We start from the raw sequence: 57,671 nt of genomic DNA on the forward strand, positions 1-57,671 counted from the left end.
GTCCCGTCCACTCCGCCAATATCAAAAAAAGCAGCCATGGGCTGCTTTTTTGCATTTCCATTCACTATCCGCCGCCAAGCCCCTTCCTGCCAAGACCAGCCAGTTGTCTGATGTTTCACGCCATGAGCATCACGAGAATGCAGCCCCTCCGCAATCGACAGGGGGAAGAAATTCGAGCAGGAATGCGAAATAATCAGCCATTTACGTAAAAAAACCCGGCCAGGCCGGGTTTTGTTGTTTCTCGCCGAATGATGCCGCCAGCAGTTTGACCACTGGCTCTGTCAGCTACACGAAGCGGCTGTGATTGATGATGCAGTTTAATCCTTGCGCATGGCCAGCCAGAGCTGCATGGCAATGACGCCGACAAAAAATACCGCCACCCAGAAGGGCATGGCCTGGCCCAGGAAAGTCCAGTCCACCTTGGCGCATTCACCACTCCCCTTGAATACTTTGGACAGCACATCCCACAGTGGCGAGGTTTCCATCAGGTAGTCCAGCCCAGGCCCACACGCCGGCACCTGATCTTCCGGCAAACTCTGCAACCACAGCTGCCGCACGGAAACCGCCCCACCCGCCAGCGCAGCCAGCACGCCAAGCCCAGCCCACAGGCGATAGCCACCACGACCCGGATTATGCAAAGCAGCCAACAAGGCGATCAGGCCGACGGTAATGACACCAACGCGCTGAAAAATACACAACGGGCAAGGCTCCAGCTGCAAAACATACTGCGAATACAGGGCAAAGCCCATGGCGGCGGCACAACCGGCAGCCACCAGAAAGAACCCTTGTCGGCGCGATAAACGAATACTCACAACATCCCCTTATTTATGTTTTGGGCTGAAATACAAAAACTCTGAGATTTTAGTACTGACTCAAAGTTCCAGAAATTGTTTGATGGCCTCACGCTGGTTCAGCGCATCCTTGTAGCCAAGCGCAATCAATGCGCGGCAATAACCGGGTTCAAACAGCAAATATGTCGCCAGCGTCATCCCGCGCTGACGCGTGCCGCCCGCCCCCTTCATCAGAAAGCGCAATACCGGCGGAAACTCGTGCGCATACTGGTAGGCAATGCTTTCCAGTGATTTGCTGGGATTCAACATGAAAATGTCCACTTGCTTGAGGCTGGTTTGCGTACACAATTCCTGATGACCCTCCAGCAAAGACACCGTGTGATTCACCCGTAACAAGCGCTCCATATCCATCGACATGCTGTCGATGAAAACACTGTTGAGCAGGTGGCCGAATATTTGCGCGGGGCTTGGCGCCAGGCCGGTGGTACGGCGCTCGACCCCTGTCGGCCGCTGGCTGCTCAAGCCCACGATAAACAGCTTTTCCGCCCCCAGATGCAAGGCCGGCGACAAGGGGGTCATCTGCCGAATAGCACCATCGCAATAATGCAGCTTGCCAATCTGGGTCGAGGGAAAGATCAGCGGAATGGCCGAGGTGGCCATCAGATGATCCAGTGAAATTTTCTCGCGTACGCCCATGCGCTGATGACGCGACCACTCATTGATGCTGGACTGCCCCTCAAAAAAAGTCACCGACATGCCGGTGCTGAAACAGGATGCGGTCAGCGCCAGTGCCTGCAGGGCATTCTGCTCCAGCGAATCCTGAATACCGTCCAGCGGCATGGTGCGGGCCAGAAAATCGCGCAATGGCGCATTGTCCAGAAAGCTGCGCGGGTTACGCCACCCCCGGCCACCCGTGGCGATGGAAATGCCAAAATGGAAAAAGGTCTTGAGAAAATACGCCAGGCTGGCATCGTAGACGTTATTGATGTGCAACTGCTTCCACATCTGGGCCAGATATCGTACTGCCTGGCGATAATTCCCCGCCCCGGCAGCCACGGCCACGGCATTGATGGCTCCGGCCGAAGTACCGCAGATAATGGGGAAGGGATTGCGCTCCGGCTCCGGCAACAGGCGCGAAATGGCCAGCAATACGCCCGCCTGATAGGCGGCGCGGGCACCGCCTCCCGACAGTACCAGACCGATCTTGCTCTTCCCCGCCATCTTGCACCTCGCTGTGGATGCATTATCTGTTGTTATAGGCATAGCCGGAAAACGGCTGCTCTGACAAGCAGCCGCAGCACACTGGCCTCAGCCCTCGCCCGCCACAGTCATCGATTCGATCAACACCGAACCCATAACCCTACCACCACGGGCCAGCGTATCCGTCCCCACCGCCACCATGCGCTGGAACATCTCGCGCAGATTGCCGGCGATGGTGATTTCTTCCACCGGGTAGGCGATCACACCATTTTCCACCCAGAAACCAGCAGCCCCACGCGAATAATCACCCGTAACGGTATTGATGCCATGCCCCAGCAGCTCGGTGACCAGCAAACCGGTTCCAACCTGCTGCAGCAGCTCGTCAAAACTCTCGCCCGTGCTGTGCACCAGCAGATTATGCGGGCCGCCAGCATTGCCGGTAGTCTGCAAACCCAGCTTGCGGGCTGAGTAACTGGCCAGCATATAACCCTGCAACACCCCCTGATCAACCAGCCGACGCGAGGAGGTTTCCACCCCTTCACTATCAAAAGCCCCGCTCGACATGCCACGCAGCACAAACGGATCCTCATCGACCGTTATATGGGGATGGAAAATCTGCTGTCCCTGGCAATCCAGCAAGAAAGAAGATTTGCGGTACAAATTACCGCCGCTGATCGCCGATACCAGGTGACCCAGCAAGGATGCCGCCACCGGTGCCTCGAACAGCACCGGGTACTGGCCGGTCTTCACCCGGCGGGCCGACAGGCGACGCACTGCCCGTTCGCCGGCGATACGGCCGATCTTGAGCGGATCGTCCAGATCAGCCGGATGACGCGCAGCCGAGTACCAGTAATCGCGCTGCATCGCGCCAGCCTCTTCCGCCACTACCGCAGCAGAAATACTGTGGCGGCTGCCGGGATAGCCGGCCAGGAAACCATGACTGTTGGCATAGATGAAATGGCTGGCTTGTGCCGATACCGAAGCCCCTTCCGAATTGCGAATGCGCACATCCACCGCCCTGGCCGCGTCTTCACACTGACGCGCCAGTTCAATGGCCTGCTCTACCGGCAGATTCCAGGGGTGGAACAGGTCCAGATCGGGAAAATCGGTGGCCAGCAACTGCGGGTCAGCCAGCCCGGAACACTCGTCCTCGGCAGTAAAGCGCGCGATATCCAGCGCAGCCTTCACCGTATCCTGCAGGGCTACTTCGGAAAAATCAGAGGTACTGGCATGGCCTTTTTTCTGCCCCAGATACACGGTGACCGATACACCCTTGTCCTGGTTGTACTCGATGGTTTCCACCTCACCCAGGCGCACGCTGACCGTCTGGCCCAGCCCTTCGGAAACATCGGTTTCGGCGGCAGAAGCCCCATGCTGTTGCGCCAGTTCCAGTACACGACTGGCGATGCCTGCTAATACGTCTTTGCTGAAACTGAATGTGTTGTCTGCCAATGTCTTATCTACCATGATGTATTTTGCCTTGCCGATGCGGTGGTGCAGCCAGCCACCACCGCCTCCGACGTGTTTGCACGGGAAGCGACACGTCTTTTCCGGTATCATACCAGCCTTGAAAACCGTAGAGACTTTTGAACGATGACTGATTACCAGGACGACAGCCTGCCTGACGGCATGATCAGCAAGTCCCAGCGCAAACGCGACATGGACGCGCTGCAGGATCTGGGCAAGGAGCTGGTCGAACTCTCCAAGGATACGCTGAAGAAAATGCAGCTGCCGGAGGATTTGCTGACTGCCATTCTGGACTACAAACGCTTTACCGCCCATGGCGCACTGCGCCGCCAGTTGCAATACATCGGCAAGCTGATGCGCGACATCGACGCAGAACCGATCCGCCAGTATCTGCTGGTGATCAAGGGCGAATCGTCCGAGCACATTGCCTGGCAACATTTACTGGAACGCTGGCGCGAACGCCTGATGAGCGATGACAAGATGTCGGCCGCCTTCATCAACGACTTCCCCGGCACCGACCCGCAGCAGCTGCGTACGCTGATTCGCAATGCCCGCAAGGAACAGGCCGAGAACAAACCGCCCAAATCCTTCCGTCTGCTGTTCCAGCTGATCAAGCAGGCCATCCCGGAGCCGGGCAAGCCGCGAGCGCAGCAGGATGAGCAAGCAAACGAATACGGAGAAGATGAGTAATGCTGAAGATAGGCCTGGTTTCGGTTTCGGATCGCGCCAGTAGCGGCGTATATCAGGATCAGGGCATTCCGGCCCTGCAAGACTGGCTGAGCCAGGCGCTGGCCAGCCAGTTTGCCACCGTCACCCGGCTGATTCCGGACGAGCAGGCCGAGATCGAATCCACGCTGCGCCAACTGGTGGATGAGGAAGGCTGTCATCTGGTGCTGACCACGGGCGGCACTGGCCCGGCTCCGCGCGATGTTACCCCCGACGCCACGCTGGCAGTGGCCGACCGCGAAATGCCCGGCTTTGGCGAGCAAATGCGCCAGATCAGCCTGCGCTTTGTGCCGACGGCCATCCTGTCGCGCCAGGTCGGCGTCATTCGCAAAAGCACGCTGATCCTCAATCTGCCCGGCCAGCCCAAGGCGATCAAGGAAACACTGGAAGGGCTGAAGAGTGAACAGGGCGAAACACTGGTGTCCGGCATCTTTGCTGCCGTCCCCTACTGCCTCGACCTGATCGGCGGCCCTTATGTCGAAACCGTGCCACAGGTAGTCAAGGCTTTCCGCCCCAAGTCGGCACAGAAACCCGCTTCGGCCTGATGTCCTACCGTGCCCCGGCATGGCTGCCAGACGGCCATAGCCAAACCATCTGGCCAGCACTGATGCTGCGCACGCCACGGCCGCCCTATCGGCGCGAACAGTGGCCAACCCCGGACGGGGCAAACATTGCACTGGATTTTGTCGATGGCCGGCGCGGCAGCCCGCTGGTCGTGCTGTTTCATGGCCTGGAGGGCAGCAGCGACAGTCACTACGCCCGCGCCTTGATGCAGGCGGTAGCCGCACGTGGCTGGCATGGCGTCGTACCGCACTTTCGCGGCTGCGGCGGCATGGACAACCCCTTGCCACGCGCCTATCACGCGGGTGATGCGGCAGAAATCCGCTGGATACTGCAGCGCCTGGCACTACGCTATCCGCTGATGGCGGTGGCTGCAGTATCGCTGGGGGGCAGCATGCTGCTGAACTATCTGGCCGAAGAAGGCCCATCAGCCCTCCCCCTCGCGGCGGCAGCCATCTCGGCCCCGCTGGATCTGGTCGCCGCCAGCACCCGGCTGGACCGGGGACTGGGCAGGCTGCTGTATACCCGCATGTTCATGAACACGCTCAAACCCAAGGCGCTGGCCACGCTGCGCCAGCATCCCGGCCTGTTCGACGCGGGGCGGGTACGCCGCGCCCGCACCTTTGTCGAATTTGATGACGCAGTCACCGCCCCCCTGCACGGCTATGGCACGGCACTCAATTACTGGCAACGCGCCAGCAGCAAGCCACGTCTGCGGCAGATCAGCTGCCCCACACTGATACTGAATGCCCGCAATGACCCCTTTCTGCCTGCCTCGGCCCTGCCTGCCGCGACCGAGGTCAGCCCCACCGTGGTGCTAGACTTCCCGCTGCACGGTGGCCATGTCGGCTTTGTCAGTGGCCGCTTTCCCGGCCATATCCACTGGCTGCCACAGCGCCTGCTCGACTTCTTCCTGCCCCATCTGCAAAACAGCAGCAGCCAGGCAAACCCGCCAGCCAAACCTTAGCGTCAGCCGCCCCATCGAAGCGGCTCCGCCAGACAGGGCCACTGCGGCAAGATTGCCAAAGCCGGCACAGTTCTGCATGATGTCCGTTTTGGCTGAACGCATTACCACAGGCTTACAGAATGTCCGACATCCTCAATACCATCGTTGCAACCAAGCATCAGGAAGTGTCCGCTGCCCTGCAAACCCGCCCGCTGGCCGAAGTACGCCGCGCGGCCGAATTGCGTGCCACCGACAAACGCGACTTTGTCGCCTCCATCCGCGCCAAGCATGTATTGGGTCAGCCGGCGGTGATTGCCGAAATCAAGAAAGCCAGCCCGAGCAAGGGCGTGATTCGTGCCGACTTCGACCCGGCCTCCATAGCCGCCAGCTATGCCGCAGCCGGTGCAGCCTGCCTATCGGTACTGACCGACAAGCAGTATTTCCAGGGCGATGCCGCCTATCTGGAAGCTGCCCGTGCCGCCTGCCACTTGCCGGTGCTGCGCAAGGACTTCATGGTCGATGAATATCAGCTGTATGAGGCCCGCGCCATGGGTGCCGACTGTATCCTGCTGATTGCCGCCGCCCTGCCGCTGGCCCAGATGCGCGATTTCGAAGCCCTGTCACGCGAGCTGGGCATGACGGTACTGGTCGAGGTTCACAATGAGGAAGAACTGGAACAAGCCCTGCAGCTGGATACCGAACTGATCGGCGTCAACAACCGCAATCTGCGCACCTTCGAAGTCAGCCTGACCACTACGCTCAAGCTACTGCCTGGCATCAGCAATGGCCGCATTGCAGTAACCGAAAGTGGCATCCTCAGCGCCGATGACGTACGCCTGATGCGCAGCCATCAGGTTCACAGTTTCCTGGTAGGCGAAGCCTTCATGCGTCAGGACGACCCTGGCACAGCCCTTGCCGGGCTGTTCTTTCCGCAAGACTGAAGCGCGCCCTCCGCGCAGATGGCAATAGCAAAACGGCCACCTAATTGGTGGCCGCTTTCTATGCGAGTGCCCAGTTTCAATAATCCGCACCCAGGTAGACATAAGCGCTGAGTTTGCCATTCTTGGCATTGCCCACGCCCAGGAAGAAAGGGCCAAAAATAGTATCTGCCGCAAGAAACACCGAGCCGGCAGGGATCCATTGGGTGGTATGGCCATCGAAGGGATTACCCCACACGCGCCCCACCTCGCCCGACACCCCGGCATACAAACCGCTGCCCAAGGCCGATGGCAGCGACGATGCGCGCCAGTACACCATCAGCCGCGACAAGGCCACCTTCTCGCCCAGCAACTCCCCCGCCTGATAACCGGTCAGGTTCAAAAAGCCACCCAGCGACTCCAGCCGGTAGTCATCCGGCTTGCGATTGACAATGCCCCGGGCCTTGCCAGTGAGCCGGAATGTCAGGTCGCCAAAGGTTTTCACCCCTTCCACTACCGCATCATAGTCACGGCTGGCGGTATAGCTGCCCATGGCCGGCAAGGACGAGGTCAGCACCGCATTCAGGAAATACCCGGATCGCGGCCAGCGCGGATTATCAAACTGGTCGAATACCAGCTTGCCACGCACCCCTGCGTAGCTGTGATTGACTGTGCCGCTCAACAGTGCGGAATCACCTAGCGACAGATAGCTCCCCACCCGCGAATCAAACAAGCCAAGTCGCAACTCACCGTAACGGCCCAGCACGGTACCGATATCTGCATTGACCATGGTGATATCGTTGCTCACTTCGGCATATTTTATGTGATTGTCATCATAGAATGACAAAGGCTGCTGGTGATAACTGAGCGATACGGCCGCAAACAGGGGGCTGTCATACGACCATGGCTGATACAACTCGGTCTTGAACAGCTTGTCCTTGCCGATGACCATCTCGTTACGCCAAGAGCCACCAGCCGGGTTCAGCCAGTTACGCTGGTGCGCCGCCAGAAAGCTGAAATTGGAATCCCCTGGCGTAGAACTATTGAGGCTCAAGCCAAAATGTACCGTATTCGGACCAATATTCTTTTCCAGCGGCATCACGGTCATGATGTTGCGCCCGTTGCTGGAGTCAATGGCGTAGCTGAGCTGATCATAATCGCCGGCAGCAAACAGCTCGCGCAGCTTTTCGCGCACATCGTTAACCGTCTGCCCCTCCTTCATTCCGGCCACACTACTCGCCAGCCCATCTACATTGACAAAGCGACTGTCTGATTTGACCTGGACATCATCCACCACGGGATAGGCCGGCAACTGCAAGCGCTCACGCCAGGCGGCATAATGCTGGGCGCTGACAGAAAAGCGGCGCAAGGCCTGCTCCTGCTCCAGCGCCGCCGCTTTGCCGCGCTGGATAATGGCCTGATTATCCACAAAGGCTGCGGCACTATAGCCATTGAGATCCGGACGGATCAACACATCACCGGCCTGCAGCAGTGCCATCTGCTCTTTGACGTTGCGGCTGACCATCAGGTTGGAGGTTTGCGCCACCACATCAAACAAGCTGTTGATCTGGTCTTTCTTCAATGGTGGCGTACCAACATCCACTACGATCAGATGCCGCGCACATTGCCGCGCATCCTGAATCGGCAGGTTGCGCGCCAGACCGCCATCCACCAACAGCCGACCATCCGTCTCCACCAGATCAAACACCCCCGGCACCGCCATACTGGCCCGCAAAGCCTCGGCCAGCGGCCCCTTGTCAAACACCACCGCCTCGCCATTGGCCAGGTCGGTCGCCACCGCCCGGAAAGGAATGGGTAGTTTTTCGAAGGTATCAAGCTGACGGTCGCGGGTGAGCTTGCGGATGAACATCTCGATTTCCTGCGAATTGATGGCACTACGCGGCACGCGCAGCTGCCCATCCTGCAGGCCAAAGGTCACATCAAGATAGTTTTTGTAATCATCACGCTTCTTGTCGTAGGGAATATCCGTGCGCGGCAGGCGTCCGGACAGCATCTGATCCCAGTTGGCATCGCGAAAATCCGCAGCCATCTGATCCAGATCCAAGCCATTGGCATACATGCCACCAACCAGCGCGCCCGCACTAGTACCAGCAATGCAGCGAATGGGAATATGCAGACGCTGCAACTCACGCAGCACCCCCAGGTGCGCAAAACCGCGCGCACCGCCGCCACCCAGCACTACACCCACCCCTTCATCTGCGGGCAGTTCGAAAGCGCGGGCCTGCGGCACAGCGACCAACAGCGGCAGCGCCAGAATCAGCAGTTTCAGCGAAAATTTCAAAATTCTTTTTGTAGCAGGATGCATATTCAGTAAAAAACGGAAATTTACTATTTCACCTAAGCTGCACGGTGACGTAAGATATAGTGACATACATTCGACAAAACATAGAGCCCAATAAAGCTTAAGGCACAATGTTCGATTTTAAATCTCTGGTCAGTTCCCTGCTCACTAAAAACTCCCTGGCAACCGGTATCGCTCAATCAGCGACCATGCTGGTGAGGGATTTGCCGCAGGCGGAATACTTTACTGCCCTGGTTGAAATCATCAAGGCCGTCTCCAAGATCAACGCGGATACCGATATTCCGTTGAAGGAGCGCATCAAGACCCTGGTCTACGTCGATGACAAGGCCCACAACATTCATCACCAGCTGTGTCAGGATTTTCTGGCCGCAGCCCCCGGCAGCAAAAACTATCTGCCCACCATTCTGGCCTTCTGGCACGAACTGGCCAACGCCTACCAGATTTGCCTGCGCCTGTATCAGGCCTCTCCCAACAATGCCATGGAAGCCGACATCCGGCTGATCACGGCGCGTGGCCTGCATCACCAGATGCGACTGATTGCCTGGAATTCGCTGCGTTATCTGAAGCCGGAAGGCTCAGTCTGGCAACAAGGCTTCCGCTTCTACATGCAGGCGGAAGATGCTGGCGTTGCCCGCACGCCTCTGATGCTGTACCCCGACTCCTCCGTTGAAGTCAGCTGTGAACAGCTGCTATTGCAGGGCTGCATGCTCTATCTGGCACAGACTGACAATATGCTGCACCGCGAGATCATTGCCGTCGACCAGATGATGATGCCGCTAAGCCAGGGCATACGCCTGGAAAAACAGGCTCCCGCTCAAGAACCGGTATTCGTCATCAACCTGAGCATGCCGGAACACCCGCAACCTCTGCTGCGTGGCATGGCCGGCAAATGGCTGCGTTACTGGTCCACCAGCGACTTGACCAGCCGCCTGGCCGACCTGATGTTCGATCTCGACCGTACCATCCCGGCCTCGCTTAGGGCCCTGGATGCCAAGCTGGAACGGGATGAATGGCTGGCGCTATGCGAAAAACTGGCCATTCGCTGGTCTGATGATGGTGGCAAGTCGCTACGCAAATCCGAGCGCTCGCTGCACAGCTCCAACGCCCAAGTCACCATCGGCTTCGAGCGGGCTGCATTTACCATCAAGATTCAGGACATCGAAAACAGCCAGAATACGCCGTCTCAGGACTGGAAAGTCAACGACATCAGCAGCAGCGGCATGGGCTTGACCTTCATCGGCAAGAGTGTAGAACAACTGGCCATCGGCCGCCTGGTGCTGGTCAAGACCGAAAGCCATCCTTTGCTGCTGGGTGCCATCCGCCGCATCCTGCGCCAGCAGAATGGTACCAAGGTCGGTATAGAAATACTGGGACAGAGTCCAGTCGGGGTATCGCTGAGCGACCCGGCAGGCAATCGCGACCAGCCGGTCACTGCGATTTACATTACCCAACCCAATTCACGCAAGAGCCAGCGCTGGTTCCTGATGCCCAAGCAACTGGCAGAGCCGGGTCGCGAGCAGATTCTCACCGCACAGGGCAAGTCCTATCTGATTCGCCTGAAAAGCCCGCAACAAGAGTTTGAGGATTGCAGCAATAGCGATTTCGACACCTTATCCAAGGTAGACTGACCGCCGAGCTATCCAGTCAGCACTCCACGGTCACTGAAGAGAAACAAGGTAAAGCAAACAAAAACGCCCGCGATTGCGGGCGTTTTGGCGAGCAGGCTACGCAGCCTTACAGCACTTCGATAATGCCGGCTGCACCCATACCAGTACCGATACACATGGTCACCATGCCATAGCCTTGCTGGCCGGCATTGCGCATGCCATGTACCAGCGTGGCGGTACGGATGGCACCGGTAGCACCCAGCGGATGGCCCAGCGCAATCGCCCCGCCATGCGGGTTGATCTTGCTGGCATCCAGCTCCAGATCACGGGTCACGGCCAGCGCCTGTGCAGCAAAGGCTTCATTCAGCTCGATCCACTTCAGCTCATCCTGGGTGATGCCCGCTTGCTGGCAGGCTGCCGGGATGGCTTCTTTGGGACCGATACCCATGATTTCCGGCGGTACACCCTTGACCGCAAAGGTCACGTAGCGTGCCAGCGGCACCAGGTTGAACTCCTTGAGCACACGCTCGGATACCAGAATCACTGCGCCGGCACCATCGGACATTTGCGAAGAGTTACCGGCAGTCACCGAGCCCTTGGCATCGAATACGGTCTTCAGCTTGGCCAGGCCTTCCAGCGTGGTTTCGCGACGCGGACCTTCATCGGTATCCAGCACGCGGGTCTTGCTGATCACTTCGCCGGTTTCCAGATTCGGTGTGCGATAGGTCACTTCCAAAGGGGTGATTTCGCTCTTGAAGGCACCGGAATCAATGGCGGCCAGTGCACGACGGTGCGACTCCACCGCAAAGGCATCCTGGTCTTCACGCGACACACCCCACTGCTGCGCCACTTTCTCAGCCGTCAGACCCATACCATAAGCGATGGCATAGTTTTCATCCTTGGCAAAGATTTCCGGATTCAGCGACACTTTGTTGCCCATCATCGGTACCAGCGACATCGATTCAGCACCGGCGGCAATCACTACATCGGCCTCACCCAGACGGATGCGGTCGGCAGCCATCTGCACCGCGTTGATGCCGGACGAGCAGTAACGGTTGATGGTGATGCCGCCCACGGTATTGGGCAGGCCAGCCAACAATACACCGATACGCGCCATGTTCAGGCCCTGCTCCGCTTCCGGGAAGGCGCAACCCACCACGCAGTCGGAAATCAGCTTCGGGTCCAGTGTCGGCACCTGTGCCAGTGCTCCGGTAATCACATGCGCCAGCATGTCATCCGGGCGCACATGGCGCATCATGCCACGCGGTGCTTTGCCCACCGGAGTACGGGTGGCAGCGACGATATAGGCTTCCTGTACTTGCTTAACCATTTTTTCAATCTCCTTGCAGCCGACGGCTCCGCCCCTCGCGGCCGTCGGACTGATGCATTGTTTCGTTTAGTTGCGCAGCGGTTTGCCGGTGGTCAGCATATTGGCAATGCGATCCTGGGTCTTGGCGTTTTGCAGCAAGGTCATGAAGGCCTTGCGTTCCAGATCCAGAATCCACTGCTCGTTGACCAGCGTACCGGCCTCAACATCACCGCCGGTCATGACATCGGCGATTTGCGAAGCAATGAAGAAATCATGCTGGGAGATAAAATGGCCTTCCAGCATATTCACCAGAGAACCCTTGATCGAAGCCGCGCCGGAACGACCCGCTACCGGGAATCCCTTCACCTTCAGCGGCGGACGATAGCCAGACTCGGCCATGGCCAGCGCTTGCTGTTTGGCGACATACAGCAGCTCGTAGGCATTGAATACCACCGGATCACCCTTGCGGAAGAAGCCGATTTCCTGGGCTTCCTGACCACTGGTCGCCACTTTGGCCGTGGCAATCGCCATGAAGTAATCCTTCAGGGCAGCCAGCACGTCACCCTTGGCTTCCTGCGCCGCGCGCAGAGCGAACTCCTTGCAACCACCACCACCTGGCAGCAGGCCAACACCCACTTCTACCAGACCAACATAAGACTCAAGCGCTGCCACGGTCTTGTCGCAGTGCATGGCAAACTCGCAGCCACCACCGAATACATAACCTTGCGTTGCGGCTACAGTCGGCACCTGGCTATAGCGCAGGCGCATCGAGGTATCCTGGAAACGACGCACCGTGGTGTCGATGGCTGCCCAGTCTCCCGTCATGAAGGCCGGCAGCATAGATTGCAGGTCGGCACCAACCGAGAACGGCTCTTCGGTCTGCCAAATCACCAGGCCCTTGAAACGGTCTTCGGCAATATCCAGCGACTTGTTCAGCCCATCAATCACATCCGGACCGATAGCGTGCGCCTTGGACTTGAACGACACCACCAGGATATCGTCACCCGTGGTAAAGGCGCGAACGCCATCATTTTCAAATACGGTTTCACCCAGCGGGGCAGCAGCTTCACCCAGTACACGGGCCGGCGCCAGCTGGCGCTGATACACATCCAGTGTCGAGCGGCCTACCAGATTTTGCTCAGCCGCATTGTAAGAACCAGCGGCAAAGTGCACGCCAGCCCGATCAGCCTGCAGTGCCCAGCCCGGCAGCTCGGCCGTGCTCAGCGCCTTACCCGCCTTGACGTCCTCGTCGATCCACTGCGCTACCTGCTGCCAGCCGGCAGATTGCCAGGTTTCGAAGGGACCAGCCGACCAGCCGAAACCCCAGCGAATGGCAAAATCCACATCACGGGCACAGTTGGCGATATCGGCCAGATGGTAGGAAATATAATGGAATACATCGCGGAAGCAGGCCCACAGGAACTGTGCCTGCGGGTGCGTGCTGGCGCGCAGCTGCTTGAATTTTTCCGCCGGGTCGGCAATCTTCAGGATGTCTTTGACTGCGTCGTCACCCTTCTGACCGCCAGCAACATAGTCACCACTGGCAGCATCGAAGACGAACATCTTTTTGCCGTCTTTCTTGTAGATACCAACCTTGGTCTTGGCACCCAGCGCACCGGCGGCAATCAGCTTCTGCAGCCATTCCGGCGATTTGAACAGGCCATGCCACGGATCACCCGGCAGGGTGTCATCCATGGTTTTCACCACATGCGAGAAGGTATCCAGGCCGACTACGTCAGCCGTACGGAAGGTGGCTGACTTGGGACGACCGAGGCGCGGGCCGGTCAGATCGTCGACAATATCAAAGCGGATGCCAAATTTTTCGGCATTGGCAATGGTCGCCAGCATGGAGAACACACCAATGCGGTTTGCCACAAAGTTCGGGGTATCCTTGGCACGGACCACGCCCTTACCCAGGGTGGTGACCAGGAAACGCTCCAGATTATCCAGAATGCCCGCATCCGACGTTACGCACGGGATGATCTCGACCAGATGCATGTAACGCGGCGGGTTGAAGAAGTGCACGCCGCAAAAACGCGGGCGCACCGCATCAGGGCAGCTCTCGGCCAGCTTGTTGATCGACAGGCCGGAGGTGTTGGTAGCGAAGATGGTGTGTTCGCCCAGATGAGGCGCCACTTTGTGATACAGATCCGCCTTCCAGTCCATGCGCTCGGCAATGGCTTCGATGACGATATCGCAATCTTTCAGCAGATGCAGATGATCTTCGTAATTGGCCGGCTCGATATAGCCAACAGCATCCTTATTGGATAGCGGTGACGGCTTGAGCTTTTTCAGGCCTTCCAGTGCCTTGAGCACGATGCCGTTTTTATTACCTTCTTTGGCCGGCAGGTCGAACAGAATGGTCGGCACCTTGGCATTGACCAGATGAGCGGCAATCTGCGCGCCCATCACGCCAGCACCCAGCACCGCCACTTTGCGTACGTTGAACTTGGTTTGAGACATGGTTTCCTCGTTATGTTGAAACTCATCAATCATGGGGCAGGCCCCTCATGCCTGCCTTGCTTTCGGTTCATGGCGGCTTGCACCGCCATGAACCTGCCACGCCCCTAAACCATTACTGTCTGTTTAGAAGCTGTAGTTGTACTGCAGACCAAGGAATTGCAGATTGGTCTTGTAGCTACCGACCGTGCTTTCACCATTACCCGTGCAGGTGGTGCTATTCGGGTTGCAACCATCTTTGTAGTTGATATTGGCATTCTTGAAGAATACGTAGGAGTATGCAAAGTCAACCGATGACTGCTTGCTCAGCTTGTAATTGGCACCGAAAGACAACCAGTAGCGGTCACTATCCGGCAGTGCCGGGTGGCGCAAATCGTCATTTTTAACTGGCGATTGATCATATGCGACACCCGTACGCAAGGTCAGCGCATCACTGTAGTGATAATTTCCACCCAAGGACAATTTATAGGTATCGCGCCATCCCTGTTTGATGACCAGATCGCCCTCACCCGGTTGGCTGAACTTGATATCGATGCTGTCCATGCGCGAATGACGCGTCCAGGTCAGGTCGGCCATCAAATCAACTTTGTCATTCAGTTTGTGGAAAGCGTTGGCTGAAATCGATTCCGGGGTATCCACAGTAACTGAACCACCAGAAGAAACATGACCAAGCTTTTTGGCCAAACCCTGAATGGTGGCATTAATTACCGGATCGGTACTTACATTATTGAAATTCCAGTTCGCATTTCCATCAAGTTTGTGATGAATATTTGAACGATATGCAAGGCCAAATCGAGTGTTTTCGTTCAACTGGAACATGTAGCCCAAGTTCATACCGTAACCCCAGCCATCCGCATCCAAAGACGCTTGACCTGGCTGTACGCTGCCGAGCTTAGCCGGGTTGCCCCCAGCTGTAATAATCTGGCTGATAATCGCCGACTGCTGTGCAGCCGGTAGCGAACTAAAACCACCAGCAACATCCACAGCCTTGCTCAAGGTAGCTTTCATGTACTGAGCAGAAATGCCGGCACCAAAGGAATGATGCTCATCAAGCTTGAAAGAAACGGAAGGATTAAAGTTCAGCGTTTCCAGCTTGATGCTTTCCAGCGCATAACGACCTGCCCAGGTATTGCCATAATCCAGCTGCGCACCGAACGGCACGAAAATACCCAAGCCAACCGTCCACTTATCATTCAGCTGATGCGTGGCGTAGAACGATGGTGCGACAACATAATCAGGAGCGAAATTACCACCATTCCCACCGCTGATAGCAGTGCCATTTACATTCTTGGAGCCCTTGTCGGTGTATTCCGAATCCGGCACTACCAGCGTCAGACCACCGGAGAAATTGGTGCCAGTCAGACGCGACATGCCAGCTGGGTTGTAGAAGATGGTCGATGCATCGGCAGCTTCTGCGCCGTTGGCAAATGCCGTCCCTTGCGCGGAAACGCTTTGTGAGCCGAAGTGGTAACCGGAAGCCAGTGCTGTGGAAGAGAACGCCCCGACGGCAACTCCCATGAGCATCACGGATTGGCTGAGGTGCTTGAGTTTCATGTTATCCCTCTCTGCGAATATATCTGTATGTAGTCCTAGTCGCTTTTTATGTCCGTATTGCTACGGATCATTTTGGATACTACCAGAGAATTAGAGCATGTCCACTAAAATAAGAGCGTTTGTTCCAAACGTCCGTTTCAATTCGCATCAAGACAACAACAGCGCACAAAATCAGCAAACTTCAGCCAAATTACGCGATCTACCATCCATATCCACGGCCACAAATGTTGCAATGACCTCAGTCACAAACACCAGCTCACCATCCAGCCTTTCTGCCTCCACTGCTATCTTCAGCGTGACGGACTTCTGCCCCACGCGCAGCCTTTCCACGTATAGATTGACCACGTCTCCCAATAAAATGGGGTGGGTAAACTGGAAAGCATTCACTGCCACCGTCGCCACCGGACCACGCGCCAGACGCTCAGCATCCAGACTGCCGGCCATATCGATCTGCCCCATCAACCAACCGGCCTGCACCTTGCCATAAGCATTGGTGGCGGTCGGTAGAGCACGTACCCGTAAAGTGGGAAAACGCTGTGCATTGCAATCCATCGTGGCGCTCCTGGTGATCGCTCAGCAAAGAAGCCGCCAGGCAGCTTCTTGACTGAACGGCCGGATGGCTCCATCCGGCACTTCATTCAGTGTAGAAAATTGATTCAGAAAATGTGTCGCTGCAGCAGCGCTTCATCATGACGCTCAAGCGCCATGTCGAAATCATCCACCATGATGACATCACGCTTCAGCTTGCGCGCACGCGCTACCGCATCGAATTCGGCTTGTGTCACCAGACCTGCACGCAAGGCCTCTTCCAGTCTTTCCTTGGCGGTAATTGTCTGGAACTTGCCATCGCGTGCCAGCTTGCGCAGCTTCTGCTCAACCGGCTCAGTGGCCAGAATGGCCGTCAGCGCATGTTGCAGCACGCCAACCGCATCCTCTTCGGAAGGCGGCACATACATACCGCGCGTCAGTCGCTCACGCATACCACCCAGCTCCATCATGGCGCGCGCCACCTTGGTACCGATACGGTCGGATGCCGGCTTCAGTGTCAGCCCCCACGGGAAGATGATCTTGCGCAACACCACGGCCAGACCACGACTTGGCAAGTTGGCAAGGAAGCCATCCATGGCAGTCTGCAAATCAAACAGTGCATTCTCAACCGCCCAGCGCAGCACGGCCAGATCTTCCTTCTGCGCGCCTTCGCGCTCGAAACGCTTGAGGCAGGCAGTAGCGATATACAGATTGGACAACATATCACCCAGACGGGCCGACAGCTTTTCGCGGAACTTCAGCGAGCCACCCAGACTGAACATGGCCATGTCAGACAACAAGGCAAAAGCACAGGAGAAACGCGTGATCTGCTTATAGTACGTCGCAGTCTCACCCGCACGCGGCGAGCCGGCAAAGCGCGCACCAGTCAGCCCCAGCCACAAGGAGCGGAAGATATTGCTGATAACAAAATTGATATGACCGGTAATGGCGCGATCAAACTCGGCACCATCATTGGCCATCGCCGCCTTCATCTCGCGCAACACAAAAGGATGGCAACGAATGGCACCCTGCCCGTAAATAATCATGGAACGAGTCAGGATATTGGCGCCTTCCACCGTAATGCCGATGGGGATGGACTGATAGGCGCGCGCCAGATAATTGCGCGGACCGAGCACCACAGCCTTGCCGCCATGAATGTCCATCGCGTCATTGATGGTTTTGCGCATGCGCTCGGTATTGTGATACTTGAGCACCGCCGACAGCACAGACGGTTTTTCACCCATATCCAGCCCGGTCAGTGCCAGATCTTGCGAGGCTTCCATCTGGTAGGTATAGCCACCAATACGTGCCATGGCTTCATCCACCCCTTCGAACTTGCCAATGGGCAGACCAAACTGATCGCGGATGCGGGCATAAGCACCGGTCGTGAAGGTAGTGACCTTACCGCAAGCCACCGACATGGCCGGCAGGGAAATGCAGCGACCAACCGACAAGCACTCCACCAGCATGCGCCAGCCCTGGCCGGCAAACTCGCGACCACCGATGATCCACTCCAGCGGAATGAACACATCCTTGCCCCAGGTCGGACCATTCATGAAAGCCGCACCGCCAGGGAAGTGACGACGACCAATGCATACACCTTCATGTTCGGTCGGCACCAGCGCGCAGGTGATGCCGATTTCTTCCTTGTCACCCAGCAAGTGATCCGGGTCGTACATCTTGAATGCCAGACCCAGAATGGTGGCAACCGGCGCCAGGGTAATCCAGCGCTTCTCCCAGCTGACACGCAGGCCCAGCACATTTTCATGATGCTCACCGGTACGCGGATCGGTATAGCTACCACGACAGACAATGCCGTAGTCAGGAATGCTGCCGGCATCGGAACCCGCGTAGGGGCTGGTCAGGGCAAAGCAAGGCACCTCAACACCCTTGGCCAGACGCGGCAGGTAGTAGTCTTTTTGCGCTTCGGTGCCGTAATGCTGCAGCAGCTCACCCGGTCCGAGCGAATTGGGCACCATCACCGATACCGCTGCCGTACCACCACGCGTGGCAATCTTGGTCACCACCTTGGCATGGGCATAGTTGGAAAACTCCAGACCGCCATATTTCTTTTTGACGATCATCCCCAGGAAGCCATTGTCCTTGATGAACTGCCACACTTCCGGCGGCAGATCCTTCAGCTCATGGGTGATTTTCCAGTCATCAATCATCGAGCAGAGCTGCTCGGTCGGGCCATCCAGAAAGGCCTGCTCTTCTGCATTCAGCTTGGCATCAGGAAAGGACAGCAGGCGCTGATAATCCGGCTTGCCGGAAAACAGATCCCGATCCCACCACACCGTGCCGGCATTGATCGCCTCTTGCTCGGTTTGGGACATCGCCGGAGTGATTTTCTTGAAAATGCCAAACACCGGGCCGGTGAACACGGCACGGCGCAAAGGGACGATATTCAATACAGCCGCCACGATGGCGGCAACACTCCAGACGGCGACGGAGACCGGGCAGCCAAACGCAAATTGCAGCGTAGCGAGCCAGGCCGCCAGCACGACAGTCCACGCCAGCACCGGCGCGCGGTAATACGCCAAGGCACCAATCAGTGCGATGAGAAGAACAGCAGCAAACATTGTGATTTACCCTCGTGTTGACCCTGCTTAACCTTCGACAGGCGAGACCAACCCGGCAACCACAAACGGCACAAGATATTTCACGATCATGTCAGGGTCCCTCGCGGAAACGATCTGGCTGCGCGTGAATATCTTCAGCACATCGTTTCCGGCAAAGGCGTTGAACATGACACTGAACGCAAAATGCATCCGCCAGGCCAACTCCTCAACACCAAGCTCGGGCAGCGCATGATGAAAGGCGCGCGAGTAGCGTTGCACGAACACACTGTATTGCTGGGAGATGGTTTCGCGCAGCAGACGGTGGTTTTCCACCAGCGTACGCGACAGAAGTCTGACAAACAGGGCCCCGCCCCTCGCAGGGTCCTTGGACAGCGCCAGACACGGACGAATGAACGTCGTAACCAGGCTCTCCACCGACAGCTTCTCTTCTCTTGTCTCCAGCTCATCCAGCTCCGCCAGGCAGGACGCTATCAAGGGCGCCAGCCTGCGCATGAACACGGATTCGAACAGCGCATCCTTTGAGCCGAAGTGATAATTCACTGCGGCCAGGTTGACTTCGGCCTGCTGAGTAATCATGCGAAGCGAGGTAGCCTCGAAACCGTGCTCCACGAACAGACGCTCGGAAACGTCAAGGATTCGCGTTGCCGTATCCGGGCGGCTGGCTTCCATGTTCTCTTGTGCCTTTTTTGTACTTGCAGGGTATTTGGTCTTGTCCATCTCAGCTTTCGAACAAGCGTTTCAAACTTACGTTTTAATTTGATCAGTGTCAAGAAAATCATCCGCGCTGCTACTGCGGATTTCCTCGCTACCATCGCGAAAACGGCAGTCTAAGTTTAGACTGCCGTTCGTTTGAATGAAACGCAGGGTTTAATGTTTAGTCAAGCCCACGTGCCAGATCGGCCTGCAGGTCGGCAACGTTCTCCAGCCCCACCGCAACGCGGATCAAGCCCTCTTCGATGCCAGCCTTCAGCCTGACTTCCGGGGCGACGCGCGCATGGGTGGTCGATGCCGGGTGGGTAATTGTACTCTTTACATCGCCCAGGTTGGCAGTACGCGAGATCAGCTGCACACCGTCCACCAGCTTCCATGCACCGGCACGCCCTCCTTTTACCACGAAAGACACCACCGCCCCACCGCCCTGCTGCTGACGCGCAGCCAGCGCGTGCTGGGGATGACTGGCCAGTCCCGGATAGTAGACACGCTCCACCGCCGGGTGCGCTTCCAGCCACTGGGCCAGTTGCAGTGCATTGGCGCTGTGCTTTTCCATACGGAGCGACAGCGTTTCCAGGCCGGATAGCAGCACCCAGGCATTGAACGGCGCCAGGGTGGGGCCTGCGGTACGCACATGCAGATAAACCTGCTCGACCAGAGCATGGCTGCCCACCACGGCACCACCCATGACCCGACCATGGCCATCCAGATACTTGGTAGCCGAGTGCATCACCAGATCAGCGCCCAATTTGAGCGGCTGCTGCAGCGCCGGCGAACAGAAACTGTTATCCACCACCAGCAAGGCATCATGCCGGTGGGCAATGGCCGCCACCGCAGCGATATCGGCAATCTCGGTCAGGGGATTAGACGGTGTCTCAAGAAAGAACAGCTTGCTGTTAGGCTTGGCTGCAGCCTCCCAAGCCGACAAATCAGTCGCATCGACAAAGGTGGTTTCCACGCCAAACTTCGCCAGCAAACCGGCAAAAAGATTGGTGGTCGAGCCAAACAGGCTTTGCGAGGAAACAATATGATCGCCTGCTTTCAGCAGGCTCATCATGATGGCCTGGATGGCCGCCATGCCGGTGGCTGTGGCAATGGCGCGCTCGCCACCTTCCATCAGCGCCAGGCGCTGCTGAAATGCATTCACCGTGGGATTGGTGAAGCGGGAATAGGTATAGCCTTCGATCTCGCCCATGAACATGGCAGCAGCCTGTTCGGCAGATTCGTAGCAAAAGCTGGAAGTAAGATGCAGCGCCTGGCTATGTTCGCGATAGTCGCTGCTTTCACGACCACCACGGATCGCCAGCGTCTCAGCGTGGTATTGCTCCGGGGTATTTTCAACTGACATGATGATTCTCGGGTCTTGTTATCGGCTGCAGGTCACCATGACCGGCCACCGCCTTGTGCTGCCTATATTGCCTGATCGCCCGGCATTATTTAAATGAAATTGCGGCATATGGATGTCAGCTACCAGCGCTATGTGCGGCAGCTACAAAGAAAAAACCGGCCGCAGCCGGTTTTTTGCAAGCCCTGACTTACATCAGGTTTTGTTCAGCCACATTCAGGTTCAAGTCGATCATCTGGGTGCTGACCGGATTTTCCTCTTTCTTGCCGCTATCGCCACGGGCGCATTCGATCGCATCCAGATAGGCTGCGGTAATGTCGCCGGTAATGTACTGGCCGTCGAAGCAGGAAGTTTCAAACTCGTGCAGCTTGGGATTGACCGAGTGTACCGCCTCCTGCAGGGCAGCCAGATCCTGATAGATCACGGCATCGGCACCGATTTCTTCGGCAATCTCCTGCTCGGTACGCCCGGTTGCCAGCAATTCGGCACGGGTCGGCATGTCGATACCATAGACATTGGGGAAACGCACCGCCGGAGCGGCTGAGGCGAAGTACACCTTGCGGGCACCCGCATCGCGCGCCATCTGTACGATTTCCTTGGAAGTGGTGCCGCGCACGATGGAGTCATCCACCAGCAGCACATTGCGATCCTTGAATTCGCAAGCCACCGGATTGAGCTTCTGACGTACCGATTTTTTGCGTACTGCCTGGCCCGGCATGATGAAGGTGCGGCCGATGTAGCGGTTCTTGATGAAACCTTCGCGATACGGCAGACCCAGGCTATTGGCCAGCGCCAGCGCACTCGGACGGCTGGTATCCGGAATCGGCATCACCACGTCGATATCCAGCTGCGGCAGCACCTGGCGGATTTTCTCACCCAGCTTTTCACCCATCACGATACGAGCCTGATAAACCGAGGCACCGTCGATCACCGAATCCGGCCGGGCAAAGTAAACATACTCAAACAAGCAGGGTGCATGACGCACTTCCTTGGCACACGGGCGGGCATGGAAGTCACCATCGAAGCTGACGAACACCCCTTCGCCCGGCTCAACATCGCGCAAGATGCTGAAACCGGAGCAATCCAGCGCCACCGATTCCGACGCAAACATGTATTCGGCTTTGCCCGTCACATGAGTGCTGCCGATCACCAGCGGGCGGATCCCATTGGGGTCACGGAAGGCCACCAGGCCGTAACCTGCAATCAGGGCCACCACGGCATAGGCACCACGCACACGGCGATGCACGGCCTCAACCGCGCCAAAAATGGCATCCACGCTCAGTTCGAAACCTACTACACGTTCGGCCAATTCATGGGCAAACACGTTGAGCAGGACTTCAGAGTCGGAGTTGGTGTTGATATGACGCAGGTCGTGACGGAACATGTCCGCCTTCAACTCTTCGGTATTGGTCAGATTGCCGTTGTGCGCCAGCACGATGCCAAACGGCGAGTTGACATAGAAAGGCTGGGCTTCCGCCAGACTGGAAGCAGAACCTGCCGTGGGGTAACGCACATGGGCGATACCGGCATTGCCCATCAGCGAACGCATATTGCGGGTGCGGAACACATCGCGCACCATGCCGCTGCCCTTGTGCATGTGAAAGGTCTTGCCACTGGAAGTGACAATACCCGCCGCATCCTGTCCACGGTGCTGCAGCACTTGCAGTCCGTCATACAACAACTGGTTGACGGGAGACTGCCCTACCACGCCTAGGATTCCACACATTGCTCTACTCTCTCTTCCCAACTACCTGGATTTTCAAACAAAACATACAGCCAAAGAAAAAGGCGGAAATCTTGAAGTGAAGATATCAAGATATTCCGCCTGTTTCATCACACTATCCCGTGTAATGCAGGTTGTCTGCCAGCATCGCCGGCAGCCAGGGCCTTAATGACAAGGCCAATGATTCAAATGGAGCGGCCAATACCGCATTCCTCCACATAGGCTGGCGCGGCAGATCACTCAGACCGCCCACCAGCACCAGCACCGTGACCAGCACCAGCCCGCGAGCCAGACCGAACACCGCACCCATCAATCGGTTCAGACCACCCAGCCCGGTCGAATCCAGCAAACTGGTCAGGGTGATACGCAATAAAGCCGTGGCCAGCCACGACAGGAAAAACAGCAGCACAAACGAGGCCACCAGGCGCAAGCCCTGGCTGGGCAGCTCATTCGGCATGAAGGTTGCCAGCAAGGGCGACAACTCCTTGGCACACCAGAAGGCCAGCAACCAGGAACCCAGCGACAGCACTTCGGCCACCAAGCCACGCACCAGCGCCACCAGCACCGAACCCAGCACGATGGCTATCACAATGTAGTCGAAGACTGTCATCGGCGCTTACTTGTTGACAATGATGCCGGACACGCCAGCCTGCGACAGCTTGTGCAAGGCCGCTTCGGCCTCGGCACGCGAGGCAAACGGCCCCACTCGCACCCGGGTCACTTCACCCTTGCTGGTTTCGACCTTGCTGAAGTGGGCTGCTATACCCAAGCCGGCCAGCTTGCTCTTGAGTGCATCGGCCTTGGCCGGGTCGGACAGGGCTGCCAACTGAATGCTCGACTTGCCGCTGGCGACATTATCCACTTTTTCCGGCTTGGACTCACTTTTCTTTGTCGGACTACTCTTGGGCGGACTGGCCTTGGCAGCCGGCTCTTCGTCGAAATGCCCAGCCAGAATGGCCGCAGGATCAGCCTGCTTGTGTTTGGGCTGCTCCGGCTTGCTGGCCTGTTTAGTGTCAGTCTTGGGCGGTTTGCTTTCCGTGTGCGCCACCACCGGCTTGGCTTCCGCCGGTTTGCTGGCTGCTTTCTTCTTCACCGGCTCATGCACCGCTGGCTGGCTGGCTGCCGCGACGGGCTTGGGCTTGCTGGCCTGCACCGCAGCGACTGCACCGACGGCAGCCACCGCTGCAACTGCCGGTGCGGCATGGCTGGCCGTTGCAGCCGGCCGGTCCGGCTCCACCGAAGCCAGGTCGGCCGGCAACTGCGTACCCGCAGGCTTGGCCGCCGGGGCAGAGGCTGCCGCCAGATGCGCGGCCGAGGCTTGCACCTTGCTGGCAAGCGGAGCGGAGCTGGCACCCGCTACCGTCTCTGCAGGCGGCAGGGCTGCATCCGCCGGCGTGCCGGAGGCCTCGCTGGCGATCTCCACCGACTCAGGGCGCATTTGCTGCTCGGGCAGGTGGCCAACGACATTCCACAGAACACCGGTGGAAACCGTGACCAGCACAACCGCCCCCACCAGGCGACGCCTGGCGCGCTTGCGCAACAGAATCAGTTCATCGTGAGCAGACAGAGCCATGCAATCCTCAAATTCGTTGCTGACGGGCTTCCATCACCTCGGCCACGGTGTGGAAAGAGCCGAAAACGGTAATTCTATCATTCTCGCCCGCTGCCGATAAGGCAGCTTGCCAGGCAGAGGCCACATCGACGAAAGCCTGTACCTTGCCAATACCCAATGCCTGCAGGCGTGTGGCAATATCCGCCCCGCTCTGCCCGCGCGGCATATCCAGTCCGGCCACAAACCAGCCATCGAATTCGCCACGTGCCAGTTCTGCCACAGCAGACAGATCCTTGTCGGCCAGCATGGAAAACACCGCATAGCGGTTTTCCGCAAACGGCAACTGGCGCAAGCTGGCCACCATGGCCTTGACCGCATGCGGATTATGGCCCACATCCAGCACCACCAGCGGACGGCCCGGCAATACCTGGAAACGCCCCGGCCAGTCCACCTCGACCAAACCCTGCTTCAGCGCGCCGATGCCCACCGGCAGGCGCTCATGCAGACAATCCAGCACCGCCAGTGCCGCTGCGGCATTGCCCAACTGATAGCCACCACGCAAGGCAGGCATCGGCAAAGCATGTCGCCGCGCCGCACCCATCTGGAAAGACCACTGGTTTTCCATGCGGTGATAGCTGTAATCGCGGCCTAGCAGCTTGAGATCAGCCCCAATGGCGGCGGCATGCGCCAGCAAGCGCTGCGGCGGCGTTGGATCGGCACAGATGGCCGGCTTGCCCGGGCGATAAATACCCGCTTTTTCGAAGCCGATGTCTTCGCGGTTGTCACCCAGAATGGCCGCGTGATCAATATCCACACTGACCACCACCGACACATCCGGTTCAAAGATATTGACCGCATCCAGACGCCCGCCCAGACCGACCTCCATGATGGCCACATCGACCTTTTCTTCGATAAAGCTGTGCATGGCGCCCAGCGTGCCGAATTCGAAATAGGTCAGCGAGGTGTCACCACGGGCAGCATCGATGGCAGCAAAGCTCTGCATGATGCGCGCATCGCTGACCGGCTGCAGGTCGATGGCCACGCGCTCGTTGTAGCGATGGATGTGCGGCGAGGTGTAGCAACCCACCTTGAAACCGGCACGCTGGTACATGGTGGAGAGCATGGCACAGACCGAACCCTTGCCATTGGTACCTGCCACCATGATGACCGGAAAGGCCGGCTTGAGCTGCATGGCATCCCAGACCTGGCGCACCCGGTCCAGCCCCATGTCGATAGTGCTGGCATGCAGGCCCTCGAGCCAGTTCAGCCATTCGTTCAGAGTTGTTTTTTGCGTCATGGATGCTCTACGACAGCAGACGGGTCAGTCTCCACGCCTGCATGAAACCACAGCAGATAAACCCGAAACTGCCGCAATGCTTGGGCTTCAGCACTATCCGGCAACAACAGGCAACTGTGACGACGGCCTGCGGCCATCACATTGACAATAATGAGAAACGGCGAGATGAAACAGTCGTCCCCGGGTAATACCACAAGCGAGCGCTCGGCATAGTGCCAGTGCATCCGGCCCAGGCTATCCACTGCGATACCTTGCAATGGATTGCGCCGCCACCAGCCATTGGCGCGCAAGGCCAGCGAGCCAAGCACACCCTGCAAGGGCAGCAGCCACCACAAGTCATCCACATAGATCAACACGGCCAGGGCAGACAGCAGCCACAAGCCGGACAACAGCCCCAGCCAGTAGCGCGACGGGCGGAGGCTCAGGGCAAAGGGTGGCAGCAACTGGCGCGCGCGCATGGCCGGCGCGCTTACAGCTCGCTGGTCGGCGTATTGCTGATGTCGGCGTCGACAGTATCCAGCACGGTGGAGTGGATCTCCACGTCAAACCACTCCCAGAACGCCTTCAGCGACATGTCCTTGGGCCACAGGTCTTCATCGTCATACCAGGAAGCGACTTCCACCTTGAACAGCTGCTCGTACTGCTCGTCGATATGGGCAACCGCCTCTTCCGGCTCGTTGAATTCCGGCAACAGGATCACCGTGCAGTCGCTGCGCAGGCTGTCCAGGGTCAAATCCACCATATCGTTGCCGGGCACGGCATTGAGCCAGTCCAGAAACGCTTGCTTGGGCTTGATCACAGCCACCGAGCGGTCAACAAAATACATGGCAATCCTTTCAATTCCGAGTTGGCGCGCATTGTAACCCAAGTCGGCAAGGGCCAGCACGCCGCATGCTACAATTGCGGCCATTGTCACCCGATTACAAGATGCCTCAATGTCATTGATTTCTGTTGAAAAGGCCTGCCTGGCTTTTGGCCACCACGCCCTGCTGGATAATGTGGATTTCGCACTGGAGCCTGGCGAAGTGGTCGGCCTTATCGGCCGCAACGGCGCGGGCAAGTCGTCCCTGCTCAAGGGCATTGCCGGTGCCATTACCCTGGACGACGGGCGCATCAACATCAAGGGCGACGTGCGCGTGGCCTATGTGGCGCAGGAACCGGAATTCAACCCGGAACAAACCGTGTTCGAAGCGGTTGCCGAAGGGCTGGGCGATCTGCAGGCACTACTGAGCGAATATCATCATATTACCCAGCAGCTGACCCTGGCCGATGCCGATCACGAGACTGCGCTGGCACGTATGGAAATCCTGCAGCATGAGCTGGAAGCCCGCGACGGCTGGCAGTTCGACGCCCTGATTGCCACCACGCTGTCCCACCTGAACCTGAACCCGGACACCCTGATCAACGAGCTGTCCGGCGGCTGGAAAAAACGGGTGGCGCTGGCACGCGCGCTGGCAGCCAAGCCGGAAGTGCTGCTGCTGGACGAGCCGACCAACCATCTGGACGTCTCGGCCATCGAATGGCTGGAAGGCCTGATCAAGAACTTTGCCGGCAGCGTATTGCTGATTACCCACGACCGGCGCTTTCTGGACAATGTGGCCACCCGCATCATCGAGCTGGACCGCGGCATTCTGCGCAGCTACCCGGGCAGCTTTTCCGCCTATCAGGTGCGCAAGACCGAAGAGATTGCCATCGAAGAAGAACAGAACCGCATCTTCGACAAATTCCACGCCCAGGAAGAAGTGTGGATTCGCAAGGGCATTGAGGCGCGCCGCACCCGCAATGAAGGCCGGGTGCGCCGACTGGAAGCCATCCGCCGTGAGCGCAGCTCCCGGCGTGAACGCGTAGGCCAGGTCAATTTCCAGCTGGACCCGGGCGAACGCTCCGGCAAGCTGGTGGCCGAACTGGAAGGTGTGAGCAAGGGCTTCGAAGGGCGCACACTGATCAAAAATTTCACCACCCGCATCTTGCGTGGCGACAAGATCGGCCTGATCGGCCCTAATGGTGCCGGCAAGACCACCTTGCTCAAGCTGATCCTCGGCCAGCTGGAGGCCGACAGCGGCAGCATCAAGCAGGGTAGCAAGCTGGATATCGCCTACTTCGACCAGTTCCGCGAGCAGCTGGACGAAGACACCAGCGTGGCTGACATCATCAGCCAGGGTAACGACTTCGTGGAAATCGGCGGCGTCAAAAAGCATGTGATGAGCTATCTGGAAGACTTCCTGTTCTCGCCGCAACGCGCACGCAGTCCGGTACGCTCGCTGTCGGGTGGAGAACGCAACCGTCTGCTGCTGGCCCGGCTGTTTACCCGTCCGGCCAATGTACTGGTGCTGGACGAACCCACCAACGATCTGGATATCGATACGCTGGAACTCCTGGAAGATGTCATCGCCCAATACTCCGGCACCGTGTTCCTGGTCAGCCACGACCGCGCCTTCCTCGATAATGTCGTCACCCAGGTCATTGCCTTTGAAGGCGCAGGCCAGCTGGAAGAATATCCAGGCGGCTATCAGGACTGGATCGACACCCGCGCCCGCATGGTTGCGATGAAACCGGCAGAAAGCAGCAAGCCGGCCGCTGCCGCCAGCGCCGCGCCAGCTCGTCAGGACAAAGCCAAACCCGCTCGCAGCAAGCTTTCCTACAATGAAGGTCGTGAGCTGGCGGCCTTGCCGGACGAAATCGCCGCACTGGAAACCGAGCAGGCTAGCCTGAACCAGCAATTGCTGGACCCTAATTGCTATCGCGACCACCCCAAGGACGCCATTGCCTGGCAGCAACGCATCGAGGCCATTGATGAGCTACTGCTGGACAAGCTGGCGCGCTGGGAAGAACTGGAGGCAAAACAAAAATGAGTACAAGCCGGCCCACCCCGCCCTCGCCCGAACGTCGACGTTTTCTCGGCGGTGCCATGCTGAGTTCACTGGCACTGTGGCTGAGTGCCTGCGGCACACCACCCAGAAAAACCAGCCAGGTGCGCCCTCGTCCCTCACAGGACAAGACGCTGTCCGCGCTGAAGGCGGACGGGGCGGGCCGGGAGATTCTCATGTACACGCTGGGCCTGCTTGATCTGGACTATAAATTCGGCGGCGCCAACCCGGAAGCCGGGCTGGATTGCAGCGGCATGGTCAGCTACATCTACCAGAATGCCGTAGGCGTCCGCCTGCCGCACAATGCCGCCCAGATCGCCGGCCTGGCCCGCCCCATCAGCAATAGCCAGATGCAGGTGGGCGACCTGGTGTTTTTCAACACCATGAACCGCTCCTTCTCGCACATGGGCATTTACATTGGGGACAGCAAGTTCGTGCACGCCCCGCGCACCAATAGCGCCATCCGTATCGACCGGCTGGACAACAGCTACTTCGCGGCCCACTTTGAAGGCGCACGCACGCTGTTTGCCTGAGCATGAGTACATCCTGGGCCAGTCGACTGCAACGCAGCTGGCAGCACCGCCCCAGCCTGCACCGGGATGGCGTGTCCCTGCAGGAGGCCTGGCTGCTGCGCAAGCTGCAGCAAGCCCTGAATGGCGACAGCCTGCAAATTGATGGCCTGTCGCTGCTCAGCCGCGACAGCACCCTGCATCTGACTGCGCATCAGCCTGTGGCCGCTCGGCTGACCCTGCATTTCGACTTCCTGCCCATAGACTGGAACAGCAGGCAGATCCGCTTGCGCTATCACGTTCAGGGCGAAGCCATCTCTCCCTCGGCCACCCGTCGCTTGCTGGGCGGCCTATTGCTTGGTGTGCTGGAAGGGGCTTTTGGCCACAAGGCCCTGCAGCAGCTGGCCAAACCACTGGACTGGCTGACGCTGGAACAAGACATCGCCTACATCGACCTGCAGCGCCTGCCTGCCCTGCAGCCATGGCTGGACTACTCCCTGCTGGGCAAGCCACTGGGGGAGCACCTGGCCATCAAGGCCATCGAGACATTGCCCGGCCAATTACGCATCCGGCTGACCCGCACGCCACCACCCGCAGACTGAACACACCTGGGCCTGCACATCTCACAATAAAAAAACCCCGCCGCAGCGGGGTTTTTCGCATCAAGGCTGAAAAATCAGCTCTTAACGACCTTGGCGATGGCTTCAGCCACATACGGCAGGTTCTTGCTGTTCAGCGCGGCCAGACAGATGCGGCCGGTGGAAACAGCATAGATGCCGAATTCGCTGCGCAGGACTTCAACCTGTGCGGCGGTCAGGCCGGTGTAGGAGAACATACCGCGCTGCTGGGCCACGAAGGAGAAATCCTGCTCCACGCCCTGCGCCTTGATGGCATCGACCAGACCGGTGCGCATGGCGCGGATGCGGTCACGCATGCCAGCCAGCTCATCTTCCCACTGCTGGCGCAGCTCCGGGCTGGACAGTACGGCAGCCACCATGGCGGCACCATGGATCGGCGGGTTGGAGTAGTTGGTACGGATCACACGCTTCAGTTGCGACAGCACGCGGCTGGTTTCTTCCTTGCTGGCGGTCACGATGGACAGCGCGCCAACACGCTCGCCGTACAGCGAGAAGCTCTTGGAGAAAGAGCTGGACACGAAGAACTGCAGACCGGAAGCGGAGAACAGGCGTACGGCCACGGCATCGGCATCGATACCATCGGCAAAGCCCTGATACGCCATATCCAGGAAGGGAACCAGGCCCTGGGCGCGGCAGACTTCCACGACTTCAGCCCACTGCGCATCGGACAGATCGGCACCGGTCGGGTTGTGGCAGCAAGCGTGCAGCACAATCACGGAACCAGCCGCCAGGCTTTGCAGGAAGGACTTCATGCCGGCAAAGTCGACACCACGGGTGGCGGCATCGTAGTAAGGATAGTTTTCCACTTCGAAACCGGCGGATTCGAACAGCGCGCGGTGGTTTTCCCACGACGGATTGCTGATGTAAACCTTGGATTCCGGGTTCAGACGCTTGAGGAAATCGGCACCGATTTTCAGTGCACCAGTACCACCCAGCGCCTGAGCAGTCACCACGCGACCGGCAGAGATCAGCTCGCTATCCGCACCGAACAGCAGGTTTTGCACGGCGCTGTCGTAAGCGGCCGGGCCTTCGATCGGCTGATAACCACGCGGCAGCATGGCATCAACACGGGCCTTTTCCGCAGCCTTGACGGCAGCCAGCAGCGGAATCTTGCCATTATCGTCGCTGTATACACCCACACCCAGATTCACCTTGAAGGGACGGGTATCGGCGTTGAAAGCTTCGTTCAGGCCAAGAATCGGGTCGCGCGGGGCCAGTTCTACCGCGGCGAAGATCGAAGAGGTCATGCAGGGGCTCCATTTGCTTTGCAGAACAGCCGCAACCGGGGCGCTGGCACATGCAGCGGGCCGCGGCTGATTGATGAAAATCTTTGTCCGGCACAAAGTTTACCACCATCTGCCGGCTTGCTGCGCTGCAAACCCGACAAAACAACATGCTGCCATCCTGTTACTCGCTCGCAGGACAATTGGCATATTCTGCAAGGGCAGGCAGGCATCCGTGCCAAGCGCTGAACCATGTGGCAGCTTGCCCAGTCCTACCTCAAGCACAAACGCATATCCCGGAGAGCGCTCATGAAAAAAGGTATTTTGCTGTTTTGGCCGTCCTTTATCATCGCCGTACTGGCCACCAGCGTGTTTTTCTCGATTTTCGACCCTGCCGAACTCAAGCTGCATGGCAATGCCCTGTTTGCCGACAAGTTATCGGCCTATTCGGTATTTTTCCTGATCAGTTGGGCTTTTGGCGCACTGAATACCGCCATCGTGCTGGTACTGGAAAAATCCTCCCGCGACATCAACGGCTTTACACCGCCACCAGTCCAGCCCATGGATGATGCGGAAGACCCGCTGCGCAACTAAGCAGCCACCAAGCAAAAGGGCGACTCTGGTCGCCCTTTCTCATTGCCACACCCCCGAGCATCACGCCCATCAGCTATGCAGGAGTCTGGCACACCACAAAGTATTTGCGCACCGCTTGCACCACTTCGAACACGCCGACAAAGCCGGCGGGTATCACTGCGGCCTCACCTGCGCTTACTTGCACCACTACGCCCGCCTCGTCGTGCAGGCGCACCACACCTTCGATCACACAGAAAAATTCGTGCTTGTTATCGGCAAAACGAATGCGCCACGCCCCTGGCTCACATGCCCAGATGCCGCAGCTCAGAGCCTCGTCGGCCGTTTCATAATGGGTCCAGGTCAGGCGTTGCGGCTTACCCGTCAACAGACGATCAGGGCGGGGCTGGTCGGCAACCGGCGTCACGCTTTGGGAAAAATGGGTGATGGCGGCCATGGCGGCTCACTTCCGGCAGAAGAAAGCGGCCATTATCGCCGCTGCAGCGTAGCGGGGCCAGACTCAGTGCGGCGCGCCCAGTCGCTGCGCCATGCTGCGCAACATCAGCTTGCTGAGCAGCCAGTGCACCGGCAGCACCAGTGCCAGATACAGCCAGCCACCCCAGTGATGCGGCCGCACCCAGGTTTCAACCTGCAGCCGGCTTGCACCAGCCTCGGGACAGGCCGATAGCAGGATGCGGAAATCCAGATGACGGTCATCCTCACCCAGTACCGCCAGCTGCGGACCAAGGTGCAGGATGCGAAACATGCCGATATAGCTGCCGGGCTGCAAGCACAGCGTGCCGGCTTGCTGCATCGGACCGGTCTTGAGGCCGCAGCGTGCGGCCAGACGGTTGCGCCAGGCCATCAGCGTGGCCGCCCAGCCTGGAGCGGCACTGGCAAACGCTGTCAGCAGCTGGGCTGCGTCGACATCCGCGCTCAGGCAACGGGCCTGGTGCTGGTCTCGAAACGGGTAATCTGCGGCTTGAGGCAGGGAGTTCGGCATGGTGGGCGCTCCAGGATGAAAACCTGATTATCCTGCGGCTTCCACCAGCAGCTCCATTCCTGAAACTACCTAGCAAAAAAAAGCCGACCACAACGGGCCGGCTTCTCTGCTTGCTTCAGGCTCAATCAAACACCAGCTGCCCGTTACGCGCTTCCACCAGAATGGTGGCCTTGGGTGGGTATTTGCCGGCCAGAATACTCTTGGCCAGCGGGTTTTCCAGCTCGTTCTGGATGGCACGCTTGAGTGGACGCGCGCCATACACCGGATCGAAGCCTGCCTCGGATAACAAGGACAAAGCCTCTTCGCTGATTTGCAGATTCAGCTCCAGCTTGGCCAGCCGGCCTTCCAGACCCTTGAGCTGGATACGGGCGATGGCCTTGATGTTCTTCTCGTCCAGACCATGGAACACCACCACTTCGTCGATACGGTTGATGAACTCCGGCCGGAAGTGTGACTTGACCTCGGCCATCACCGCCAGCTTGATCACCTGGTAGTCATCAGTGGCCATGGCCTGAATCTGCTGACTGCCCATGTTCGAGGTCATCACCACCACCGTGTTCTTGAAGTCCACCGTGCGGCCCTGGCCATCGGTCAGGCGGCCATCATCCAGCACTTGCAGCAGGATGTTGAACACATCCGGATGGGCCTTTTCCACTTCGTCCAGCAGAATCACGCTATACGGCTTGCGGCGCACCTGCTCGGTCAGATAACCACCCTCCTCATACCCCACATAGCCCGGGGGCGCACCGATCAGCCGGGCAACCGAATGCTTCTCCATATACTCGGACATGTCGATGCGGATCAGGTGATCCTCGCTATCAAACATGAAGCCGGCCAGGGTCTTGCACAGTTCGGTCTTGCCCACGCCGGTCGGCCCCAGGAACAGGAAGGAACCATACGGCTTGTTCGGGTCGGCCAGGCCGGAGCGGGAGCGACGGATGGCATCAGCCACTGCACGCACCGCTTCGTCCTGCCCCACCACGCGCTGGTGCAGCACGTCTTCCATGCGCAGCAGCTTTTCCCGCTCACCAGTCAGCATTTTCGACACCGGAATACCGGTGGCACGGCTGATGACTTCGGCAATTTCCTCGGCACCTACCTGGGTGCGCAACAAGCGGTTAGGCTTGTTATCAGCACCGGCATCGGCAGCCTCGGCCTCGCGCAGTTGCGCCTCCAGCTGTGGCAGCTTGCCGTATTGCAGTTCGGCCAGCTTTTGCCAGTCGCCCTTGCGCTTGAGGTCTTCCATGTCCACCTTGAGGCGGTCGATTTCCTCCTTGATGGTCTGGCTGCCCTGCGCTGCGGCTTTCTCCGCCTTCCAGATTTCCTCCATGTCGGCGTATTCACGCTGCAGACGCTGGATTTCTTCCTCAATCAGTTGCAGACGCTTCTGACTGGCTTCGTCGGTTTCCTTGTTGACGGCTTCGCGCTCGATCTTCAGCTGGATCAGGCGGCGATCCAGCTTGTCCATGGCCTCCGGCTTGGAGTCCAGCTCCATCTTGATGCGGCTGGCCGCTTCGTCGATCAGGTCGATAGCTTTGTCCGGCAGGAAACGGTCGGTGATGTAGCGGTTGGACAGCTCGGCCGCCGCCACGATGGCCGGGTCGGTAATGTCCACGCCATGGTGGATTTCGTACTTTTCCTGCAAGCCGCGCAGGATGGCAATGGTGTCTTCCACCGTCGGCTCATTGACCAGCACCTTCTGGAAGCGGCGTTCCAGTGCGGCGTCCTTTTCGATGTACTTGCGGTACTCGTCCAGCGTGGTGGCACCGATGCAGTGCAGCTCGCCACGCGCCAGTGCCGGCTTGAGCATATTGCCGGCATCCATGGCACCTTCGGCCTTGCCCGCGCCCACCAGGGTATGGATTTCATCGATGAAGATCAGCGTCTGGCCATCGTCCTTGGCCAGATCATTCAGCACGGCCTTCAGGCGTTCTTCGAATTCGCCACGGAACTTGGCACCAGCGATCAGCGCAGCCAGATCCAGCACCAGCAGCCGCTTGTTTTTCAGGCTTTCCGGCACTTCTCCATTGACGATGCGCTGCGCCAGGCCTTCCACGATGGCGGTCTTGCCCACGCCAGGTTCGCCAATCAGCACCGGATTGTTCTTGGTACGGCGCAGCAGCACCTGAATGGCGCGGCGGATTTCATCGTCGCGGCCAATTACCGGGTCCAGTTTGCCGTTACGCGCGCGTTCGGTCAGATCAGTGGTGTATTTCTTCAGCGCCTCGCGCTGGCTTTCCGCATCCTGGCTGCCCACGTTCTGCCCGCCGCGCACCGCCTGGATGGCAGCCTGGATGGCATTGTGATTGCCACCATGCTCTTTCAGCAGGCGGCCGGTCTCGCCCTTGTCCTGCGACAGAGCGGACAGGAAGGATTCACTGGAGATGTATTCATCGCCCTGCTTGGTGGCGATCTTGTCGGTGACATTGAGCAGATTGCCCAGATCACGCGACACGGTGATTTCACCATTGCCGCCCTGCACCTTGGGCAGACGCTGGATGGCCGCCTTCAGTGCCAGCTTGAGGGCTGGTGCATTGACCCCAGCCCGTGCCAGCAGGCCGCCAATGCCACTGTCGTTATCGTCCATCATGGCCAGCAGCAGATGCTGCGGCTCGATGTAGGCATTGTCCTGCGCCAGCGCCAGGCTCTGCGCTTCACCCAGGGCCTGCTGGAATTTCGTGGTCAGCTTTTCAAATCGCATAGAGAAGCTCCTTCAAGAATATGACTCTGATTTCTTTTGCATTTTCAATAATGGTCCGCCGGGCTGTCCTGTAGGAAAACGCAACGGTATTAACCACGATATGTGGGCGGATTTGAACACTACAAGATAAATGTCGGAACAATTAGCGCCGTCAGTACCCGCTTGCTGCTGCTGAACAATGCCGGCGGGTTGGCCGGTGCGGCAAGGAATGCAACCCGTCTTTCGATCAGAATATTCTCGATAGCTATCGCCTAGTCTTATGGAAATTTCTTGGCATTTATTGGCCATTTTCCAACCATGCCAAGGCAACTTCCCAGGGAACATCACCATGCCAGCCATGGGTTGAAATTCAGACAAGGGGCGAGAAATGCATAAATTCATCATCATGCTAGCCGGGCTGCTAAGCAGTAGCGGCGCATATGCCGACAGCAGTTTTTCCCTGCTGCTCAGCGGTGCGTCCATCCACAGTGGCTGTCAGCAAGGCAAGGGAGAAAAGGCGAAAAGTTGTGAGTTCAATAACAACAATCCGGGGCTAGGGCTGGAGTGGGCCTTTGCCGGGAATGAGGACAATGGCCGCTGGTTTACTCGGGTAGCAACGTACCGCGACTCATTCGAGCAGCAGGCCTGGTATGTGTCGGCCGGCTATCGCAAAGAATGGCGGATCATCGGCCCGGTCTACCTGGGAGCAGGTGTGCAAGCTGGTTATCTGGATGGCTCTGGCATCAAGGGCTTGGCCGCGCTGCCCATGATCAGCTTGGGCAGCAAGGACGTGGCACTGGAAATCGGTTATGCCCCCAAGACCAATACCGTCGGCCAGCACAAGCGGGTCAATGTCACCACCTTCAGCCTGCGCTGGAGCTTCTGAATCACTGACACCAATAAAAAAGGGGACGCACTTAGCGTCCCCTTAGCTTATGTCACTGCCACCGGATCAGGTACGGAAGGCGCGGACTTCTTCCTTCAGCGAATCAGCCAGCCCCGCCATGTGGCGGGCCGTTTCGGCCGAGCGCTCGGCGGCCTGATTGCTGCTTTCTGCCTGACTGGCCACCGAATTCACCCGCTCGGCCATTTGCTGCACGATATCGCGTTGCTGTGACAGTTCGCGGTTGATGCGCTGCACCACTTCCATGGCACGACGCGAGTCTTCCACGATGGAGCCAATGGCCTGGCGCGCCGACGAGGTGATGGCCGCCCCTTCCGACGCCTGCACCACCGACTGCCGCATCGATCTGACGGCCGCATCCGTGGCCGACTGAATCGTACTGATCATGCCGCTGATTTCCTGGGTGGACACGCTGGTGCGCTCGGCCAGCTTGCGCACTTCATCAGCCACCACGGCAAAGCCGCGACCCATCTCGCCGGCCCGGGCAGCCTCGATGGCAGCGTTAAGGGCCAGCAAATTGGTCTGGTCGGCGATATCGTGAATCACGTTGACGATGGCGGTAATCTGCTGTGCGCTGCTTTCCAGTGCCTTCAGGCTGTCGGCAGCCTGGCTGAGTGTCGCCGAAATATGGCTGACGCCATCCACTGCCGCCACCAGGCTTTCACTGCCGGCCTGGGCCGCTTCGCTGGAGGCACGTGCCGCATCGCTGGCTTCGCCGGCGACTTTTTCAATCTGTTGCACCCCGGCGATCAGCATGCCGGTGTGCTCAGACATGGCCTGGGCACTGGTACGCTGCTCGCCCGAACTGGCGGCGGCAGAGCTGGCCTTGTCCGACAGCTCCTGTGCGGCATGGTCCAGATCAATGGCATGCGAACTGGTGCGATTGAGTGCCTGCTGAAAGCTGTCCAGCAGGCTGTTCATGGCATCGGCCACCTGCCCTACCTCATCCTTGCGGTTGATCGCCAGCCGCCGCGTCAGATCACGGCTGTCGCGAATGCCGCCCACTTCCTCAACCAGCTGTCGCACCGGGCGCGCTACCAGGCGATTGGTAAACAGCAGCAGGGCCAGCGCCAGAATCAGCAACAGCAAACCGGCACCGCCGGCCAGCCACAGCAGTAACTGGTGGTTTTCTTTTTCCAGTTCGCTGCGGGTTTCGTTGCTGACAATCATCCAGCCCCACGGTTTGTACGTGGCATAGGACAGCATATGCTCGGCCGCGCCGTTGTCCCCCGGCAGTTTGACGGTAAGCGCCCCCTGCCCTGCGGCCATCAGATCGTTGACATAGGCCTTGCCGGCTGCATCCACGTCCTTGCTGACCGGGCGGCCGGAAAGTTTCGGGTGCTGCACGTATTGGCCAAATAATTTGGAATTCTTGTTGATATCGACGATATCGATATGTCCGCCCTCGCCCAGTTTCACTTTGGACAGGCGTACCAGCAGGCCGGCAATGCCTTCGGTCGCGCCGACGCCGACAAAGGTGGCACCGATCACATTCTGGCTGGCGTCCTTGATCGGGCTATAGCTGGTGATGTAGTCACGGCCATAGAGGTCGACCCGGCCGGAATAGTTTTCGCCATTCATCAGCTGCGCATAAGCCGGGCTGGCGTGATCCAGCTTGGTGCCCAGCGCACGGCCGCCGTCTTCCTTCAGCACCGAAGTGGCGATGCGGACAAACTCGTCGCCATCCTTGACGAACAGCGTGGCGACGTTACCGGTCTTGGAGGAGAAGCGGTCGACAATATCGTTATTGCCGTTGACTGCCGCACTGCCCAGCAGCAGGGCCGGGGTTGGCGTGCCGGAAACGTCTATCTTGCTGGCCGGATTGAGGGCGAATGCTCCGCCGATCTCGCCCAGCAGCACTTTCTCAAACTGGCGGGTGGTGATTTTCAGCGACTCGTTAAACGCGTCGATCATGTTGATGGACTGGGTCAGCAACTGCGACTGGACCTTTTCGGTACGCTCCTGCATCACCCGCCCGGTAAAGACATACAGCGGCAGCGCCAAGGTCATCGCCACCACTACCATCAACACTACCTGGGTCGATACCAGCCGCGACCCGATGCTCATGCCTCGCTTCATTCGCTTCACCCTCTCCACTGCCGCACCCGCTGTACGGGATTGTTTATTTATAATTTAGCGTCTTTTTGAAATGCTGGCTTAATAGATGCAAACCAGCAAAATGCGTGAGAAACATGCACTTGTCAATGTAATCACTCAAGCCCGTGCTCAGCATATTCAAAGCAAGAACAACGCCAGATCAGCCCTGCTTTATGCGTGGCAGAATCCCTGGCTGCTTTCACAGCATAGACCGCTTTTACTGCAAGAGCCGCCAGGCCGCCCAGTCCAAGCGCTGGCCATGAAAAAACCCGGCCAGGGCCGGGTTGAGAGTATTACTTGCTTCGCACAGCCGCATTCAGCGGACGACTATCTGCGCCTCGCCAGCCTGCAACTGGCCGATGACCGAGGCGTGGTCAAAACCTGCTGCCTGGAAAGCGGCCAGCACGGCAGGGGCTTGCTCCGCCGCCACGGCAACCAGCAAGCCACCACTGGTTTGCGGATCGGCCAGCACGCGCTGCTGCCAGTCGGGCAGGCCATCGGCAAAGCGGACATGCTGGCCAAAGCTGGCCTGATTGCGCTCGATGGCACCAGGACCATAGCCTTGCTCGGCAAACGGACGGGCTGCCGGGATCAGCGGTACTGCGGCCATCTCCACCTGTGCCTGCAGGCCGGAGCCCTTGCAGATCTCCAGCAGATGACCGAGCAAACCAAAGCCGGTGACATCGGTCAGCGCATGCACACCCTCCATGCCGGCCAGCGTGGCACCCACCTTGTTCAGCTGGGTGGTGGTGGCGATCAGCGCCTGATAGCCGGCCTCATCCAGCACTCCCTTTTTCATTGCCTGCGCCAGAATGCCCACGCCCAACGCCTTGCCCATGATCAGCACATCGCCAGCCCTGGCATCGCAATTGCGCTTGAGCTGGTCGGGATGGACCACCCCCAGCGCCACCAGGCCGTAAATCGGTTCGGGAGAATCAATGGAATGGCCACCGGCGATGGGAATGCCGGCGTCGGCACACACTGCCTGTCCACCATCGAGAATGGCGCGGATGGTTTCCACCGGCAGCACATTGACCGGCATGCCGACAATGGCCAGTGCCATGATGGGCGTCGCGCCCATGGCGTAGATGTCTGACAGCGCATTGGTGGCAGCGATGCGGCCAAAATCAAAGGCATCGTCCACAATGGGCATGAAGAAATCGGTGGTGGCAACAATCGCCTGCTGATCGTTGAGGCGGTACACTGCCGCATCGTCACTGGTTTCCGTGCCGACCAGCAGTTGCGGGAACACCATTTTTTCCCGCGCTGTCGACAGGATGGACTCCAGTACCGCAGGGGCAATTTTGCAGCCACAGCCACCGCCGTGGGATAATTGCGTCAGTTTGATTTCAGCCATTTCAGGGCAACTCCCACCATGCTTTTCAAGGTCGCGAAACTATCACAGCTGGCCGAGTTTGACGAGATCATCGACGTGCGCTCGCCAGCCGAATTCGCCGAAGATCACCTGCCCGGCGCCATCAATTGCCCGGTACTGGATGACGAAGAACGCATCCGGGTGGGCACCCTCTACAAGCAGGTCAGCCCCTTCGAGGCACGCAAGCTGGGTGCCGCGCTGGTGGCACAAAATATCGCCAGTCACCTGCAGCAGCAGTTCCATGCGAAACCAAAATCCTGGAAACCGCTGATCTACTGCTGGCGCGGCGGCCAGCGCTCGGCCTCGATGGCCATCATTTTCAGCCAGATCGGCTGGAGCACCCACCAGCTGGAGGGCGGCTACAAAAGCTATCGCCATCAGGTACTGGCCGACCTGGCCAGCCTGCCGGCCACGCTGCGGCTCAAGGTCATCTGCGGCCCGACCGGCTCGGGCAAAAGCCGCTTGCTGCATGCTCTGCAACGCAATGGCAAGCAGGTGCTGGATCTGGAAGCCCTGGCCGTGCATCGCGGCTCGGTGCTGGGGCGGCTGCCCGACCAGCCGCAGCCCTCGCAAAAATGGTTCGACAGCATGTTGCGTCTGGCCATGCTACAGCTGGATCCGGCGCGGCCGGTATTCATCGAATCCGAAAGCCGGAAAATCGGCACGCTCAGCTTGCCGGACAGCCTGTTTTCACGCATGCACGCCAGCGAATGCCTGAGCATGGAAGTTGCGCTGGCCGAGCGCGTACGCTTCTTGCTGGAAGACTATGATTTCTATCTGCAGCAACCAGCCAGGCTGGTCACCCAGCTGGGCTTTCTCAAGGCGGTACACTCGCGCGAACAGCTACAGCAATGGCAGGATATGATTGAGCAGGGCCAGTTTGCCAGCCTGGTGGAACAACTGCTGACCCAGCATTACGACCCCTTGTATTTCCGCTCGATGAACCGCCATTACACCCATCTGCAACAGTCGCAGTTACTGACGGTGCCCGGCCTGAGCCCGGCTCTCCTGGATGCGGTAGCCGGCGTGATTCGCGAATAAGAGCCTGCTCACGCTCTGCGATACTCGGGTGATCCAGCGTTGAAAGGACGTTCAAAATGCTCATGGACCTCATGTCCATTGCGCTTTTTTACGCCCTTGCGCCTTGTCTGACCCTTCGTTCACTAGAGCGTGCACCTTCCAGGAGCGCTCCTTACAAGTTTTACCAGCAACAGCTGCAATCTTTCCCATGCAATCCGGCGCTAGCACCGCCGCAGACAGAGTAGAATGACAGCCTTCCTTACCGCATCCATCTCGCAGCTGGCATGAGCTCATACGCACAACTCGATTGGCTGGACGGCCAGCCCGTCTCGGTCGCCTTTGGCGATGTCTACTTCTCCCGCAGCAGCGGGCTGGAAGAAACCCGCCATGTCTTTCTCCGGCACAATCAGCTGGCCGAGCGTTTTGCCGCCCTGCCGCCCGATGGTCAGTTCAGCATTGGTGAAACCGGTTTCGGCACCGGCCTCAACTTTCTCTGTGCCTGGCAACACTTCCTGCAATATGCCCCTGCCACGGCCCGGCTGCACTTCATCAGCGCTGAAAAATACCCGCTGACCGCGCAAGATCTCGGCCAGGCGCTGGCCTTGTGGCCGGAGCTGGCCAGCCAGGCGCAGCAGCTGCTAAGACAATACGATGTGCTGAGCAGCGGCTGGCACCGCTTTGTACTGGAGGGAGGGCGCATCATCCTCACCCTGCTGGTGGGCGATGTGCTCGAAGTGCTGCCACAGCTGGATGCACGCATCGATGCCTGGTTTCTGGATGGCTTCGCCCCTTCGAAAAACCCGGACATGTGGCAGCCGCAGCTGTTTCAGACCATGGCCAGCTTGTCGGCAGCAGAGGCCACCTTCGCCACCTTCACCTGTGCCGGTTTTGTCCGGCGCGGCCTGAAAGAGGCGGGCTTCAGCGTCCGCAAGGTGGCAGGCCATGGCCAAAAGCGCGAGATGAGCTGCGGCCAGCTGGCCGCAGCACCTGCCCAGCCATGGTCGCCCCCCTGGTATGCCCGCCCGGCAGCACAGCCGGGACAGGAGCGCTCAGCCATCGTGGTGGGTGGCGGCATTGCCGGTGCCTCCACCGCCTACAGCCTGGCCCAGCGCGGCTGGCAGGTCACACTGGTGGAACGGCTGCCACAACTGGCGCAGGCCGCCTCGGGCAATCCACAGGGCGTGCTGTATACCAAGCTCTCCCCTCACTTCACCCCGCTGACCCGGCTGGTATTGTCTGGCTATGCCTATTCGCTGCGCCTGCTGCATCAGTTGCTGGAACAGGGCGACGACAGCTGGTGCGCCTGTGGCGTGCTGCAACTGGCGCAGGATGACAAGGAAGCCGCACGGCAGGCACAGCTGGCAACGGCCGGATTACCCGATGGCCTGCTGCGTCAGGTCAGCCAGCAGGAAGCCAGCGCCATTGCCGGCTTGCCACTGCCAGCTGGCGGGCTGTTCTTCCCGCAGGGCGGCTGGCTGAATCCGCCCAGCCTGGTCCATGCGCAGTGCAGCCATCCCAATATCCAGCTGCGAACCTCCAGCACGGTGCTGGAACTGGACTGGAACCCGCTGGAACAATGCTGGCTGGCCAGCAATGAAGACGGCCCACTGGCCATGGGCAGTGCCGTCATCCTGGCGGCGGCGGCTGACACGGCACGCTTCGACAGCACCAGCCACCTGCCACTGAAGGCAATTCGCGGCCAGGTCAGCACGGTGGCAGCCACCGCAGCCAGCAGCCTGTTGCAAACCGTATTGTGTGGTGAAGGCTATATTTCGCCAGCACGACAGCAACAGCACTGCCTGGGTGCCACCTTCAAGTTCGAAGCAGACAATCTGCTACCCAACGAAGCGGAGCACCAGGAAAACCTGGACATGCTGGCAGGGCTGGCCCCGGCCATGCATCAGGCGGTGGGTGCGGCAGAGCTCAAGCTGCAAGCCATAGGCGGCCGCGCCGCCTACCGCTGCACCAGCCCGGATTACCTGCCGCTGATCGGCCCGGTGGCCGATCGCCGCCAGTTTGTCGAGTGCTATCGCGAGCTGGCCAACGACGCCACGCTCAAGCTGGATACTGCCTCACCCTGGATCAGCGGCCTGTATGTCAATACCGCCCATGGTTCGCGCGGCATGATTACCGCCCCGCTATCTGGCGAAATCCTGGCGGCCTATCTGGACAATGAAGCGGCACCGCTGCCGCAGGCGCTGATGCAGGCGGTGCATCCCAGCCGTTTCCTGCTGCGCAAGCTGATCCGCAAGCAGGGCTGATAGCCCTGCTCAAGCCGCGATGGCGCGCGCGATGGCCTGACGGATGTCATCCGGAATGGCCACCGGCACGCCAGCCTGGTAATCCACCCACACCAGCGTCACGTCGGCATAGGCATATACGGTGTCCGGATCGCCCTGGCGATAGAAATGGTGGCGTAGCTGCAGGCTGCTGCGGCCCAGTTTTTCCAGCTCGATGGTGATTTCCACCACCGCCGGATAAGTCAGCTGCTTGCGAAAAGTGCAGGAAGTACTGGCCAGTACCGGGCCGGTGCTTTGCGGATCGATACCATGCCCCAGCGCTTCCAGCCAGTTCAGGCGAATCTGCTCCAGATAGCGGAAGTAATAGGTATTGTTGAGATGACCGACTGCATCCATATCGCCCCAGCGCATGGTGATGGTCTGGCGGTCGATGATGGGATAGGACTTTTCCAAGACAGCGCTCCTTACGTTAACGTCATGTTGTATTGCATCATAACGCTGCCGTCAAAGTCCGTCACAAAAAAACCATGCAATCACGTCAAAGCGAGCCAGCAGAAGCCGACATACTGCCACTGCTGCCTGCGTATTGTTCTGATACAAGGGCAGCATGACTGTCAGCCCGCGCTGGTGGATAACCCCCGACGCTGCCTGGCTGCCAGTCACCTGAGCGAAGGTGCAAGCTGGAGCCCCGCCCCCCAAGGCCGGGGCTCATTTTTTATGTCGCCAACCCGATAGGGCAAAGCCCGCCCACGGCGTTTTTGTGGTGAGCTTGCCGCTTGTGCTACTGTAGCGCCAGACGGGAGCCACAACATGCCAGCCAGAACAACAGAATCCCCACAACAAACCCTCACCGCCACCGCAACTGACACACTGCGCCAGCGCATTCTGTCTGGCGAATGGCCGGATGGCACCCAGTTGCGTCAGGAAGCGCTGTCTCGCGAGCTGGGCGTCAGCCGGGTGCCGGTACGCGAAGCCTTGCGCCAGCTGGAAGCGGAAGGACTGGTGCGCATCATCGAACGGCGTGGAGCCGTGGTCAGCCAGTTGTCCCTGCCGGAAATCGTCGAACTGCTGCGCGTGCGCGTGCTGCTGGAATGCGACATGCTGCTGGAAGCCATACCGCGCCAAACCACAGCGGACATCGCAGCGGCCGAAGTGCTGCTGGCGCGCTTTGATGTCGCGCTGAAAAATCAGGATGTCGCCACCTGGGGCCTGTTGAATGCCAGCTTTCACCTGGCGCTGTATCAGGCAGCAGGGCGGCCTCAAACACTGGCATTGATCGCGCAATTGCATAACCGCACCGACCGCTACACCCGCATGCAGATTCTGCTGACCGGCTTCAACGACCGCGCGCATCTGGAGCACAACCACCTGCTGGAATTGTGCCGCCAGAAAGACGCTATCAGCGCCGCCGCCTTTCTCAAGCAGCACATCATGCATGCCGAAGAAGCGCTGGAAGCCTGGTATCTCGCCCACCAGAGTCCCCCCAGCAGCAAACGCGGGCGCAAACCACGACCACCAGCAAAGCCGGACTGAGTCGGGCTGACAGATAATAAAAAAAGAGCCGCAGCAGCGGCTCTTTTTTATTGCAGCAAGCAGGGCATCACATCACCAGTTTCGCACCCACTACCGCCAGCATCACCGCCAGCGCCGGTCGCAGCCAGGCATCGGTCAGGCGACGGGTGAGCTTGCTACCCAGCCAGATACCCGGCAGCGAGCCCATCAGCAGATTCAGCAGCAGCATGTAGTTCAGGTTACCCATGCTGGCATGACCCAGGCCGGCGACCAGGGTCAGCGGTACCGCATGGGCGATTTCCGTGCCGACCAGGCGGGTGGTGGGCAGGGCCGGATAAAGCAGGAACAAGGCCAGCGTGCCCAGCGCGCCAGCACCGATGGAGCTGAGGGTAACCAGCACACCCAGACCAACGCCGATCAGGACGGTAGGCAGCGGCTTCAGTACAAATTCGGCCGGCGGGTGTCCCTGCGGATTGATCAGCTTGATCAGGCGGGGCTTGAGCAGGATGGAAGCAGCCGTCAGCAGCAGAGCCACACCCAGCACCAGCTTGAACACCGAGTCCAGCGCATGGCTGGACAGGTGCAGCCAGGACAGCAGGCCCAGCGTCAGCAGCGAAGCGGGCACACTGCCAGCAGCCAGCCAGGCTGTCAGCTTCCAGTCGACATGCTTTTGCTTGTGATGGACGAACACGCCACCGGCCTTGGTCAGGGCGGCGTACAGCAGATCGGTACCGACGGCTGTTGCTGGCGAAATGCCAAACCACAGCAGGATTGGGGTCATCAGGGAACCACCCCCTACCCCGGTCAGCCCGACGATAAAGCCCACCACCAGACCAGCTACTGCGTATCCCAACTCCATGACAGCTCCAGACTAAGTTCTGGCGCTATCCTACTGCACACAACATATAACCAACTAGATTGTTTGATTTAATCAATATTCGATATAAATCTATGATGTGTCATAGCCAGTACTGGCCGGCAATTCAGCAGCAAATCTGCTAAAAATAACCATAGCTAGTGAAGACTGTCGCGGCAAACACACAACATTTTGCGTATTGCGCGACGTTTCAGACTTTACAAATGTTTGAAATACAGTCAAGTTTTAATGGTTGGCACAACCGACCGCATGTGATGTACCCAATCTGGAGGTGCAAGGATGATTTCCCGTATTCCTCTCAGTGTCCGCCGCAAGCAGGCACGCGACCAGCATGAAAGTTTTCTTTACGCGGTGGCAAAGCCGCAGTTGAGCGACACCGAACGCTGCCGGCAACAGAAAGTCCGCCAGCGCGCCCATGACCGTGACGACGCCCGCTTCATGGCGGAGCGCAGCGAAGACGATCTGTTCTAGCGCGGCCACGCAGTCTCACCGACCTCTGTCAAAGCGCCACTCTCTTGGCGCTTACTACCTTTTCTGTCGTCAAAATTCCTCGTTTTCTGCTGGCTGCTGCCCTTTTGCAGCAGCATTTGCAGCGTCTTTATAGTTTCTTTACCCCCCCTCTTGGCTTTTTATCAGGTTTTTGACATCCGATTGCGTACCTTTCACTGGCACATATCGCCTCGTAAAGGAAATGCAAAATGGATTTGGTCTATCTGGGCCTGACTCTGGGATTCACTGCGCTGACGCTTGCTTTCGTGCGGCTCTGCCAGCACGCGGAGGGCAAATAGCCATGAACCTGTTCTACTTCATCAGCGCCCTGCTGGCCCTGGGGCTGCTGGCCTACCTGCTGTACGCCCTGTTCAAACCGGAGAATTTCTGACATGAGCACACCTGCCATTCTCCAACTCGGTTTGTTCCTGCTGGTTTTGCTGGCACTGGCCTGGCCATTGTCCAGCTGGATTACCCGCATCATGCGGGGTGAAAACCCCGGTCCGCTGCGCTTGGTCGCGCCATTGGAAAAACTGCTCTACCGCCTGGCAGGCATTCGCCAGGAAGAGGAAATGGGCTGGAAGTCCTACGCCATTTCCCTGCTGGTTTTCAATCTGCTGGGGGTACTCGCCGTATATGGGCTACAGCGTCTGCAAGGCGCGCTGCCTTTCAATCCGCAAGCCATGGCGGCGGTTACGCCTGATTCCTCCTTCAACACCGCCATTTCCTTTGTCACCAATACCAACTGGCAAGGCTATGGCGGCGAAACCACCATGAGCTATCTGACCCAGATGCTGGGCCTGACGGTACAGAATTTCCTGTCGGCGGCGACTGGCGCAGCCGTGGTGATTGCCTTGATTCGTGGCTTTGCCCGTCACAGCTCGGCTAGGATAGGTAATTTCTGGGTCGATGTGACCCGCTTCACCCTGTATGTCCTCGCCCCCTTGTCACTGCTGCTGGCACTGGGTCTGACCCAGCAGGGCGTCATTCAGAACCTGCTGCCTTACCAGACAGCCCATACCGTGGAAGTCAGCCACTTCCAGCAGGCCAAGGTCGATGCCAAGGGTAATCCGGTCAACGGCAAGGATGGCAAACCCGTCATGGTTGATAGCCAAACCCAGCAGCAGACCCTGCCGATGGGCCCGGTCGCCTCGCAGGAAGCCATCAAGATGCTGGGCACCAACGGTGGTGGTTTCTTCAATGCCAACTCGGCCCACCCTTATGAAAACCCCACGCCACTGGCCAACTTCCTGCAAGACCTGGCCATCTTCCTGATTCCGGCGGCCTTGTGCTTTGTCTTTGGCCGCATGGTGGGCGATCGCCGTCAGGGCTGGGCCATTCTGGCCGCCATGCTGGTGATGTTTGCCACCGCCGTGGTGGTGGAAACCCGCGCCGAACAAACCGGTGTGCCGCAACTGAGCGCCATGGGCGTCGACCAGCAGGCCAGCAGCCTGCAAGCCGGCGGCAATATGGAAGGCAAGGAAAGCCGCTTCGGCATCATCGACACTGCGCTGTTTACCGTAGTCACCACCTCGGCTTCCTGCGGTGCGGTGAACGCCATGCATGACTCGCTCACCCCGATTGGCGGCATGGTGCCAACCTTCCTGATGCAGCTGGGTGAAGTGGTATTCGGCGGTGTGGGCTCCGGCCTGTACGGCATGCTGGTGTTTGCCATTCTGGCGGTGTTTATTGCCGGCCTGATGGTGGGGCGCACACCGGAGTATCTGGGCAAGAAGATTGAAACCTACGAAATGAAAATGACCGCCATCACCATTCTGGTGACGCCGATCCTGGTGCTGGTGCTGACCGCCATTGCGGTGAGTGTGGATGCCGGCAAGGCTGGCATTGCCAACCCCGGTGCGCATGGTTTCAGCGAAATCCTCTATGCCTTTACCTCGGCCGCCAACAATAACGGCAGCGCCTTTGCCGGCCTGTCCGCCAACACCCCCTTCTACAACATCATGACCGCCATCGCCATGTTCTTTGGCCGCTTCCTGATGATTGTGCCCATCCTGGCCATTGCCGGTTCGCTGTCTGCCAAGAAACGCCTGGCTGTCAACAGCGGCACCCTGCCCACCCACGGCCCACTGTTCGTGGTGTTGCTGATCGGCACGGTGTTGCTGGTGGGAGCGCTCAACTACGTCCCGGCGCTGGCGCTGGGACCGGTGGTAGAGCATCTGCAAATGGTGAGCGGACATTAATCCTGAGCGTGGATACGCAACAGGATCAAGGAAAACAATATGAACGATCGCAATCATTCCACTGTGTCGGCTGCCGCCAACAGCGCTGCCAGCCAGCACAGCAAACCGGGCAAGGGCATGTTTGACCCGGCCCTGATCAAACCGGCCATCATCGACTCTTTCAGGAAACTGTCGCCACGTACCCAATGGCGCAATCCGGTGATGTTTGTGGTGTATGTCGGCAGTATTCTCACCACCGCGCTGTGGCTGCAGGCGCTGGCCGGCAAGGGCGAGGCCGCGCCGGGCTTCATTCTGGCCATTGCCCTGTGGCTGTGGTTTACCGTGCTGTTTGCCAACTTCGCCGAAGCATTGGCCGAAGGCCGCAGCAAGGCCCAGGCCGCCAGCCTGCGCTCGGCCAAGAAAAACGTGGTGGCCAAGAAGCTGTCCGGCCCGCGCCGCGAAGCCGGTATCACCATCGTGGATGGCCACAGCCTGAAAAAGGGCGACATCGTGCTGGTGGAAGCCGGCGATGTCATCCCGGTGGACGGTGAAGTCATCGATGGCGTGGCCTCGGTGGATGAATCGGCCATTACTGGCGAATCGGCCCCGGTGATTCGCGAATCCGGCGGCGACTTCTCCTCGGTCACCGGCGGCACCCGTGTGCTGTCGGACTGGATCGTGGTGAAGATTACCGCCAATCCGGGGGAAACCTTCCTCGACCGCATGATTGCCATGGTAGAAGGCGCCAAGCGTCAGAAGACCCCGAATGAAATCGCCCTCACCATCCTGCTGGTGGCGCTGACCATCGTGTTCCTGATCGTCACCGTCACCCTGCTGCCCTACTCGCTGTTCAGTGTGGATGCGGCCAAGGCTGGCTTGCCCATCAGCATCACCACCCTGGTGGCGCTGTTGGTCTGCCTGATTCCCACCACCATCGGTGGCTTGCTGTCCGCCATTGGCGTGGCTGGCATGAGCCGCATGATGGGGGCCAATGTCATCGCCACTTCCGGACGTGCGGTGGAAGCCGCTGGTGACGTGGATGTGCTGCTGCTGGACAAGACCGGCACCATCACCCTGGGCAACCGTCAGGCTTCGTTGTTCATCCCGGCTCCGGGCATCAGCGAACAGCAACTGGCCGATGCCGCCCAGCTGGCCTCGCTGGCCGACGAAACGCCGGAAGGCCGCAGCATCGTGGTACTGGCCAAGCAGAAATTCGCCCTGCGCGAACGTGCACTGGCCAGCCACGAAGCCACCTTCATCCCGTTTACCGCGCAAACCCGCATGAGCGGCATCGACTACGATGGCCGGCAGATTCGCAAGGGGGCCATTGATGCCATTCGCCGCCATATCGCCGAACAAGGCGGGGTCTTCCCCGACGCGCTGGGCAAGAGCGCCGATGAAGTGGCCCGCCGTGGCTCGACTCCACTGCTGGTGGCCGAAGGCAATCGCGCACTGGGGGTGATCGAGCTGAAGGACATCGTCAAGGGCGGCATCAAGGAACGCTTTGCCGAGCTGCGCCAGATGGGCATCAAGACCATCATGATCACCGGCGACAACCCGCTGACCGCCGCCGCTATTGCCGCCGAAGCCGGCGTGGACGACTTCTTGGCCGAAGCCACCCCGGAAGCCAAACTCAAGCTGATCCGCAGCCATCAGGCCGAAGGCAAGCTGGTCGCCATGACCGGCGACGGCACCAACGATGCACCGGCGCTGGCCCAGGCCGACGTGGCCGTGGCCATGAACACTGGCACCCAGGCGGCGAAAGAGGCCGGCAATATGGTGGATCTGGACTCCAACCCCACCAAGCTGATCGAAATCGTGGAAATCGGTAAACAGATGCTGATGACCCGTGGCTCGCTCACCACCTTCTCCATCGCCAACGACGTGGCCAAGTATTTCGCCATCATCCCGGCGGCCTTTGCCAGCACCTATCCGCAGCTGAATGCGCTGAACGTGATGGGCCTGAACAGCCCGGCCTCGGCCATCATGTCCGCCGTCGTTTTCAATGCGCTGATCATCGTGGTGCTGATTCCGCTAGCCCTCAAAGGGGTGAAATACCACGCCAGAAGCGCGGCCGAACTGCTGCGCGGCAATTTGCTGATCTACGGCCTGGGCGGCCTGCTGCTGCCCTTTGCCGGCATCAAGCTGATCGACATGCTGCTGGGCAGCCTGGGCCTGGTGTAAGCCGGCCCGCCCGAACAAGGAACTCATCATGCTCAAGACTTTGCGACCCGCACTGCTGCTGTTTGCCACCCTGTCCTTGCTGACCGGCCTGGCCTATCCACTGCTGACCACGGCCCTGGCCCAGGCGCTGTTTCCGCAGCAGGCCAATGGCAGCCTGATCGAAAAAAACGGCCAGATCATCGGCTCCCGCCTGATCGGTCAGAACTTTAGCGCTGACAAGTATTTCTGGGGCCGGCCATCAGCCACCAGCCCCATGGCCTACAATGCCGGCAGCTCCGGCGGCTCCAATCTCGGCCCCACCAACAAGGCCCAGCTGGATGCGGTAAAGGCCAATCTCGACCACCTGCGCCAGGCTCACCCCACGCAAACAGCCACCGTGCCGGTTGATCTGGTGACTGCCTCGGCCAGTGGCCTGGACCCGGAAATATCGGTCGCTGCCGCCTATTACCAGCTGGACCGTGTCGCCCGCGCACGCAGCATGCCGCTGGCCCGCCTGCACCAACTGGTGGATGATCACATCATTGGCGAAACCTTTGGCCTGTTGGGTGAACCACGGGTCAATGTGCTGGAGCTGAATCTGGCGCTGGATGCAGTGAAATAAAGCTGCTAGCCGTTTGATCTGCGCATCCGGCCCCGGCCGGATGCGCCCCCCTGACGCCCTGCCCTTCACCGGCAGGGCATGATGCTGTACCGCCATAGACGGACTGAACATGACGGATATCCGCCCGGACCCCGATGCCCTGCTGGATGAACTGAAGCAGGAAGAACTGGCTGCACAGCGTGGCCGCCTGAAAATTTTCTTTGGTGCCTGTGCCGGCGTAGGCAAGACCTATGCCATGCTCAGCGCCGCCCGCGTGCGCCAGCAGGAAGGCTGCAAGGTGCTGGTGGGCGTGGTGGAAACCCATGGCCGCAAGGAAACCGAGGCCCAGCTGCAAGAGCTGGAAGTACTGCCGCCCACCCAGATCGCATACAAGGGCCGCAGCCTGGCCGAATTTGATCTGGACAGCGCACTGGCACGCCAGCCGCAACTGATCCTGATGGATGAATTCGCCCACTCCAATGTCCCCGGTTCGCGCCACAGCAAACGCTGGCAGGACGTGGAAGAACTGCTGGCCGCCGGCATCGATGTCTACACCACGCTGAATGTGCAGCATCTGGAAAGCCTGAATGATGTGGTGGGCCAGATCACCGGCATCGTGGTGCGCGAAACCCTGCCCGATCACGTCTTTGATCAGGCAGAAGAAGTATCGCTGGTCGACCTGCCACCGGACGAGCTGCTGGCCCGCCTGGCGGCAGGCAAGGTGTATATGGCCCATCAGGCCGAGCGCGCGGTGAAAAACTTCTTCCGCAAGGGCAATCTGCTGGCCTTGCGCGAACTGGCCTTGCGCCGCACCGCCGACCGGGTGGATGCGCAAATGCGCGCCTACCGCGCCGACCAGTCGATCAAGCCGGTGTGGCATGCCCGCGAACGGCTGTTGATCTGCGTCGGGCATGGTCCCGGTACCGAAAAGCTGGTGCGCAGCGGCAAACGGCTGGCCGCCAGCCTGGATGCCGACTGGATTGCGGTCTTCGTGGAAACACCCGAACTGCAAGGCCTGTCGGAAAGCAAACGCGCCCGCATCATGAAAGGCTTGAAGCTGGCACAGGAACTGGGCGCTGAAACCACCGTGCTGGGTGGCAGCGATCTGGCCGCCACCCTGCTGGCCTATGCCCGCAGCCGCAATGTGTCCAAGCTGGTGGTGGGCAAATCCGCCGGCAGCAAGCTGCAACGACTGTGGCGACGGCCATTGCTGGAACAACTGTCCTTGCAGGCCAATGATGTCGATGTCTATGTGGTGGCCCACGAACTGGAAGATGAACAGCCACAGACACGCGATGGCTTCAACAGCCTGCTGTTTGGCGAGGCCAGCCGCCAGCAACAGCGTCACGGCTATCTGGCAGCGCTGCTGGCCTGCTTGCTGACCACCGGCCTCGCCAGCCTGCTCACGCCGTATTTCGAACCATCCAATGTGGTGATGGTGTATCTGCTGGGGGTGGTGCTGGTGGCCGTGCGCTTTGGCCGTGGCCCCGGGGTGCTGGCGTCCTTGCTGGCGGTGGCCACCTTCGATTTCTTTTTCGTGCCGCCGCGCATGTCGTTTTCGGTATCGGATACCCAATACCTGCTGACCTTTGCCGTGATGTTTGCCGTCGCCCTCATCATCAGCCAGTTGGCCGCACGGCTGCGCTTCGAAGCCACCATTGCCACCTATCGCGAGCGCCGCACCCGAGCCCTGTATGATCTGGGCCGCGAGCTGGCCGGCGCGCTGACGGCAAGCCAGATCATCGATATTGCCGTCAGCCGCCTGCAGCCGCTATTCAATGCCAGCATCGTGCTGTTCACCCCCAATAGCAACGAAGAACTGCGCGCTGAAAACGACAGCCATGCCCAGGCCGATCCGGGCGTGGCGCAGTGGGTGTATGACAAGCAGCAGCCTGCCGGCCTCGGCACCCAGACCCTGCCGGCCAATACCATGCTGTATCTGCCGCTGAAAGCACCCATGCGCAATCGCGGCGTGCTGGCCGTACTGCCCGAGCAGCTCGATCAGGTTTTCCTGCCCGAACAGCAACGCCTGCTGGAAACCTGCGCCGCCCAGATCGCCCTGGCGCTGGAGCGCGTGCATTATGTCGAAGTGGCGCAGGATGCCATCGTCGCCATGGAATCCGAACGCCTGCGCAACAGCGTGCTGGCAGTCATCTCGCACGATCTGCGCACCCCGCTGACCACCCTGGTGGGTTTGTCCAGCATTCTGGCCACCGGCCAGGTTGATGCGGCCAAGCAGGCCGACATCGCCCAGTCGATCCAGGAAGAATCACTGCGCATGAACCATCTGGTCACCAATCTGCTGGACATGGCCAAGTTGCAGTCCGGCGTACAGCTGAACCGGGAATGGCAGCTGCTGGACGACGTGGTGGGCAGCGCAGTGCGCGCCTGCCAGCGCAGCCTGCAGCAACACCAACTGCAGATCGAACTGCCCAGCGGGCTGCCGGTACTGGAGTACGACGCGGTGCTGATCGAACGGGTATTGGTGAACTTGCTGGAAAATGCCGCCAAATACACCCCGCACGGCAGTCATATCGCGCTCAGCGCCCGCGGTGAGGGCGCTACAATGCGTGTTTGCGTACAGGACGACGGGCCGGGCCTGCCACCTGGCCAGGAACAAAAACTGTTCGACAAATTCAGCCGTGGCAACAGCGAATCCACCACTCCGGGCGTGGGACTGGGGCTGGCCATCTGTCGCAGCATTGTCGAAGCCCACGGCGGCACCATCCAGGCGGCTAATCTCAAGCCACATGGTGCGGCTTTCAGCTTCACCCTGCCGGTGCGCGCCATGCCGGCCCTGCCCGGCGAAGAGGAGATCAAACCATGAGCGACAACCCAGTCAAACTGGTGGTCATCGAGGACGAAAAACCGATCCGCCGCTTTCTGGCCTCGGCGCTGGATGGCGACAACTGGGTGGTGCACCAGGCGGAAAACGGCAAGCAGGGCCTGATCGAAGTGGCCACCCGCAAACCGGACATGGTGATACTGGACCTGGGCTTGCCGGACATGAACGGCATCGATGTCATCCGTCAGCTGCGCGAATGGACCGACCTGCCCATCCTGGTGCTGTCCGCCCGCACCCAGGAAGCCGAAAAAGTGCTGGCGCTGGACGCCGGTGCCGACGACTACCTGACCAAGCCCTTTGGCGTGGCCGAATGCATGGCGCGCATCCGCGTACTGCTGCGGCGGCGTGGCAATGGCAGCGCAGCCCCGGCCCAGACTTTTGCCTTTGGCGATATCAAGGTTGATCTGGTGGCGCGCACCGTGCACAAGGGCGAAGCCATGGTGCACCTCACGCCCATCGAATACCGCCTGCTGACCACGCTGATCCGCAATGCCGGCAAGGTCATCACCCACCGCGAGCTGCTGCTGGCGGTATGGGGGCCGTCGTTCTCCGAACACAACCAGTACCTGCGCGTCTACATGGGTCATCTGCGGCAAAAGCTGGAAGACCATCCGGCCATGCCGCAGCACATCCTGACCGAAACCGGCGTCGGCTACCGCCTGCTGGAAAGCTGAAGCCGCAGGCGGATGATCCGCCCTGCGGGCGGCTGCAGCCACCGTACATGACCGGCAGACAGCACGCCCAAACCAAGGCTGCGCGCCGCAAAATGCATTTTACGACGACCCCACTCTCCCATCCGGCATAGCCTGGAAATTTCCAGCCAAATGGATAGTCCATTTCCCGGCTAGTGAATCAGAAATCGGCTATTTCTGGCCGCCTTCCCACATTTGTAGACTGCTCTCCCACCAACATCGCCAAGCGCTGCATCAGCACGCCTGGCCTGTGCTTCACGCCTGGCCACACGGCAGCGCGTGCATCCATACGGGAGAGACCTTGAAACGCTTCGCCATTGCCGGCATCCAGATGTCGGTTTCCGCCTTCGAAGAAAACATCACGCGCATGGGGCATTACGTCGCCCATGTCAAACACCGCTTTCCCTGGGTCGACATGGTGCTGTTTTCCGAGCTGGCCGCTTACGGCCCCAGCCCGCTGAAAGCGGAGGCCATGCCGGGCGATGCCGAGCAGCGGCTGTGCGAGATCGCGGCCCAGCACGGCATCTGGCTGATTCCGGGTTCCTTGTTCGAACTGCGCGATGGCCATGTTTTCAACACCAGCCCGGTGATCAATCCGCAAGGCGAGGTCATCGCCCGCTTCAGCAAGCTGTTTCCCTTCCTGCCCTACGAAAAAGGCATTACCGCCGGCGACCAGTTCGTGGTGTTCGACGTGCCCGATGCCGGGCGTATCGGCATCTCCATCTGCTACGACATGTGGTTCCCGGAAACCACCCGCACGCTGGCCGCCATGGGCGCGGAGGTGATCCTGCACCCCACCATGACCGACACCATAGACCGCGAGGTGGAACTGGCCATCGCCCGTGCCTCGGCCGTCACCAACCAGGTGTATTTCCTCGACATCAACGGGGTGGGTGATGGCGGTGTCGGCCGCTCCATCGTGGTGGATCCTGCCGGCTATGTGCTGCATCAGGCGGGCAATGGCCCGGAAATCATCCCGGTGGAAATCGACTTCGACAAGGTCAGACGCGAACGCGAACGCGGCCTGCGTGGCCTGGGCCAGCCGCTCAAGAGCTTCCGCGACCGGCGCTGCGACTTCCCGGTGTACCAGCGCGACAGCGGCCTGGACAGCTATCTATACCAGTTGGGCCCACTGACCAAACCGGAAGACCACCATCAGGGTGAATTGTCCGGCCCGGGCGGCCCGATGGCGGAAATCAAGGCCGACAGCGACGCACTGGCCGCCAGCCAGAGCCAGGAATGAAAGATCACCCCCTGGTATCAGGCTGGCTGCGCTACTGCCGCCAATGGCTGCTGGCCTGGCTGCAAGCAGCTCAGCAGCAGACACCGAAACCCCCACCGCGAGCCGCTCAGGGAGAGCACCCCATGCAAAAAGTCAGCAATATTTCCGATCTGCGTCTGCTGTTTCACCGCAATGAACGGCCGATCTACTTCATCAGCGCCACCAACTTCAACCTGCTGGGCATAGACCAGTGGGTCAACCGCTTCAAATACATCAACTACATCGACTGCTTCGACGGCCGCCATCCCAATGTCTTCGTGCCGCCGCAACTGCCGCATGAAGAATTCCAGTCCATCGAGGACATCAACAACTATCTGCTGCAGCACAAGGATGTGGTGGATTACGTCGAGCGCGCCGGCGGCCGCCCGGTGGCGGTGTTCCTGATGTTCGATGCCGAAACCGAACGGCTGTGCGAGGAGCTGGGCATTGAAGTGTGGTTCCCCAGCGCCGCCTTGCGTGAACGCTGTGACAACAAGATGGAAACCGTGCGCATCGGCAACAAGGCCGGTGTGCCGTCGGTCCCCAATGCCCTGTGCAAGGTGGACAGCTATGCCCATCTGCGTGAGATTGCCGCAGCACATGGCCTGGGCGAACAGCTGGTGGTGCAGACTGCCTTTGGCGATTCCGGCCATACCACCTTCTTCATTTCCAACGAAACCGACTTCGACCGGCATGCCGAGGAAATCATCCAGGACCCGGAAGTCAAGATCATGAAGCGCATCAACTGCCGGGGCGCCACGCTGGAAGCCTGTGCCACCCGCAGCGGCACGCTGGTCGGCCCCTTGTTGACCGAGGTCGTCGGCGAGGCAGAACTGACCCCCTATCGCGGCGGCTGGTGCGGCAATGAAATCTTCCCTGGTGCCTTCAGCGAAGAAGTCCGTGCCAAGGCACGCGACATGGCTTACCGCTTTGGCAACCAGCTGATGGCCGAGGGCTATCGCGGCTACTTCGACCTGGATTTTCTCATCGACAAGGACACCGACGAAGTCTATCTGGGCGAACTGAATCCGCGCATCTGCGGTGCCAGCCCGATGACCAACCACGCCGCCTTCGCCTATGCCGATGTGCCGCTCTTCCTGTTCCACCTGCTGGAATTTTCCGGCATCGAGTTCGAACTGGACGTGGAAGAACTCAACGCGCGCTGGGCCAATCCGGCCTTCATCGACAGCTGGAGCCAGCTGGTGATCAAGCATACGGCCAACAATGTGGACATCATCACCCATGCTCCGGCCACCGGCATCTACCGCATGGCAGACGATGGCTCTGTGTCCTACCACCGCTTCGACTACAAGCGTCAGGACATCGAATCGGAAAACGAGGCTTTCTTCCTGCGCATCAGCGGGCCGGGTGACTACCGTTATGAGGGAGCCGACCTGGGCATCCTGATCACCCGTGGCCGCTCCATGACGGACGACTTCGCCCTCAACGAGCGCGCACGCAACTGGATTACCGGCATCAAGAAATACTATGCCGCCAAGCCCATCATGGCCGTGCACGAAGAGCAAGTCCCCGCCCCTGGTGCCTTCAAGATCCTATAATCCGCTCAGCGCCACCCTGGCCGCCGTCGGCAAGAGGGTGGCGGCCATCAACCTAGTGAGACACATGCGCTGTACATTCGAAGCAATCCGGGAAGACACGCCGGGAGCGCGCTGGCAAGGGCTGTTTCAGCTGCGCTGGCCAGCTTATCAGCAATGGTTTTTGCGCGATGGCCATCGTGCCCGGCCCTCGTATCTGGCTGGCCGGCGGGCGCTGCGCCAGCACATGCCCGAGCTGGCCGGGCTGTATCAACAACTATGCGAACTGGCCGGTGGCGGCGATCTGGAAGCGCGTTTTCTGTCGCAATGGTGTCCGCCATCGTATATTTCCGGCTGCTCGCAAGCGGTATGGATCGATCCCTACGGCGTAGCAGGCCCCTTGCTGGCACGCAATTACGACTACGCCCCGGCCCTGCTGGAAGGCAGCTGGTTGTCCACCCGCTGGCTGGGCCGCCAGGTGCTGGCCATGAGCGACTGCCTGTGGGGTGCGCTGGATGGCATCAACGAGGACGGGCTGGCAGCCTCGCTGTCCTTTGGTGGCCGCACCGCTGTTGGCGAGGGCTTCGGCATTCCACTGGTGATGCGCTATCTGCTGGAAACCGCCAGCACCACCGCAGAAGCCGTGGCCATCCTGCAGCGCCTGCCGGTGCACATGACCTATAACATCAGCCTGCTGGACAAGCACAGCCACTGGGCAACGGTCTTCGTCGCCCCGGACCGGCCCACCGAAGTGGTCAGCCGCACCGCAGTAGCCAACCATCAACACGGGG

48 protein-coding genes (1 of these 48 running past the window's edge) are annotated in these 57,671 nt (G+C 59.4%); 23 read left to right on the top strand and 25 right to left on the bottom strand.

Annotated features, from left to right (window positions below):
• Window positions 1-317: 317 nt before the first annotated feature.
• The 3 genes from DBR44_RS11695 to pmbA all read right to left on the bottom strand — a co-directional run bounded on the left by DBR44_RS11695 (window position 318) and on the right by pmbA (window position 3,458).
• Complete coding sequence (locus DBR44_RS11695; protein WP_233578513.1) at window positions 318-812, bottom strand: disulfide bond formation protein B; 495 nt, start codon at window positions 810-812, stop codon at window positions 318-320.
• A gap of 60 nt (window positions 813-872) precedes the next feature.
• Window positions 873-2,012 (bottom strand): patatin-like phospholipase family protein, encoded by a 1,140-nt coding sequence (locus DBR44_RS11700; protein WP_124644220.1) that lies wholly within the window; start codon window positions 2,010-2,012, stop codon window positions 873-875.
• Window positions 2,013-2,099: 87 nt separating this feature from the next.
• Window positions 2,100-3,458: a metalloprotease PmbA gene (gene pmbA / locus DBR44_RS11705; RefSeq protein ID WP_168190842.1), complete on the bottom strand. Its 1,359-nt coding sequence runs from the start codon at window positions 3,456-3,458 to the stop codon at window positions 2,100-2,102.
• A gap of 126 nt (window positions 3,459-3,584) precedes the next feature.
• Between pmbA and yjgA the strand changes: the two genes are divergently transcribed.
• The 4 genes from yjgA to trpC all read left to right on the top strand — a co-directional run bounded on the left by yjgA (window position 3,585) and on the right by trpC (window position 6,632).
• The gene (gene yjgA, locus DBR44_RS11710) at window positions 3,585-4,148 is read left to right on the top strand and encodes a ribosome biogenesis factor YjgA (protein ID WP_103526338.1); all 564 of its coding nucleotides are present in this window, start codon (window positions 3,585-3,587) and stop codon (window positions 4,146-4,148) included.
• Entirely contained in the window at window positions 4,148-4,729 is a 582-nt protein-coding gene (gene mog, locus DBR44_RS11715) for a molybdopterin adenylyltransferase (RefSeq protein ID WP_124644221.1), read from the top strand. Before yjgA ends, mog begins: the two co-directional genes overlap by 1 nt.
• Window positions 4,729-5,712: a YheT family hydrolase gene (locus DBR44_RS11720; protein WP_124644222.1), complete on the top strand. Its 984-nt coding sequence runs from the start codon at window positions 4,729-4,731 to the stop codon at window positions 5,710-5,712. The genes mog and DBR44_RS11720 overlap by 1 nt, the downstream gene beginning before the upstream one ends.
• 119 nt (window positions 5,713-5,831) lie before the next feature.
• Complete coding sequence (trpC, locus tag DBR44_RS11725) at window positions 5,832-6,632, top strand: indole-3-glycerol phosphate synthase TrpC (protein ID WP_124644223.1); 801 nt, start codon at window positions 5,832-5,834, stop codon at window positions 6,630-6,632.
• A 76-nt stretch (window positions 6,633-6,708) separates the two neighbouring features.
• On the opposite strand, the gene DBR44_RS11730 is transcribed toward trpC, so the two are convergent.
• Window positions 6,709-8,910 (bottom strand): patatin-like phospholipase family protein, encoded by a 2,202-nt coding sequence (locus DBR44_RS11730; protein ID WP_158613603.1) that lies wholly within the window; start codon window positions 8,908-8,910, stop codon window positions 6,709-6,711.
• Window positions 8,911-9,119: 209 nt separating this feature from the next.
• On the opposite strand from DBR44_RS11730, the gene DBR44_RS11735 reads away from it, so the two are divergent.
• Window positions 9,120-10,559, top strand: a complete 1,440-nt coding sequence (locus tag DBR44_RS11735) for a PilZ domain-containing protein (RefSeq protein ID WP_233578515.1) — start codon at window positions 9,120-9,122, stop codon at window positions 10,557-10,559.
• Between the two features lie 106 nt (window positions 10,560-10,665).
• Here the strand turns inward: DBR44_RS11735 and DBR44_RS11740 are convergent, their stop codons facing one another.
• The 13 genes from DBR44_RS11740 to DBR44_RS11800 all read right to left on the bottom strand — a co-directional run bounded on the left by DBR44_RS11740 (window position 10,666) and on the right by DBR44_RS11800 (window position 26,425).
• Window positions 10,666-11,868 (bottom strand): acetyl-CoA C-acyltransferase, encoded by a 1,203-nt coding sequence (locus DBR44_RS11740; protein WP_124644226.1) that lies wholly within the window; start codon window positions 11,866-11,868, stop codon window positions 10,666-10,668.
• Window positions 11,869-11,934: 66 nt separating this feature from the next.
• Window positions 11,935-14,310, bottom strand: coding sequence for a 3-hydroxyacyl-CoA dehydrogenase/enoyl-CoA hydratase family protein (locus DBR44_RS11745; RefSeq protein ID WP_124644227.1), 2,376 nt, complete (start codon window positions 14,308-14,310; stop codon window positions 11,935-11,937).
• A 123-nt stretch (window positions 14,311-14,433) separates the two neighbouring features.
• Window positions 14,434-15,861, bottom strand: coding sequence for an OmpP1/FadL family transporter (locus tag DBR44_RS11750; protein ID WP_124644228.1), 1,428 nt, complete (start codon window positions 15,859-15,861; stop codon window positions 14,434-14,436).
• A 171-nt stretch (window positions 15,862-16,032) separates the two neighbouring features.
• Window positions 16,033-16,413 carry an acyl-CoA thioesterase gene (locus DBR44_RS11755; protein ID WP_124644229.1) on the bottom strand — a complete coding sequence of 127 codons (381 nt, stop codon included), beginning with the start codon at window positions 16,411-16,413 and terminating at the stop codon, window positions 16,033-16,035.
• Between the two features lie 104 nt (window positions 16,414-16,517).
• Window positions 16,518-18,971 (bottom strand): acyl-CoA dehydrogenase, encoded by a 2,454-nt coding sequence (locus tag DBR44_RS11760; RefSeq protein WP_124644230.1) that lies wholly within the window; start codon window positions 18,969-18,971, stop codon window positions 16,518-16,520.
• 27 nt (window positions 18,972-18,998) lie between these two features.
• Entirely contained in the window at window positions 18,999-19,640 is a 642-nt protein-coding gene (locus DBR44_RS11765; protein WP_124644365.1) for a TetR/AcrR family transcriptional regulator, read from the bottom strand.
• A gap of 205 nt (window positions 19,641-19,845) precedes the next feature.
• Complete coding sequence (locus DBR44_RS11770; RefSeq protein WP_124644231.1) at window positions 19,846-21,030, bottom strand: O-succinylhomoserine sulfhydrylase; 1,185 nt, start codon at window positions 21,028-21,030, stop codon at window positions 19,846-19,848.
• A 187-nt stretch (window positions 21,031-21,217) separates the two neighbouring features.
• The gene (purF, locus tag DBR44_RS11775; RefSeq protein ID WP_124644232.1) at window positions 21,218-22,753 is read right to left on the bottom strand and encodes an amidophosphoribosyltransferase; all 1,536 of its coding nucleotides are present in this window, start codon (window positions 22,751-22,753) and stop codon (window positions 21,218-21,220) included.
• Between the two features lie 112 nt (window positions 22,754-22,865).
• Window positions 22,866-23,360 carry a CvpA family protein gene (locus DBR44_RS11780; protein WP_059286098.1) on the bottom strand — a complete coding sequence of 165 codons (495 nt, stop codon included), beginning with the start codon at window positions 23,358-23,360 and terminating at the stop codon, window positions 22,866-22,868.
• Between the two features lie 6 nt (window positions 23,361-23,366).
• Window positions 23,367-24,323, bottom strand: a complete 957-nt coding sequence (locus tag DBR44_RS11785; protein ID WP_124644233.1) for an SPOR domain-containing protein — start codon at window positions 24,321-24,323, stop codon at window positions 23,367-23,369.
• 7 nt (window positions 24,324-24,330) lie between these two features.
• The gene (gene folC, locus DBR44_RS11790; protein ID WP_124644234.1) at window positions 24,331-25,599 is read right to left on the bottom strand and encodes a bifunctional tetrahydrofolate synthase/dihydrofolate synthase; all 1,269 of its coding nucleotides are present in this window, start codon (window positions 25,597-25,599) and stop codon (window positions 24,331-24,333) included.
• A complete protein-coding gene (locus DBR44_RS11795; RefSeq protein ID WP_124644235.1) occupies window positions 25,596-26,057 on the bottom strand; it encodes a protein YgfX in 462 nt (153 codons plus the stop codon). The genes folC and DBR44_RS11795 overlap by 4 nt, the downstream gene beginning before the upstream one ends.
• Window positions 26,058-26,068: 11 nt before the next feature.
• The gene (locus DBR44_RS11800) at window positions 26,069-26,425 is read right to left on the bottom strand and encodes a hypothetical protein (RefSeq protein ID WP_124644236.1); all 357 of its coding nucleotides are present in this window, start codon (window positions 26,423-26,425) and stop codon (window positions 26,069-26,071) included.
• Window positions 26,426-26,534: 109 nt separating this feature from the next.
• Here DBR44_RS11800 and DBR44_RS19795 point away from each other — a divergent pair, with 109 nt between their 5' ends.
• The 3 genes from DBR44_RS19795 to DBR44_RS11815 are packed head-to-tail and all read left to right on the top strand — an operon-like array spanning window position 26,535 to window position 29,577.
• On the top strand, window positions 26,535-28,451 hold the full coding sequence (locus DBR44_RS19795; protein ID WP_124644237.1) for an ATP-binding cassette domain-containing protein: 1,917 nt from the start codon (window positions 26,535-26,537) through the stop codon (window positions 28,449-28,451).
• A complete protein-coding gene (locus tag DBR44_RS11810) occupies window positions 28,448-28,999 on the top strand; it encodes a C40 family peptidase (RefSeq protein WP_233578517.1) in 552 nt (183 codons plus the stop codon). Before DBR44_RS19795 ends, DBR44_RS11810 begins: the two co-directional genes overlap by 4 nt.
• A 2-nt stretch (window positions 29,000-29,001) precedes the next feature.
• Window positions 29,002-29,577, top strand: coding sequence for a hypothetical protein (locus DBR44_RS11815; RefSeq protein WP_124644238.1), 576 nt, complete (start codon window positions 29,002-29,004; stop codon window positions 29,575-29,577).
• A 74-nt stretch (window positions 29,578-29,651) separates the two neighbouring features.
• On the opposite strand, the gene DBR44_RS11820 is transcribed toward DBR44_RS11815, so the two are convergent.
• Window positions 29,652-30,860, bottom strand: coding sequence for an amino acid aminotransferase (locus DBR44_RS11820; protein ID WP_124644239.1), 1,209 nt, complete (start codon window positions 30,858-30,860; stop codon window positions 29,652-29,654).
• 285 nt (window positions 30,861-31,145) lie between these two features.
• On the opposite strand from DBR44_RS11820, the gene DBR44_RS11825 reads away from it, so the two are divergent.
• Complete coding sequence (locus DBR44_RS11825) at window positions 31,146-31,430, top strand: hypothetical protein (protein WP_124644240.1); 285 nt, start codon at window positions 31,146-31,148, stop codon at window positions 31,428-31,430.
• Window positions 31,431-31,503: 73 nt separating this feature from the next.
• On the opposite strand, the gene DBR44_RS11830 is transcribed toward DBR44_RS11825, so the two are convergent.
• The 3 genes from DBR44_RS11830 to clpB form a co-directional block, all read right to left on the bottom strand.
• Entirely contained in the window at window positions 31,504-31,863 is a 360-nt protein-coding gene (locus DBR44_RS11830; RefSeq protein WP_124644241.1) for a cupin domain-containing protein, read from the bottom strand.
• 63 nt (window positions 31,864-31,926) lie between these two features.
• Entirely contained in the window at window positions 31,927-32,409 is a 483-nt protein-coding gene (locus DBR44_RS11835) for a DUF2867 domain-containing protein (protein ID WP_124644242.1), read from the bottom strand.
• 121 nt (window positions 32,410-32,530) lie between these two features.
• On the bottom strand, window positions 32,531-35,110 hold the full coding sequence (gene clpB, locus DBR44_RS11840) for an ATP-dependent chaperone ClpB (RefSeq protein ID WP_124644243.1): 2,580 nt from the start codon (window positions 35,108-35,110) through the stop codon (window positions 32,531-32,533).
• 367 nt (window positions 35,111-35,477) lie between these two features.
• Here clpB and DBR44_RS11845 point away from each other — a divergent pair, with 367 nt between their 5' ends.
• The gene (locus DBR44_RS11845) at window positions 35,478-35,975 is read left to right on the top strand and encodes a hypothetical protein (protein WP_124644244.1); all 498 of its coding nucleotides are present in this window, start codon (window positions 35,478-35,480) and stop codon (window positions 35,973-35,975) included.
• A gap of 66 nt (window positions 35,976-36,041) precedes the next feature.
• On the opposite strand, the gene DBR44_RS11850 is transcribed toward DBR44_RS11845, so the two are convergent.
• The gene (locus DBR44_RS11850) at window positions 36,042-38,060 is read right to left on the bottom strand and encodes a methyl-accepting chemotaxis protein (protein ID WP_158613604.1); all 2,019 of its coding nucleotides are present in this window, start codon (window positions 38,058-38,060) and stop codon (window positions 36,042-36,044) included.
• 346 nt (window positions 38,061-38,406) lie between these two features.
• Complete coding sequence (gene selD / locus DBR44_RS11855) at window positions 38,407-39,447, bottom strand: selenide, water dikinase SelD (RefSeq protein ID WP_124644246.1); 1,041 nt, start codon at window positions 39,445-39,447, stop codon at window positions 38,407-38,409.
• Window positions 39,448-39,465: 18 nt separating this feature from the next.
• On the opposite strand from selD, the gene mnmH reads away from it, so the two are divergent.
• A complete protein-coding gene (mnmH, locus tag DBR44_RS11860; RefSeq protein WP_124644247.1) occupies window positions 39,466-40,506 on the top strand; it encodes a tRNA 2-selenouridine(34) synthase MnmH in 1,041 nt (346 codons plus the stop codon).
• 263 nt (window positions 40,507-40,769) lie between these two features.
• A complete protein-coding gene (mnmC, locus tag DBR44_RS11865; RefSeq protein WP_124644248.1) occupies window positions 40,770-42,746 on the top strand; it encodes a bifunctional tRNA (5-methylaminomethyl-2-thiouridine)(34)-methyltransferase MnmD/FAD-dependent 5-carboxymethylaminomethyl-2-thiouridine(34) oxidoreductase MnmC in 1,977 nt (658 codons plus the stop codon).
• Window positions 42,747-42,755: 9 nt separating this feature from the next.
• Here the strand turns inward: mnmC and DBR44_RS11870 are convergent, their stop codons facing one another.
• On the bottom strand, window positions 42,756-43,178 hold the full coding sequence (locus tag DBR44_RS11870; RefSeq protein ID WP_124644249.1) for a thioesterase family protein: 423 nt from the start codon (window positions 43,176-43,178) through the stop codon (window positions 42,756-42,758).
• A 357-nt stretch (window positions 43,179-43,535) separates the two neighbouring features.
• Between DBR44_RS11870 and DBR44_RS11875 the strand changes: the two genes are divergently transcribed.
• Window positions 43,536-44,258 (top strand): GntR family transcriptional regulator, encoded by a 723-nt coding sequence (locus DBR44_RS11875; RefSeq protein WP_124644250.1) that lies wholly within the window; start codon window positions 43,536-43,538, stop codon window positions 44,256-44,258.
• 67 nt (window positions 44,259-44,325) lie between these two features.
• On the opposite strand, the gene DBR44_RS11880 is transcribed toward DBR44_RS11875, so the two are convergent.
• On the bottom strand, window positions 44,326-45,096 hold the full coding sequence (locus DBR44_RS11880) for a sulfite exporter TauE/SafE family protein (RefSeq protein ID WP_124644251.1): 771 nt from the start codon (window positions 45,094-45,096) through the stop codon (window positions 44,326-44,328).
• A 297-nt stretch (window positions 45,097-45,393) separates the two neighbouring features.
• Between DBR44_RS11880 and DBR44_RS11885 the strand changes: the two genes are divergently transcribed.
• From DBR44_RS11885 to DBR44_RS11930, 10 genes are all read left to right on the top strand, one after another.
• The gene (locus DBR44_RS11885; RefSeq protein WP_059285177.1) at window positions 45,394-45,585 is read left to right on the top strand and encodes a hypothetical protein; all 192 of its coding nucleotides are present in this window, start codon (window positions 45,394-45,396) and stop codon (window positions 45,583-45,585) included.
• Window positions 45,586-45,904: 319 nt separating this feature from the next.
• Window positions 45,905-45,994, top strand: coding sequence for a K(+)-transporting ATPase subunit F (gene kdpF, locus DBR44_RS11890; protein ID WP_110312961.1), 90 nt, complete (start codon window positions 45,905-45,907; stop codon window positions 45,992-45,994).
• A 1-nt stretch (window position 45,995) separates the two neighbouring features.
• Window positions 45,996-47,804, top strand: coding sequence for a potassium-transporting ATPase subunit KdpA (kdpA, locus tag DBR44_RS11895; RefSeq protein WP_124644252.1), 1,809 nt, complete (start codon window positions 45,996-45,998; stop codon window positions 47,802-47,804).
• A gap of 117 nt (window positions 47,805-47,921) precedes the next feature.
• Complete coding sequence (kdpB, locus tag DBR44_RS11900; RefSeq protein ID WP_199731041.1) at window positions 47,922-49,967, top strand: potassium-transporting ATPase subunit KdpB; 2,046 nt, start codon at window positions 47,922-47,924, stop codon at window positions 49,965-49,967.
• A gap of 28 nt (window positions 49,968-49,995) precedes the next feature.
• Window positions 49,996-50,568, top strand: a complete 573-nt coding sequence (kdpC, locus tag DBR44_RS11905) for a potassium-transporting ATPase subunit KdpC (RefSeq protein WP_124644254.1) — start codon at window positions 49,996-49,998, stop codon at window positions 50,566-50,568.
• A 109-nt stretch (window positions 50,569-50,677) separates the two neighbouring features.
• Complete coding sequence (locus DBR44_RS11910) at window positions 50,678-53,374, top strand: DUF4118 domain-containing protein (protein ID WP_124644255.1); 2,697 nt, start codon at window positions 50,678-50,680, stop codon at window positions 53,372-53,374.
• Entirely contained in the window at window positions 53,371-54,066 is a 696-nt protein-coding gene (locus DBR44_RS11915; protein ID WP_124644256.1) for a response regulator, read from the top strand. Before DBR44_RS11910 ends, DBR44_RS11915 begins: the two co-directional genes overlap by 4 nt.
• 319 nt (window positions 54,067-54,385) lie before the next feature.
• Window positions 54,386-55,327, top strand: coding sequence for a carbon-nitrogen hydrolase family protein (locus DBR44_RS11920; protein ID WP_199731030.1), 942 nt, complete (start codon window positions 54,386-54,388; stop codon window positions 55,325-55,327).
• Window positions 55,324-56,904, top strand: coding sequence for a biotin carboxylase (locus tag DBR44_RS11925; RefSeq protein WP_199731031.1), 1,581 nt, complete (start codon window positions 55,324-55,326; stop codon window positions 56,902-56,904). The genes DBR44_RS11920 and DBR44_RS11925 overlap by 4 nt, the downstream gene beginning before the upstream one ends.
• A gap of 64 nt (window positions 56,905-56,968) precedes the next feature.
• Window positions 56,969-57,671, top strand: the 5' portion of a protein-coding gene (locus DBR44_RS11930; RefSeq protein WP_124644257.1) for a C45 family autoproteolytic acyltransferase/hydolase. The gene runs 290 nt beyond the window's last position; the window shows 703 of its 993 coding nt (coding positions 1-703); its start codon is at window positions 56,969-56,971; the stop codon falls past the right edge of the window.

The sequence above is a fragment of the Aquitalea sp. FJL05 genome (assembly GCF_003852595.1).
In the GTDB taxonomy this organism is placed as follows: Bacteria; Pseudomonadota; Gammaproteobacteria; order Burkholderiales; family Chromobacteriaceae; genus Aquitalea; species Aquitalea aquatilis.

Excerpts from the sequence above, each read along its gene's own strand:
- DBR44_RS11700 (WP_124644220.1), bottom strand. The coding sequence starts at position 2,012 with ATGGCGGGGAAGAGCAAGATCGGTCTGGTACTGTCGGGAGGCGGTGCC.
- pmbA (WP_168190842.1), bottom strand. The coding sequence starts at position 3,458 with ATGGTAGATAAGACATTGGCAGACAACACATTCAGTTTCAGCAAAGAC.
- yjgA (WP_103526338.1), top strand. The coding sequence starts at position 3,585 with ATGACTGATTACCAGGACGACAGCCTGCCTGACGGCATGATCAGCAAG.
- mog (WP_124644221.1), top strand. The coding sequence starts at position 4,148 with ATGCTGAAGATAGGCCTGGTTTCGGTTTCGGATCGCGCCAGTAGCGGC.
- DBR44_RS11720 (WP_124644222.1), top strand. The coding sequence starts at position 4,729 with ATGTCCTACCGTGCCCCGGCATGGCTGCCAGACGGCCATAGCCAAACC.
- trpC (WP_124644223.1), top strand. The coding sequence starts at position 5,832 with ATGTCCGACATCCTCAATACCATCGTTGCAACCAAGCATCAGGAAGTG.
- DBR44_RS11735 (WP_233578515.1), top strand. The coding sequence starts at position 9,120 with ATGCTGGTGAGGGATTTGCCGCAGGCGGAATACTTTACTGCCCTGGTT.
- DBR44_RS11740 (WP_124644226.1), bottom strand. The coding sequence starts at position 11,868 with ATGGTTAAGCAAGTACAGGAAGCCTATATCGTCGCTGCCACCCGTACT.
- DBR44_RS11745 (WP_124644227.1), bottom strand. The coding sequence starts at position 14,310 with ATGTCTCAAACCAAGTTCAACGTACGCAAAGTGGCGGTGCTGGGTGCT.
- DBR44_RS11750 (WP_124644228.1), bottom strand. The coding sequence starts at position 15,861 with ATGAAACTCAAGCACCTCAGCCAATCCGTGATGCTCATGGGAGTTGCC.
- DBR44_RS11755 (WP_124644229.1), bottom strand. The coding sequence starts at position 16,413 with ATGGATTGCAATGCACAGCGTTTTCCCACTTTACGGGTACGTGCTCTA.
- DBR44_RS11760 (WP_124644230.1), bottom strand. The coding sequence starts at position 18,971 with ATGTTTGCTGCTGTTCTTCTCATCGCACTGATTGGTGCCTTGGCGTAT.
- DBR44_RS11765 (WP_124644365.1), bottom strand. The coding sequence starts at position 19,640 with ATGGAAGCCAGCCGCCCGGATACGGCAACGCGAATCCTTGACGTTTCC.
- DBR44_RS11770 (WP_124644231.1), bottom strand. The coding sequence starts at position 21,030 with ATGTCAGTTGAAAATACCCCGGAGCAATACCACGCTGAGACGCTGGCG.
- purF (WP_124644232.1), bottom strand. The coding sequence starts at position 22,753 with ATGTGTGGAATCCTAGGCGTGGTAGGGCAGTCTCCCGTCAACCAGTTG.
- DBR44_RS11780 (WP_059286098.1), bottom strand. The coding sequence starts at position 23,360 with ATGACAGTCTTCGACTACATTGTGATAGCCATCGTGCTGGGTTCGGTG.
- DBR44_RS11785 (WP_124644233.1), bottom strand. The coding sequence starts at position 24,323 with ATGGCTCTGTCTGCTCACGATGAACTGATTCTGTTGCGCAAGCGCGCC.
- folC (WP_124644234.1), bottom strand. The coding sequence starts at position 25,599 with ATGACGCAAAAAACAACTCTGAACGAATGGCTGAACTGGCTCGAGGGC.
- DBR44_RS11795 (WP_124644235.1), bottom strand. The coding sequence starts at position 26,057 with ATGCGCGCGCGCCAGTTGCTGCCACCCTTTGCCCTGAGCCTCCGCCCG.
- DBR44_RS11800 (WP_124644236.1), bottom strand. The coding sequence starts at position 26,425 with ATGTATTTTGTTGACCGCTCGGTGGCTGTGATCAAGCCCAAGCAAGCG.
- DBR44_RS19795 (WP_124644237.1), top strand. The coding sequence starts at position 26,535 with ATGTCATTGATTTCTGTTGAAAAGGCCTGCCTGGCTTTTGGCCACCAC.
- DBR44_RS11810 (WP_233578517.1), top strand. The coding sequence starts at position 28,448 with ATGAGTACAAGCCGGCCCACCCCGCCCTCGCCCGAACGTCGACGTTTT.
- DBR44_RS11815 (WP_124644238.1), top strand. The coding sequence starts at position 29,002 with ATGAGTACATCCTGGGCCAGTCGACTGCAACGCAGCTGGCAGCACCGC.
- DBR44_RS11820 (WP_124644239.1), bottom strand. The coding sequence starts at position 30,860 with ATGACCTCTTCGATCTTCGCCGCGGTAGAACTGGCCCCGCGCGACCCG.
- DBR44_RS11825 (WP_124644240.1), top strand. The coding sequence starts at position 31,146 with ATGAAAAAAGGTATTTTGCTGTTTTGGCCGTCCTTTATCATCGCCGTA.
- DBR44_RS11830 (WP_124644241.1), bottom strand. The coding sequence starts at position 31,863 with ATGGCCGCCATCACCCATTTTTCCCAAAGCGTGACGCCGGTTGCCGAC.
- DBR44_RS11835 (WP_124644242.1), bottom strand. The coding sequence starts at position 32,409 with ATGCCGAACTCCCTGCCTCAAGCCGCAGATTACCCGTTTCGAGACCAG.
- clpB (WP_124644243.1), bottom strand. The coding sequence starts at position 35,110 with ATGCGATTTGAAAAGCTGACCACGAAATTCCAGCAGGCCCTGGGTGAA.
- DBR44_RS11845 (WP_124644244.1), top strand. The coding sequence starts at position 35,478 with ATGCATAAATTCATCATCATGCTAGCCGGGCTGCTAAGCAGTAGCGGC.
- DBR44_RS11850 (WP_158613604.1), bottom strand. The coding sequence starts at position 38,060 with ATGAGCATCGGGTCGCGGCTGGTATCGACCCAGGTAGTGTTGATGGTA.
- selD (WP_124644246.1), bottom strand. The coding sequence starts at position 39,447 with ATGGCTGAAATCAAACTGACGCAATTATCCCACGGCGGTGGCTGTGGC.
- mnmH (WP_124644247.1), top strand. The coding sequence starts at position 39,466 with ATGCTTTTCAAGGTCGCGAAACTATCACAGCTGGCCGAGTTTGACGAG.
- mnmC (WP_124644248.1), top strand. The coding sequence starts at position 40,770 with ATGAGCTCATACGCACAACTCGATTGGCTGGACGGCCAGCCCGTCTCG.
- DBR44_RS11875 (WP_124644250.1), top strand. The coding sequence starts at position 43,536 with ATGCCAGCCAGAACAACAGAATCCCCACAACAAACCCTCACCGCCACC.
- DBR44_RS11880 (WP_124644251.1), bottom strand. The coding sequence starts at position 45,096 with ATGGAGTTGGGATACGCAGTAGCTGGTCTGGTGGTGGGCTTTATCGTC.
- DBR44_RS11885 (WP_059285177.1), top strand. The coding sequence starts at position 45,394 with ATGATTTCCCGTATTCCTCTCAGTGTCCGCCGCAAGCAGGCACGCGAC.
- kdpF (WP_110312961.1), top strand. The coding sequence starts at position 45,905 with ATGAACCTGTTCTACTTCATCAGCGCCCTGCTGGCCCTGGGGCTGCTG.
- kdpA (WP_124644252.1), top strand. The coding sequence starts at position 45,996 with ATGAGCACACCTGCCATTCTCCAACTCGGTTTGTTCCTGCTGGTTTTG.
- kdpB (WP_199731041.1), top strand. The coding sequence starts at position 47,922 with ATGTTTGACCCGGCCCTGATCAAACCGGCCATCATCGACTCTTTCAGG.
- kdpC (WP_124644254.1), top strand. The coding sequence starts at position 49,996 with ATGCTCAAGACTTTGCGACCCGCACTGCTGCTGTTTGCCACCCTGTCC.
- DBR44_RS11910 (WP_124644255.1), top strand. The coding sequence starts at position 50,678 with ATGACGGATATCCGCCCGGACCCCGATGCCCTGCTGGATGAACTGAAG.
- DBR44_RS11915 (WP_124644256.1), top strand. The coding sequence starts at position 53,371 with ATGAGCGACAACCCAGTCAAACTGGTGGTCATCGAGGACGAAAAACCG.
- DBR44_RS11925 (WP_199731031.1), top strand. The coding sequence starts at position 55,324 with ATGAAAGATCACCCCCTGGTATCAGGCTGGCTGCGCTACTGCCGCCAA.